At 59.0% G+C, this 51,210-nt stretch carries 45 protein-coding genes and 3 pseudogenes (1 of these 48 cut by a window edge); 33 read left to right on the top strand and 15 right to left on the bottom strand.

Annotation, left to right across the window (positions count from 1 at the left end; all coding sequences use genetic code 11):
* From DIE22_RS18685 to DIE22_RS18705, 5 genes are all read left to right on the top strand, one after another.
* On the top strand, nt 1–661 hold the 3' portion of the coding sequence (locus DIE22_RS18685; protein ID WP_260426721.1) for a fumarylacetoacetate hydrolase family protein. 338 nt of this gene lie to the left of the window's left edge; 661 of the gene's 999 nt are visible here — the last part of the coding sequence; its start codon lies off the left edge, out of view; the stop codon is at nt 659–661.
* 142 nt (nt 662–803) lie between these two features.
* Entirely contained in the window at nt 804–1,913 is a 1,110-nt protein-coding gene (locus tag DIE22_RS18690; protein ID WP_124605795.1) for an FAD-dependent oxidoreductase, read from the top strand.
* Between the two features lie 133 nt (nt 1,914–2,046).
* Nucleotides 2,047–2,997: a VOC family protein gene (locus DIE22_RS18695; protein WP_124605796.1), complete on the top strand. Its 951-nt coding sequence runs from the start codon at nt 2,047–2,049 to the stop codon at nt 2,995–2,997.
* Entirely contained in the window at nt 2,994–3,356 is a 363-nt protein-coding gene (locus DIE22_RS18700; protein WP_124605850.1) for a Rieske (2Fe-2S) protein, read from the top strand. The genes DIE22_RS18695 and DIE22_RS18700 overlap by 4 nt, the downstream gene beginning before the upstream one ends.
* Nucleotides 3,357–3,492: 136 nt before the next feature.
* Nucleotides 3,493–4,695: an MFS transporter gene (locus tag DIE22_RS18705; protein WP_124605797.1), complete on the top strand. Its 1,203-nt coding sequence runs from the start codon at nt 3,493–3,495 to the stop codon at nt 4,693–4,695.
* 366 nt (nt 4,696–5,061) lie between these two features.
* On the opposite strand, the gene DIE22_RS18710 is transcribed toward DIE22_RS18705, so the two are convergent.
* Both DIE22_RS18710 and DIE22_RS18715 read right to left on the bottom strand, forming a co-directional pair.
* Nucleotides 5,062–5,793 (bottom strand): SDR family NAD(P)-dependent oxidoreductase, encoded by a 732-nt coding sequence (locus DIE22_RS18710; RefSeq protein ID WP_124605798.1) that lies wholly within the window; start codon nt 5,791–5,793, stop codon nt 5,062–5,064.
* A gap of 2 nt (nt 5,794–5,795) precedes the next feature.
* Nucleotides 5,796–7,061, bottom strand: a complete 1,266-nt coding sequence (locus DIE22_RS18715) for an MFS transporter (RefSeq protein ID WP_221623895.1) — start codon at nt 7,059–7,061, stop codon at nt 5,796–5,798.
* Between the two features lie 67 nt (nt 7,062–7,128).
* On the opposite strand from DIE22_RS18715, the gene DIE22_RS18720 reads away from it, so the two are divergent.
* Nucleotides 7,129–7,824 carry a TetR/AcrR family transcriptional regulator gene (locus DIE22_RS18720; RefSeq protein ID WP_124605799.1) on the top strand — a complete coding sequence of 232 codons (696 nt, stop codon included), beginning with the start codon at nt 7,129–7,131 and terminating at the stop codon, nt 7,822–7,824.
* A gap of 105 nt (nt 7,825–7,929) precedes the next feature.
* The gene (locus DIE22_RS18725; RefSeq protein ID WP_124605800.1) at nt 7,930–8,220 is read left to right on the top strand and encodes a putative quinol monooxygenase; all 291 of its coding nucleotides are present in this window, start codon (nt 7,930–7,932) and stop codon (nt 8,218–8,220) included.
* A 178-nt stretch (nt 8,221–8,398) separates the two neighbouring features.
* Here the strand turns inward: DIE22_RS18725 and DIE22_RS18730 are convergent, their stop codons facing one another.
* From DIE22_RS18730 to DIE22_RS18740, 3 genes are all read right to left on the bottom strand, one after another.
* Nucleotides 8,399–9,253 (bottom strand): class III extradiol ring-cleavage dioxygenase, encoded by an 855-nt coding sequence (locus tag DIE22_RS18730; protein WP_124605801.1) that lies wholly within the window; start codon nt 9,251–9,253, stop codon nt 8,399–8,401.
* Nucleotides 9,254–9,288: 35 nt separating this feature from the next.
* Complete coding sequence (locus DIE22_RS18735; RefSeq protein ID WP_124605802.1) at nt 9,289–10,194, bottom strand: NADP-dependent oxidoreductase; 906 nt, start codon at nt 10,192–10,194, stop codon at nt 9,289–9,291.
* Nucleotides 10,195–10,277: 83 nt separating this feature from the next.
* Complete coding sequence (locus tag DIE22_RS18740) at nt 10,278–11,117, bottom strand: class III extradiol ring-cleavage dioxygenase (protein WP_124605803.1); 840 nt, start codon at nt 11,115–11,117, stop codon at nt 10,278–10,280.
* Between the two features lie 149 nt (nt 11,118–11,266).
* Here DIE22_RS18740 and DIE22_RS18745 point away from each other — a divergent pair, with 149 nt between their 5' ends.
* Both DIE22_RS18745 and DIE22_RS18750 read left to right on the top strand, forming a co-directional pair.
* The gene (locus DIE22_RS18745) at nt 11,267–12,172 is read left to right on the top strand and encodes a LysR family transcriptional regulator (RefSeq protein WP_124605804.1); all 906 of its coding nucleotides are present in this window, start codon (nt 11,267–11,269) and stop codon (nt 12,170–12,172) included.
* A 299-nt stretch (nt 12,173–12,471) separates the two neighbouring features.
* A pseudogene (locus tag DIE22_RS18750) lies at nt 12,472–13,474 on the top strand (pyruvate carboxylase); the annotation flags it as partial.
* Between the two features lie 81 nt (nt 13,475–13,555).
* Here DIE22_RS18750 and DIE22_RS18755 read toward each other — a convergent pair.
* A complete protein-coding gene (locus DIE22_RS18755) occupies nt 13,556–14,203 on the bottom strand; it encodes a TetR/AcrR family transcriptional regulator (protein WP_124605805.1) in 648 nt (215 codons plus the stop codon).
* Nucleotides 14,204–14,535: 332 nt separating this feature from the next.
* Between DIE22_RS18755 and purU the strand changes: the two genes are divergently transcribed.
* The 10 genes from purU (at nt 14,536) to DIE22_RS18805 (ending at nt 26,447) form a co-directional block, all read left to right on the top strand.
* A complete protein-coding gene (gene purU / locus DIE22_RS18760) occupies nt 14,536–15,408 on the top strand; it encodes a formyltetrahydrofolate deformylase (protein WP_124605806.1) in 873 nt (290 codons plus the stop codon).
* Between the two features lie 23 nt (nt 15,409–15,431).
* On the top strand, nt 15,432–16,682 hold the full coding sequence (locus tag DIE22_RS18765) for a sarcosine oxidase subunit beta family protein (RefSeq protein WP_124605807.1): 1,251 nt from the start codon (nt 15,432–15,434) through the stop codon (nt 16,680–16,682).
* Nucleotides 16,683–16,694: 12 nt separating this feature from the next.
* Nucleotides 16,695–17,015 (top strand): sarcosine oxidase subunit delta, encoded by a 321-nt coding sequence (locus tag DIE22_RS18770; RefSeq protein WP_124605808.1) that lies wholly within the window; start codon nt 16,695–16,697, stop codon nt 17,013–17,015.
* Nucleotides 17,002–20,001: a sarcosine oxidase subunit alpha family protein gene (locus DIE22_RS18775; RefSeq protein WP_124605809.1), complete on the top strand. Its 3,000-nt coding sequence runs from the start codon at nt 17,002–17,004 to the stop codon at nt 19,999–20,001. Before DIE22_RS18770 ends, DIE22_RS18775 begins: the two co-directional genes overlap by 14 nt.
* On the top strand, nt 19,994–20,587 hold the full coding sequence (locus tag DIE22_RS18780) for a sarcosine oxidase subunit gamma (RefSeq protein WP_124605810.1): 594 nt from the start codon (nt 19,994–19,996) through the stop codon (nt 20,585–20,587). Before DIE22_RS18775 ends, DIE22_RS18780 begins: the two co-directional genes overlap by 8 nt.
* Nucleotides 20,588–20,686: 99 nt before the next feature.
* On the top strand, nt 20,687–21,778 hold the full coding sequence (gene hppD, locus DIE22_RS18785; RefSeq protein WP_124605811.1) for a 4-hydroxyphenylpyruvate dioxygenase: 1,092 nt from the start codon (nt 20,687–20,689) through the stop codon (nt 21,776–21,778).
* Complete coding sequence (locus tag DIE22_RS18790) at nt 21,775–22,320, top strand: VOC family protein (protein ID WP_124605812.1); 546 nt, start codon at nt 21,775–21,777, stop codon at nt 22,318–22,320. The genes hppD and DIE22_RS18790 overlap by 4 nt, the downstream gene beginning before the upstream one ends.
* On the top strand, nt 22,317–23,603 hold the full coding sequence (fahA, locus tag DIE22_RS18795) for a fumarylacetoacetase (RefSeq protein ID WP_124605813.1): 1,287 nt from the start codon (nt 22,317–22,319) through the stop codon (nt 23,601–23,603). The genes DIE22_RS18790 and fahA overlap by 4 nt, the downstream gene beginning before the upstream one ends.
* Nucleotides 23,604–23,626: 23 nt before the next feature.
* Entirely contained in the window at nt 23,627–24,409 is a 783-nt protein-coding gene (locus DIE22_RS18800; RefSeq protein WP_124605814.1) for a 3-hydroxybutyrate dehydrogenase, read from the top strand.
* Nucleotides 24,410–24,419: 10 nt separating this feature from the next.
* Nucleotides 24,420–26,447, top strand: coding sequence for an acyl CoA:acetate/3-ketoacid CoA transferase (locus DIE22_RS18805; RefSeq protein ID WP_124605815.1), 2,028 nt, complete (start codon nt 24,420–24,422; stop codon nt 26,445–26,447).
* A gap of 57 nt (nt 26,448–26,504) precedes the next feature.
* Here the strand turns inward: DIE22_RS18805 and DIE22_RS18810 are convergent, their stop codons facing one another.
* Nucleotides 26,505–27,059, bottom strand: a complete 555-nt coding sequence (locus DIE22_RS18810) for a flavodoxin family protein (protein ID WP_124605816.1) — start codon at nt 27,057–27,059, stop codon at nt 26,505–26,507.
* 88 nt (nt 27,060–27,147) lie between these two features.
* Between DIE22_RS18810 and DIE22_RS18815 the strand changes: the two genes are divergently transcribed.
* Nucleotides 27,148–27,597: a helix-turn-helix domain-containing protein gene (locus DIE22_RS18815; RefSeq protein ID WP_260426722.1), complete on the top strand. Its 450-nt coding sequence runs from the start codon at nt 27,148–27,150 to the stop codon at nt 27,595–27,597.
* 134 nt (nt 27,598–27,731) lie between these two features.
* On the opposite strand, the gene DIE22_RS18820 is transcribed toward DIE22_RS18815, so the two are convergent.
* Both DIE22_RS18820 and DIE22_RS18825 read right to left on the bottom strand, forming a co-directional pair.
* Complete coding sequence (locus DIE22_RS18820; RefSeq protein ID WP_124605818.1) at nt 27,732–28,778, bottom strand: porin; 1,047 nt, start codon at nt 28,776–28,778, stop codon at nt 27,732–27,734.
* A 71-nt stretch (nt 28,779–28,849) separates the two neighbouring features.
* Nucleotides 28,850–29,980: a branched-chain amino acid ABC transporter substrate-binding protein gene (locus DIE22_RS18825; protein WP_124605819.1), complete on the bottom strand. Its 1,131-nt coding sequence runs from the start codon at nt 29,978–29,980 to the stop codon at nt 28,850–28,852.
* 563 nt (nt 29,981–30,543) lie between these two features.
* Here DIE22_RS18825 and DIE22_RS18830 point away from each other — a divergent pair.
* Nucleotides 30,544–31,203 (top strand): TetR/AcrR family transcriptional regulator, encoded by a 660-nt coding sequence (locus tag DIE22_RS18830; RefSeq protein WP_185640649.1) that lies wholly within the window; start codon nt 30,544–30,546, stop codon nt 31,201–31,203.
* A 148-nt stretch (nt 31,204–31,351) separates the two neighbouring features.
* Here the strand turns inward: DIE22_RS18830 and DIE22_RS18835 are convergent, their stop codons facing one another.
* Complete coding sequence (locus DIE22_RS18835) at nt 31,352–32,542, bottom strand: amino acid aminotransferase (protein WP_124605821.1); 1,191 nt, start codon at nt 32,540–32,542, stop codon at nt 31,352–31,354.
* A gap of 102 nt (nt 32,543–32,644) precedes the next feature.
* Complete coding sequence (locus DIE22_RS18840) at nt 32,645–32,998, bottom strand: hypothetical protein (RefSeq protein ID WP_124605822.1); 354 nt, start codon at nt 32,996–32,998, stop codon at nt 32,645–32,647.
* 181 nt (nt 32,999–33,179) lie between these two features.
* On the opposite strand from DIE22_RS18840, the gene folD reads away from it, so the two are divergent.
* The 5 genes from folD to DIE22_RS18865 all read left to right on the top strand — a co-directional run bounded on the left by folD (nt 33,180) and on the right by DIE22_RS18865 (nt 38,231).
* Nucleotides 33,180–34,037 carry a bifunctional methylenetetrahydrofolate dehydrogenase/methenyltetrahydrofolate cyclohydrolase FolD gene (gene folD, locus DIE22_RS18845; RefSeq protein WP_124605823.1) on the top strand — a complete coding sequence of 286 codons (858 nt, stop codon included), beginning with the start codon at nt 33,180–33,182 and terminating at the stop codon, nt 34,035–34,037.
* Between the two features lie 99 nt (nt 34,038–34,136).
* A complete protein-coding gene (gene maiA, locus DIE22_RS18850) occupies nt 34,137–34,781 on the top strand; it encodes a maleylacetoacetate isomerase (protein WP_124605824.1) in 645 nt (214 codons plus the stop codon).
* Between the two features lie 373 nt (nt 34,782–35,154).
* Nucleotides 35,155–36,420 (top strand): FAD-binding oxidoreductase, encoded by a 1,266-nt coding sequence (locus tag DIE22_RS18855; protein ID WP_260426723.1) that lies wholly within the window; start codon nt 35,155–35,157, stop codon nt 36,418–36,420.
* Nucleotides 36,417–36,815, top strand: a complete 399-nt coding sequence (locus tag DIE22_RS18860; RefSeq protein ID WP_124605826.1) for a hypothetical protein — start codon at nt 36,417–36,419, stop codon at nt 36,813–36,815. The genes DIE22_RS18855 and DIE22_RS18860 overlap by 4 nt, the downstream gene beginning before the upstream one ends.
* A 15-nt stretch (nt 36,816–36,830) precedes the next feature.
* Entirely contained in the window at nt 36,831–38,231 is a 1,401-nt protein-coding gene (locus DIE22_RS18865) for an amino acid permease (protein ID WP_124605852.1), read from the top strand.
* A gap of 59 nt (nt 38,232–38,290) precedes the next feature.
* Here DIE22_RS18865 and DIE22_RS18870 read toward each other — a convergent pair whose 3' ends face one another.
* Both DIE22_RS18870 and DIE22_RS18875 read right to left on the bottom strand, forming a co-directional pair.
* A complete protein-coding gene (locus DIE22_RS18870) occupies nt 38,291–38,968 on the bottom strand; it encodes a TetR/AcrR family transcriptional regulator (RefSeq protein ID WP_124605827.1) in 678 nt (225 codons plus the stop codon).
* Nucleotides 38,969–39,240: 272 nt separating this feature from the next.
* Nucleotides 39,241–40,161, bottom strand: a complete 921-nt coding sequence (locus DIE22_RS18875) for a LysR family transcriptional regulator (protein ID WP_124605828.1) — start codon at nt 40,159–40,161, stop codon at nt 39,241–39,243.
* Between the two features lie 132 nt (nt 40,162–40,293).
* Between DIE22_RS18875 and DIE22_RS18880 the strand changes: the two genes are divergently transcribed.
* The 6 genes and pseudogenes from DIE22_RS18880 (at nt 40,294) to DIE22_RS18905 (ending at nt 47,979) form a co-directional block, all read left to right on the top strand.
* Nucleotides 40,294–41,244 (top strand): hydroxymethylglutaryl-CoA lyase, encoded by a 951-nt coding sequence (locus DIE22_RS18880; protein WP_124605829.1) that lies wholly within the window; start codon nt 40,294–40,296, stop codon nt 41,242–41,244.
* An 11-nt stretch (nt 41,245–41,255) separates the two neighbouring features.
* Nucleotides 41,256–42,407, top strand: coding sequence for a CaiB/BaiF CoA-transferase family protein (locus DIE22_RS18885; protein ID WP_124605830.1), 1,152 nt, complete (start codon nt 41,256–41,258; stop codon nt 42,405–42,407).
* A 163-nt stretch (nt 42,408–42,570) separates the two neighbouring features.
* Nucleotides 42,571–43,781, top strand: a protein-coding gene (locus DIE22_RS18890) for an IS3 family transposase (RefSeq protein WP_124605853.1) whose coding sequence is annotated in 2 segments (ribosomal slippage) — nt 42,571–42,889 and nt 42,889–43,781 — 1,212 coding nt in all. Because the reading frame shifts where the segments join, the coding sequence is not laid out codon by codon here.
* 35 nt (nt 43,782–43,816) lie between these two features.
* Nucleotides 43,817–44,281 (top strand): annotated as a pseudogene (locus tag DIE22_RS18895) (gamma carbonic anhydrase family protein); the annotation flags it as partial.
* A gap of 109 nt (nt 44,282–44,390) precedes the next feature.
* Complete coding sequence (locus tag DIE22_RS18900) at nt 44,391–45,830, top strand: MFS transporter (protein ID WP_124605832.1); 1,440 nt, start codon at nt 44,391–44,393, stop codon at nt 45,828–45,830.
* Between the two features lie 319 nt (nt 45,831–46,149).
* Complete coding sequence (locus DIE22_RS18905; protein WP_260426724.1) at nt 46,150–47,979, top strand: tannase/feruloyl esterase family alpha/beta hydrolase; 1,830 nt, start codon at nt 46,150–46,152, stop codon at nt 47,977–47,979.
* 471 nt (nt 47,980–48,450) lie between these two features.
* On the opposite strand, the gene DIE22_RS18910 is transcribed toward DIE22_RS18905, so the two are convergent.
* Entirely contained in the window at nt 48,451–48,900 is a 450-nt protein-coding gene (locus DIE22_RS18910) for a MarR family winged helix-turn-helix transcriptional regulator (RefSeq protein WP_124605833.1), read from the bottom strand.
* 309 nt (nt 48,901–49,209) lie between these two features.
* Nucleotides 49,210–49,626, bottom strand: coding sequence for an Lrp/AsnC family transcriptional regulator (locus tag DIE22_RS18915; protein ID WP_124605834.1), 417 nt, complete (start codon nt 49,624–49,626; stop codon nt 49,210–49,212).
* A gap of 396 nt (nt 49,627–50,022) precedes the next feature.
* Between DIE22_RS18915 and DIE22_RS39220 the strand changes: the two are divergent.
* Nucleotides 50,023–50,806: pseudogene (locus DIE22_RS39220) on the top strand (tyrosine-type recombinase/integrase); the annotation flags it as partial.
* Between the last annotated feature and the right edge of the window lie 404 nt (nt 50,807–51,210).

Consider the following 51,210-nt stretch of genomic DNA (forward strand, 5'->3'; position numbering starts at 1 on the left):
TATCCGCCAGTTCCATGAGCGGATGAACATCAGCCCGACGCCGGCCCTGCTCGAAGTGCCGGGCTACTTCAAGGGCTCGCCGTGGACGGTGATCGGGCACGAAGCCGAGGTGTCCTGGCCCGCGCGCTCCGAGCGTCTGGACTATGAGTTAGAGCTCGGCTGGGTCGTGGGCCGGCAGGCGCACAACATCACGCCTGAGGTCGCGCGTTCGTATTTGTTCGGTGTGACGATTTTCAACGACTTCAGCGCGCGCGATCTGCAGGGCAACGAGTTCGCAATCGGCATGGGGCCGACGAAGAGCAAGGACTTTGCATACGGCATCGGTCCGTGGATCACCACGATCGACGAGTTCGAGCGGCTCGATAACATCCGGATGTCGGTGCGCGTGAACGGCGAGACGTGGGGCGAGGGCGATACGTCGGAAATGCTTTGGACGCCCGAAGAGCTCATCGCTTACGTGTCGCTCGGCGACTACGCGCAACCAGGCGACGTGATCGGCTCGGGCACGATGGGCAACGGTTCGGCGCTCGAGCTCGGACGCAGCGTGAAACCGGGCGACGTGATCGAGCTCGACGTGAAGGGCGTGGGCGTGCTGCGCAATCGCATCGCGCGGCAACCGCAGGAAACCTGGTGGCCGCAGCGGCGCGCGCCTTTCATGTAAAACGGGTTTTGCGCGCACAGGCTTCGTCACGGTACGAGCCTACAATCGCCGGGGGACAAGCCGGATCAGCCGGGGCGTCCATCGGTTTCACTGACGACCCGAAAAAACTATCCGCCATCAGAGTGGAGAAAGGAGACAGGCAATGAAGGTCAAACGTGTGCTGATCGTTGGCACCGGAATTGGTGGCGCCACGGCCGCCGTTACCCTGGCCAGGCAAGGATTCGACGTTCACTGCATCGACATCAAGCCGGAGAGACCGACGGCAGGGGCGGGCATCTGTCTGCTCCACAACACGATGCGCGCGCTCGAGACGCTTGGCCTTGCCGATGCCTGTCGCGAGAGCGGGATGGCGTTCGCCGTCTTTCGGGAATTCGACGCGTCGGGCGAACTGCAGCATGTCCATCCCGCACCGCCGAGCTGTGGGATCCGCAGGCCAGAACTCGCTCGTATCCTCGAGACGGCAGCGCAGGACAGCGGCGCGGTGCTGGAAAAGGGCGTGACGGTCCAGGACCTGACGGACCGCGGGGATCGCGTCGACGTGCAGTTCTCGGATGGCCGACTGGCATCGTACGACCTGGTGATCGCGGCGGACGGCGTGTATTCGGGGCTGCGCAAGCGAGTCTTCGGTGCCGACTACGAGCCGCGGTTCGCCGGCCAGAGCGTCTGGCGATTCAACGCTCCGCGTCCCGAACAGGCCGACGGTTTCTGTCTGTATCGAACGCCGACCGGCAAGGTCCTAGGGATTTTCCCGACCTCGCGCGAGAACTGCTACATGTTCTACCTCGAAAGCAGCCGCGAACCGCTGCGCATCGCGCCGGAACATTCGCATGTGCTCATCCGCGAGCGGCTGGCCGAGTTCGACGCGCCGGCCATTCGCGACGCGCTCGACCTGATCACTGAATCGTCCCAGGTGATTTTCCGTCCGCTGGACATCACGCTGGTACCCACGCCGTGGCATCGCGGGCGCGTGGTGTTGCTGGGCGATGCCGCGCACGCGCCGACACCGCAGATGACCTCGGGCGCGGGCATGGCGGTCGAGGATGCCGTGGTGCTGGCGGAGTGCCTCGCCGGCAGCGCGTCGGCCGGGGAAGCGCTCACTGGCTACGACCAGCGTCGCTTCGAGCGGGTGAAGCGGATCTACGACGCTTCGCTGCAGCTCTGCCTGAACGAACAGGAGGATTCGATCGGCAACAAGGACCAGTCGGCCGCCTTGCTGCTGGAGACGTACCGGTATCTCGGCCAGCCCATCTAGGCACGATGCGACACAAGCTTTCCGGTCCATGCGGTCGTCATGTGCCGGCGCTTGGCGCCCGAACGTTTTTACGATGCGACGGTAACCAACAAGTCTCACGTGGTGAGACGGTTTCATCAACTGGACGATGACAATGAAAATCCTCGGACCTGACACACTCGTCTTCGGTGTCGAAGACGTCGAAAGCTGCACGCAGTTTCTTCTCGACTACGGTCTCACGCGACAGGGCGAAGACAGATTCGAAGCCCTGGACGGAACCGGGGTCGTCATACGCCCCAAGGACGATCCGTCGCTGCCGGCGTGGCCGTTTGCGACGGCCAATCAGCTGCGCAAGACCATCTACGGCGTGGCAGACCAGGCGACGCTCGACGAGATCGCCCGCGAACTCGAAAAGGACCGCGAGGTGACGTTGCTGCCCGATGGTTCGATCGAATCGGTTGACGATGTGGGGTTCGTGCTCGGCTTTCAGGTCACCGTGCGCCGCGAATTGCAGCTTCCGGCCGAGCCGGTGAACGCGCCGGGCGATGGCCGTCGCGGGGTCAACGTGACGGGTGCGTTGACCGGCGAGAACGAGCCGCCGCCGCGCCCGAGGACGCTGTCGCACGTGGTGTATTTCGTGCCGGACACGGATAAGGCCGAAGCGTTCTACGTCAATCGGCTCAAATTCCGGCTGAGCGACAAGTTCATCGGCATGGGGCCGTTCCTGCGTCCCGCCGGAACGCTCGATCACCATACGCTTTTCCTGATCCAGACGCCGCCGTTCATGCAGGGTTGCGAGCACTTCACGTTTCACCTCGGTGGCCCAACGGAGGTGATGCGTGCCGGCAGCGCGTTCGCGGCGAAAGGCTATGAATCGTATTGGGGCCCGGGTCGTCATCAATTCGGCTCGAACTGGTTCTGGTATTTCAACTCGCCGTTTGGTTGCCACATCGAGTACGACGCGGACATGGACCTGCACGACGATTCGTGGGTGCCGCGCATCGCGCCCGCGCATGCGGACCGCGCCCAGGAGTTCCTGCTCCAGTGGCGTGAAAAGTGGGCGCCGGGCGGCCCGCCGCCGTCGTCCGAACCGCTGCAGGCATGACAGCCGATGCAGGCTCGTTGCGCTGGATGCGTCTTTGCGAATTGAGCGCGCTCCCGAACCCGGGGGCGCGCGGGTTCGATCTGCAGGGGCGCGGCGTCGACGATCTCTTCGTCGTTCGCCGGGACGGGTTGATTCGCGGTTACCGGAATTCGTGCCCGCACTGGCTGGGCTCGACGCTTCCGTGGCGCAAGGATGCCTATCTCGATCGTTCGATGACGCACATTGTCTGTCACGGACACGGCGCGAAATTCACGCTCGACGACGGTCTCTGCATCCTGGGCCCGTGTCTCGGGCAAAAACTCGAATCGGTTCCGCTGCGCATCGAGCATGACCAATATCTCAGCATCCTGTGGCGTTGAAGCGATCGCGCGATTGATGCGCGCGCAAGTCCCGTATGCCGATGTTTCGATACGCCACCATGACAGGCGACAGGCGGGTTCGACGGCGCATGTTCAGCGGTGAGATCGGCCCGGGCGCCGGTGGAGCGAATCGCTTGTGAAAACGGGAGATGACCGGTTCGGTGCCGATGCGTCGATCGCATGCGTGCTCTGGGCGCTTTACCTTTGCTGTTTCACCAGCCTGGCTTCGATGAGGATTTGCGACGCGATGCTGCCGTCGCTCGAAGCCCATTTCGCGGTTACCCCGCAACATGCCGCGCGGACGATTTCCGTCTTCGCACTGACGTACGGTGCTTCCCAGTTGTTTTTCGGGCCGTTGGGCGATCGCATCGGCAAGATCAGGGTGGTCGGCATCTCTGCCGCAGTCAGCGCCCTCGGCAATCTTGCCGCATCGGCATCCGGCAACATCGATCAGCTCATTTTTGCGCGGGCCGTGGCAGGCGCCATGACGGCCGGCATTGTTCCGATGACGATGGCGTGGATCGGTGACAACGTTCGGTACGACCGCCGGCAGGAAGTACTCGCGAGGCTGCTCGGGGCGACGATATCGGGAACGATTTACGGTCAATGGGCCGGTGGCCTGATTTCATCGCTGGCAGGGTGGCGAACCGCATTCGTAACGCTTGCCGTCGCGTTTGGCGCGGGCGGAATGCTGACGCTAGTGCGGGCGTCGCCTCATGCTGAATGCCGCGGGCCGGCGGAGTCGCAATTCTGGCGCGATGTGGTTTCCGTGTTGCGGACGCCATGGGCTCGCGTGGTGCTCGTGATCGCCATGTTCGAAGGCGCGCTGGCTTATGGAGCGCTCGCCTTTTTACCCATCCATTTTCACGACGAACTCGGCTTCCCGATGTCGGAAGCAGGGCTCGTGGTCGGCTTGTACGGGATAGGCGGTCTTTTTTATAGCCGTGCGGCAAGGATCCTGCGCCGGCATGCTGCGGAGGCCGGATTCGCGGCGATCGGCGGCGTGGTGCTGCTGGGCTCGTTTGGCCTGCTCGCTGGCCAGCACGAACGAAGCCTCAGCCTGCTCGCATGTTTCGGCGCCGGTTTCGGTTTCTATATCCTGCATAACACGCTTCAACTGAACGCCACGCAGATGAACCCGGCGTGCCGGGGCACGGCAGTCGCGCTGTTCTCTTGCTTCCTCTTTCTGGGGCAATCCATCGGCGTCCTGGCCGGTGCTGCAATCGTTCAACAGCGCTCGACGTCGGCTTTGTTGCTTGCAAGCGGGGCAGGGCTGCTAGCGACAGCTATAGTCTTTTCGCGTCTCCTGTTTCGCAGGGCAGGCAACGATGGCGGCTAATCGGCCCAGCGGGAAAGGAATTCGACATGTTGCGTGTTTTTGAAAGTCAATGGTCTGATTTCGGGGCGTGCACGGTTGACGATGAAACGGGGACGCGTTTGCGGCGGATCGCCGAGTCATTCGCACTGGCGAGTTCCGTTCACACGTGCGTCGCAATGGACCCGTCGCTGAGCCGTGTTCGACGAGGCAATCCTGTCCAGCGGCGGTGAGGTGTCCCACCGGATGTGATGTACCGCATCGTCGGCACAACGTCGAGGCTGCCAACGAGTGGGTGACGACGCGGATCTGGCCGCGTTGCGCGGCTCGGCTGGAACGGTCCGGGATGTGCACGGCTGCCCAGGAGGAGTCACCTGCCCGGCGCGACCGTCAGCTCATGTACCAGCCGCCGTTGACGTTGATGGTCTGGCCGGTGATGTAGCCATTTGCGGCCAGCATGACGACGACCGATGCGACCTCGCCTGTGTGGCCGAAGCGGCCGACCGGAATCAACGTCGGCGTGATGGACGGATTGCCTTTCAGCATCTCCGTTTCAATCAGCGCCGGAGCGATCGCGTTCGACGTGACACCTTCCTTGGCGAGCGCGGCGGCGTAGTAGTGCGTCAACCCGATGAGTCCCGCCTTGCTCGCCGCATAGTGCGGACCGATGACGCCGCCGAGTTGCGCGGCGACCGACGACAACGTGATGATGCGCCCCCACTGCCGCTCGCGCATGCCGGGGAGTGCGGCCTGAATCGCGTGAAACGCCGAGCCGAGATTGACGCGGAGCGTTTCTTCCCAATCCGCCGTGGTGATCTGTTCGGACGTGCGCACAGGGTTGATGCCGGCGTTGTTGACGACGATACCGAGCGGACCGAGCCGGCTTTCGGTCTCTCGCACGAGTCTGTCGGCGACTTGTGGATCCGCGACATCGCCACCGAGTGCGACGGCCTGGCCGCCTTCCTGGCAAATGGTGTCGGCCACGGCGTCAGCACCGGCCTTGTCGCGGTGATAGCCGACCGCGACGCGGCATCCTGCCGCGGCCAACGCGAGCGCGATGTCGCGGCCGATGCCACGCGATGCGCCGGTGACCAGCGCGACCTTTCCGTTCAGATTGTCCATGTTCATGCTCCACGGGGATGAGATTGCGCGGCTTGCCCGCGCAGGTTCAATGCGAGCACCACACCTGCCGCGCCGACGAGCAGGAGCGCCAGCGCACAGACGCCATGCCATCCGGCGATGCTCCAGGCGGCCGAGCCGGCAAACGAGCCGACCGCTCCGCCGCCAAATGTCGAAACCATGTAGAGCGTATTGACGCGTGCGCGGATGTTGCCGCCCAGCGCGAAGATACGTGTCTGGTTGGCGATTTGCCCGCTTTGGAGGCCGAAGTCGAGCAGGTTGACTGTTACGACCAGTGCCGTGAGCGAGAAGGCGCCCGGCAGGCCCGCGAACACGAAGGCCGAGCCGACGGCCGCCAGCGAAACCAGATTGATGCGGAATACGCCCAGGCGGTCCGACAGCCGTCCCGCCATCGGTGCCAGGAGGGCGCCAGGCGCGCCATACAACCCGAACAAGCCGGCGGCGGCCGAGCCGAGGCGGAATTCCGGGCTCGCCAGGTGGAATGCCAGCGACGCCCAGAGTGCCGAGAATGCCGCGAACACGAGAAAGCCCAGCGCCATCAACAGGCGCAGCGGGCGGTTGCGCAGAAGAGGCGGCAGTGAGCGCAGCAGGTTCAGGTAGCCGGTATGTCGTGCCGTGTCTGCCCGGGCGGGAATCAGGCGCGGCACGATGACCGCCAGTGAGCCGGTCAGGACGGCGGCCAGCAGGTAAGGCACACGCCATGATCCCGAAACCTGCGCGATGCTGCCCGAAACGGTGCGCGACAGCAGGATGCCCAGGATCAATCCCGTTTGCAGCGTGCCGATGATGCGCCCTCGATGTTCCGGTGCGGAAAAGCCGGAGACGACCGGGATCAGGATCTGTGGAACCACGGTCGTTGCTGCCAGCAGCGTGCTTGCGGCGATGAGGAGCGGCATCGTCGGCGACAGCGCAGCCGCCAGCAGGAACAGCGCGGTCGCAATCGATAGGATCCGCACCAGTCGGCGTGCAGGAATGGTATCGGCGAGCGGCAGTACGAACAGGATGCCGAGCGCATAGCCGACTTGGGCGCCGACCGCGACGAGCCCCGAGACTTGCGCCGGCACCTTCATGTTGCGCGCGATCTCGTCGAGCAGGGGCTGGCACAGATACACGTTGCCGACCGCGACGCCGCTGGCGGCAGCCAAGGTTGCCAAGGCGCGACGTCCCATGCGCGGTGAGTGGTTTTCGTCGGAACCGTCCGCAACCGTCATAATCCTTCCCTTGTTTCTGAAATTCGCGCGCTTGCGCATAACTTGCACTGCACTGTATAGTGCAATAATGCTCTGCACTGTACAGTGCAGTCAAGAGGAAGAATCGATGGCGTCCCGAAAGAAATCTGCTGATCAGCCTGCAAAGATCGTATCGATATTCGAGGCCGTGGAGAGTCCCGGCGCGGCGCTTTCGAAGCGGGACGAGATTCTCGCGGCGGCCACCCGGCTGTTTCTAAGCCAGGGATACGAAAGTGTAAGCATGGATCTCGTCGCGCAGGAGGCCGGCGCGGCCAGACGCACGCTGTACAACCAGTTTCCCGCAGGCAAGGAGGAACTGTTTCGCGCCGTCGTCGAGCGTGTCTGGAGTGCGTTCCCGGTGCTGGATATCGTGGCGGAGGCGGAAACACAGTCGGATCCGGACATCGGGCTCCGACGCATCGCCACGGCGGTTGCGTCGTTTTGGGAGCCGCCGTTGGCGATCGCGTTTCTGCGCATGGTCATCGCCGAAGGGCCGCGTTTTCCCGACCTGACCGAGAGCTTCTTCACGCACGGCAAAACGCCGGCGATGAGTGCCGTACGCGCCTATATCGAGAAGCAGGGCGAGCTCGGCGTGCTGAGCATCAGGGACGGGGAGCGGGCGGCGCGCCAGTTTCTCGGATTGATCGACGAACCACTGCTGTGGATCCGGGTGCTTGGCCGTGAAGAGAAGTTCACTCGCGCGGAGCGACAGGATGTGATCGACGAAGCCGTCGACATTTTTCTAGGCCACTATCGCGTCAAGCCAAAGGCAAGAAAGGCGTGAGAAATCGATTGCCCATGTCGCTGCCGACTATCGGCTCTGTTCCTGAAGAGAGGGCGGGCAGCGGGAGGGCGGCATTAAACCGGGCGTTTTCAATAGGGAGTACAGATGAATCCGGTCACTGTTATTGCATTTCCGATCGCTCCTCCGGGAAAGGAAGATGAGCTTGCGGCCCAGTTTGAGCTGCTGGTCCCCGCTACTCGAGAGGAACCGGGTTGTCTTGCTTTTACGGTTCATCGACATCCACAGATATCAAATCGATTCGCTGTATATGAGCAGTTTCGGGACCAGGCTGCATTTGATGCCCATCTGCGATATGGCCATACCCAAAAGTTTGTCGAATGGATCCAGGAAAGTGGCGCGGTGCTCCACTACGAGTTCTGGAACGAGATCCAGTGATTGCCGATTAGTAGGGTGAAATCTCGTTCACCGACAGCCCCGCGCGCGTTCTGCCTTATCCAGGTAGCGGACCTCGCCTTGCACGTTGAACGACCGGGAAGCAGTAATGTGCCGATTGTCGACGAGTTCGGTGCCGGATGCGCTGCCTTGGCTTCGATAGCTCGCGGACGCGCAACCGTTAGCGAGCACGCGCATGTCTGGCACCGGATTCGCCTGCGATTTGCCCGAACCGGTAGCTTGAGGGTGAAGGAGGCCCTCGGTGCCGTCCGCCGGCCATGCACATGGCCGGATCATCACCTGCTGTTCCGGCAATGAAAAGTAGCGGCATCAGGGAATTCCCGCGCGGATGCGCGATGCGTGCAGCCGGAGCGCGTTCCCAATTCAACAATGCCATGATGCGACGGGAAGGCTCCTCTTCGAGAAGCGCCCGGCGTAGCCACATATCAAAATCGACCGATGATGGAGTTGCTGTCTGCCTTGTCCGATTCTGTTCGTCGTGACACGATCCGCAACCGATGATGAGCACGTTTTCGTCTCGGAGTTGTGCAATGGCGCGGCCAGCGGCCCAATGTATGCCGGGATCGAGGCTCGCCCGGAGCGACAACCGCGCGACGGGAATGCAGGCATCCGGATACATCGTGCCGAGCACATTCAGCACTCCGCCATCGATCTGGTAGTCAGCGGCTTCGCGAGTCGGTAAGGCGGCGCCATCAAGGAGATCATGAACACGCCTGGAAAGCAGGGTGCCGTATCCGAGATGGGCGCTTTCGTCGTGGTGCCTCGAGGCCCCGGCACGATTGCACCTTGTGGCGGGCTCCGGCAAGGACGATATCGTGAATGCCGGCTCCTCCCAGTCGCCCGACACGAAGAGTATTGCGTCAGGACGCTGCGACAGTTGGCGTGGAATATCCCGGATTGATCGTTCGAGATGGCGATCGTGCCCGCCTGCCTGACTGTCCATATCGAGCGATGGGTCGCCGTCATGCGACAAGAAATAGACAGGATGTCGGTGAGAGCTGATGGCTGCGCTCATATTTCGTCAGGCATGCGGAGTTGATCGGGAAAAGGTCAATCGTGTCGAAGGACAACTTTCCCGTTTGTACCCGCCGCGACTGCGTCCTGTGCCGCGCCGATTTGTGCCAGCGTGAACGTTCGTGAAATCGGTATGACTAGCAAGCCGCGCGCTGCGGCGTCAAGCACCGAGTCAAGCGTGGCAGCGTCAGTGCGATGGTAAAGCTCATGAATGGTGACGCGGTTGTCGGCATTGGCCTGATGCGGCACGGGAACGATGCTGGCGACTTGCCCGCCGTCGCGAACGTGTCCGATGAGATTGTGTGCGACGGGTGCCGCGGCACTGATGGCGAAGTCGAACGAGTGGATCGTCGGTTGCGAAGTGATATCGAGCGCGTTGCCGGCAATGTCACGCGCTTCGTCGAGTCGCTCGGGCCGGACTCCGGCGACGGGATGGGCACCCAACTGCTTGAGATACTGGATCGCGGCGCGGCCCACCGCGCCGAGGGCGCCCGAAACGAGCACACGGTCGCCGACCTGAATGCCCAGCGCGTCGACAGTTTGTCGTCCGGTGAGGCCAGCTTTTACGAGCGTGGCCCCTTGCTCGAAACTCAATGTGGCAGGCAACCTCGCTACTGAACCAGCCGGAACCACGCCATACTCCGCATGCGCACCTTTCCCGTTCGCGGCGAAGTCGGCAACGACGCGGTCGCCGATGGTGAACCCGGTAACGCCGGCCCCCAATGCCGCGACGGTGCCGGCTGCATCGCCACCCAGCACCGCGGGCAGCGGCAAGGGAATGTACTGAGCCATGAAGCCTTGACGAAGAATGAGGTCAAAGGGGTTCACGGCCGAGGCCATGATGTTGATCAGGATCTCGCCAGCACCCGGTTCCGGGATCGGCAGGTCTTCGAGTGCGAACTGATCGGTATCGCCATACGACTTCAAAACTGCAGCTTTCATTGCTGTTCTCCAGAAATGGGATGCCAATCGGCCGGGGCGCCGATCGGCATGTACGAGACACATGCGATTAAAGCGGAATCGCCTTAGCGCCCTGCAGCGGGTGCTTCCGGCGGGTTGCCGAAACGAAAGCTCGACACGGTAAGCCCGCCTGCGAAATCGGTCTGGTGATAAATCGTCGAACCGGTCTCGTCCCATGCAGCGCCAACTGCAACCATCAACGGAAGCAGATGATCTTCTCGTGGGTGCGCATCGCGCGCGTGCGGCGCCTGTTCCCAGTCGACGAGACGCGCCGCACGCTCATCCGATTTCACGTGCACGAGCGTCCATTGCAGCCAGGCATCAAATTGTCGAGAGGCCTCGTGCCCGGATGCGTCGCGCATGGCGGGCAAGTTGTGAAAGCTCAGGCCGCTGCCGATGATCAGAACGCCCTCGTCGCGCAATGGTGCCAAGGCCCGGCCGAGTTCCAGATGTCGTGCGGGATCAAGTCCTGCATCAAGTGACAACTGCACCACCGGGACATCCTCGGCCGGATACAACGGCTTCATGATGCTGAAGGTGCCGTGATCGAAACCGCGAAACGGGTCGAGCCTGGCTTCGATGCCGCCGCTCTGTATGAGATTGCACACGCGTTGCGCGAGCGCGGCAGAGCCTGAAGCACGGTAGGCGATGTGATAGAGCTCGTCAGGAAAGCCGTAGTAGTCGTAGACCATCCCCGGATGCTCGCAGGAAGAGATGGCGAAGCCGGCTTCTTCCCAATGACCCGAAACCATCAACACGGCCTTGGGCGCATCGCCCAGCTCCGCTCGCATCTCGATCAACGATTGTTCGAGTCGTGCAAAGTTGCTACGGAATGGGCCGGTCATGTAAGGCCATGGACCGCCGCCGTGGCTGACAAAATAGCTCGGAAGCCGTGGTTGGGTCATGAGGTTCGCCTTCGCAAGGTTGCCGTCGACGGGTGACGGACGGTGTCCGGAGCCTACGTCCGACGGTGTGCAGTGAGAGGATCGTGATTTCGCGATGGTTGATCAACTGATGTAGAGTTGATGGTTCGTTTCCTGGATGTTTATGATCGATGGATACATTGCTGAGCATGCGCGTGTTTTGCATGGTGGCGGATCATCGGAGCTTTGCCGCCGCGGCCAAGCGCCTTGATTTGTCGCCGGCCATGGTGAGCAAGCACGTGATGCATCTGGAGAGCCGCGTCGGCAACCGATTGCTCAACCGGACGAGTCGCCACGTCAGTCTGACCGAAACCGGTGCGCTTTACTTCGATCAGGTGAGGCGGATGCTCGAGGGGGTGGACGAGGTCGAGGTGGCAATCAGCAACACGACGGTGTTGCCACGCGGCACTCTCAGGTTGAGCGCTCCGGTTTGGGTCGCCAGTCTATGTTTTTCGAAATTGCTGGCGGGCTATCACCGGCGCTATCCGGACGTTTGTCTGGATATGGACCTGAGTGGCAAGATCGTGAACCTTGCCGACGAGGGTTTCGACCTTGCGCTACGAGCAATGGCACCTGAACGGCTCGATCCCGGGCTGGTTGCCCGTCCGCTCATGCAAGTGCGGTTCCACCTTGTCGCATCGCCCGCGTATCTGAGGCGCGCGGGCCGTCCGAGGAAGATTGAGGATCTGAACGGCCATGCGCTGCTGCGGTACAGCGGAATGGCGTTGAATGAGCGAGTGACCTTCGACAACGCGGACGGACGACACACGGTCAACTTTCGCACCGTGATGCAAAGCGAGAACGAGACCCTTCTGCATATGGCGGCGCTGCAGGGCATGGGCCTGGTCTTTTTGCCGACGTGGATGGTCGAGAGTGATATAACGCAAGGGCATCTGAAACCGGTGTTGCCCGACGCGCTCAATGTCAGTCCGACGCTTCACGCCGTTTATTCGAGTCGGAAATACCTGTCCGCCAAGGTGCGGTCATTTATCGACTACTTGGCTTTGCATTCCGATCAGCTCGAAAATTTGAGCTGACCGGTTTCGGCGTTATTCCTGTAGTCCGAACGTGGCGTCGGAAGGGGCGAATGATCGTGCTCTGCGCTTCGCTGCATTGAACCAGGCGCATTGCATCTTTCTTGCCGACCGGCCAGTCGGTCACCTATGTGCGCATTGGTAAGTTTGTTGGACGCTCTTTGCCGTCGTGACGCGGAGAGCGACGTTATCACGGCATGGCCGGAATGGTGATAGCCGGCGGGGGTACGATGTAACCGCGAACGACCGTGCGCTATTGTTTCCTGTCCGAGAACGCGGATTTCGCGCAGACCGTGATTGATGCCGGCATCTGCCGTCCGCAGGCGATCGCGACGCTCGTGAAGGCGATCGAGGAGGAAACCGGGCTCTCCGTTCATTTTCGTATGAGCGGCACGAGCGGCACGAGCGGCACGAGCGGCACGAGCGGCACGAGCGGCATCGCGCGACGTCGATGCTCGCGGCGGTCGGCGCCGGTTGCGACGCGGCGGATGGTGCGCTCGAAGCGATTAGCGAGCTCACGTCACAACCGAACCTGTCGAGCGTCGCTTCCGCGCTGGCCGGCAGTGAGCGCGATTCGGGGCTCGACGCGGACCGTTTGCACAAAGCGTCGATGTACGGGGAAGGTGTCCAGAGCTACTACACACCGCTCGAATCTGAGATCCACGCGGGCACGGCCGACGCCAACAGGCCCGAGATGTCTGCGGCCAATACACGAACCTGCACGAGCAGGTGCGCTTGCTCGGCATCGATCATCGCTGGACCGAGGTGTCGCGCGCGTATGCGGACGTGAACCGATTGTTTGGCCGAATCGTCAAGTTCACGCCGACGTCGAAGGTGGTCGGCGACATGGCGCTGATGGTGACCGCGAACGACCTCGGCGTCGACGGCGTGTGCAACCCGGACAAGGACTTCGCGTTTCCCGAGGCGGTCGTGTCGCCGTTCAAGGGCGAGTTGGGTTTGTTGTCGGATGGTTGGTCGCGAAATGTGCGTGAGAGCGAACCGTTGGTGCCGTATTGCCCGGGTGGCCAGATTCCTCCTGTTGATTTCAACGTGGCGCGCACGCAGGCCGAGGCCACATGCGAGAGGCTGTTTCATGATCGGGTACTGGCGTCGTACCTGACGTATCCGAAGCGGACGGTCGATTTACGCGCACGTTCGCGCATACAGCGGCATGTCGGTTGTGCCGATGCCCGTGTTCCTGCACGGCTTGCTGCCGCAGGAGGAAGTGGCGTCGACATCTCGCTAGGCAGGACGCTGCTTGTTTCGCTGCAGAGGTTGCATGCCGATGAGCAGGACGGCGTGGTGTAGGTACTAGGTGGACAGGATGAGGGCTGTTGAATTTTCCAACATTATTGTTTTGCAAGCGCTGCGTCCGGTTCGTTGTCACTATCCGTTCTTGCAACGGCCCGCCTGTACGATAACCTGTACCAAGACGTCTAATTGACCGTCGATTTCCTCCTCCGCAACGTCGAATAGATCGAACATTCCCATCCCGCGCAAGCTCGCGAAGACAAAGCCGGCGAACTGTTGTGGATTCGGATGAGTAGCCGCTACCTCGGGGAAGCAGGTAATGAAGCGCGCGAAGAACACGGGATCGGAGCGAGCTCGATTCGCGTCGATCTTCGCAAACAGTTCTGGAGACGCCTTGCATCCAAAGAAGAGGCTCCACGCCGCGATGTAGCTTGGAACGCCGTAGATTGTTTCCCATGCCAAATGGACGAACTCGCGGGCGCGCTGCTCAAGCGGCAACTCAAGCGGCGGCCAGACCACACCGTTGTCCGACAGCGGAGCCATCACTTCATCGATGAGTCGCTCCATCAGAATCTGTCGATTTGCGAAGTGATGTTGCAGTGCGCCGAGCGTGACGCGAGCCCCCCGCGCAATATTCTGAAGATTTGTGGCTTTGAACCCCTTTTTGTGCAGCAAGTGCATCGCCGACTGGATGATGCGCCGACGCGTCGCATCGCTGCGTTCTTCCTGGGTTCTGCGCGGCGCCGTGCGCCGCGTAGATTCGGTATTCGTAACTGTGCTCATAGCCAGACTGTCGTGTGCGTGCGGATGAAGTGTATTACGTGAGGACCAGCCTTGGCGACCTCAGATATCCTTCAAAGGGTATACCATAAACAAGTAACATTAAATTCTTATTGTGTTGATTTCTGGCGGCTCCTATACTTGGCGGAAATCGCAGCCGGAGTCACTTGAACGAGCGGCCAGACCGCGATACGTGGTTCGCTGCCGGCAAAAACAATATTTCCTTATTGTTTCTTGCCGGCGCGGCGTTTGGACCAGGTAATCGTTGCTAGGGCCAGATCGAAGTGTGACGTTCACGGTATACCGCCCCTTTTGTTTGTTTTCAGGAAGCTTCCATGTCCACACCTGCAGAGCACAAGACGTCTGAATACCTGTTCACCTTCGAATGTCCAGATCGACTGGGTATTCTCGCGAAGGTGTCGAGCCTGTTGTATGAACATGGGGCTTTCGTTACCGAGTCGTTTCACTACGGCGATCCTCAAACGGAAAAATTCTTCGCGCGCATGGTGTTCGATGATCATGTACTGAAAGGTTCGGTCGACGACCTGCGCGCGAAGCTGTCGGTTCTCGCCGAGGAACTCGACATGGAATACCGGGTCCGCGCAACTAGCTATCGTCCAAAGGTCCTGATCGCTGTTTCGAAGTACGACCATTGTCTGAATCTGCTGTTGACCAAGTGGCGCGCGGGCGCACTTGCGATCGACATCGTCGGCGTCGTATCGAACCACAACGATTGCCGCAGCCTGGTCGAGTGGTACGGCATCCCGTTCCATCACTTTCCGATCACGCCGGATACCAAGCCGCAGCAGGAAGCGCAGATTCTCGACCTGTTCGCGAGCACCGGTGCGGAACTGCTCGTGCTTGCGCGCTACATGCAGATCCTGTCGGACGACATGAGCCGCAAGCTCGAAGGCCGCGCCATCAACATTCACCATTCGTTCCTGCCGGGCTTCAAAGGCGCGCGCCCGTACCATCAGGCTCACGATCGCGGCGTCAAGGTCATCGGCGCGACCGCGCATTTCGTGACCAGCGACCTCGACGAAGGGCCGATCATCGTCCAGGAGGTCAAGGCGATCGATCACACCTACAGCGCGGAAGACATGGTGCTGGTGGGCCACGACAGCGAAGCGGTGGCGCTGGCGCAAGCCGTCCGACTGTTCAGCGAGGGCCGGATTTTCCTGAACGGCCATCGCACCGTCGTTCTGTAACCGATACGCGCAAGAGGTCTCGCTTGGAACACTACTCATTCTGGTCACTCGCGAAGCATGCGCTGACCGGCCACCGCAACTGGACGCCGGCGTGGCACTCTCGCGAACCGAAATCACGATACGACGTCGTAATCGTCGGTGGCGGCGGGCAGGGGCTTGCCACCGCGTATTACCTTGCGAAGAACCACGGCATCACGAACGTCGCGGTTCTCGAAAAGGGCTGGCTGGGCGGCGGGAACACCGGGCGCAATACCACTGCGATCAGGTCGAATTACTTCTACCCCGAAAGCACGAACTTTTTCGAGCGGTCGCTGCAGCTGTATGAAGGCCTGAGCAAGGAGCTCAACTACAACATCATGTTGAGCCAGCGAGGCGCATTGACGCTCGCGCACAACCCGCATCAGATGGACGGCCTCGAACGCTGGTCGAACTCGATTCAGTTGCAGGGTATCGACGCCGAGATGTTCGATCTGAACCAGATTCGGGCATACATGCCGGCGCTCGACACTACCCCGGGCGCGCGTTTTCCGATCCTCGGCGGCTTCATCCAGCGTCGCGCGGGCGTGGCTCGACACGACGCGGTTGCATGGGGTTACGCACGGGCCGCGGACAACTTCGGTGTCGACATCATCCAGAACTGCGAGGTGACTGGGCTGCGGATGAACGGAAACCGGATTCGCGGCGTCGACACCAAGCTCGGCTATATCGAAGCAGACAAGGTCGTTATCGCGGTCGCGGGCAATTCGTCCGTGATGGGCAAGATGGCCGGCCTTTCGTTGCCGATTACCAGCGTCGCACTGCAGGCGATGGTCAGCGAGCCGGTCAAACCCGTTCTGGAGGGGCTGGTTGTGTCGCCGCTGGTTCATTGCTACGTGAGCCAGTCCGACCGCGGCGAGATCCTGATCGGCGGGCGGGCCGACGCGTACCCATCTTACGGCCAGCGCGGGACACTGCCCGCGCTCGAAGACACGCTGAGCGCGGCGCTGAACCTGTTTCCGTCGTTCAGCCGGCTGAAGCTGATGCGCCAATGGGCGGGCATCGTCGACCTGTCACCGGACTCGAGTCCTATTCTTGGCAAGACCCCGGTGACGGCGCTCTATATCAGCACTGGCTGGGGCACGGGCGGTTTCAAGGCCATCCCGGTTGGTGGTGAGACGCTTGCCTATACGGTCGCGAACGATCGCCCGCATCCCCTTATCGAGCCATTCGGCATGGAACGCTTTGCAACAGGCCGCTTCGTCAACGAAGCCGCTGCTGCCGGCGTCGACCACTAAGCGAGAAGAACCATGTTACGCATTCCGTGTCCGTACTGTGGCAGCACACGAGACGAAGACGAATTCACGTTCGGCGGCCCGTATGATCGTGTGCGGCCCGCGGCGCCGCAGAACCTGTCGGATCAGCAATGGGCTGACTACCTTTTCACGCGGGACAACGCGCGCGGGAGCGCTCGAGAACGTTGGCGCCATACGTTCGGGTGCCGGCAATGGTTCGGCGTCGAACGCGATACCGTCAGTCACGCTTTGGTGCGTGTCTTCACGTTCGATACCGAATCGCGAATTGGCGAACAGGGCGAGGCGATTACCGGAGGTATGCATGAAATCGTCTAACCGTGTGCCCGTGTTCGGGCGACTGGCGACCGAGCAGCGCCGTAAGGTGCGGTTCACTTTCGATGGTCGGTCTTATGAGGGACTGGAAGGTGACACGCTCGCTGCAGCGTTGCTCGCGAACGAGGTCGACATCGTCGGTCGCAGCTTCAAGCTGCATCGGCCCCGCGGCATCATGGGAAGCTCGGTCGAGGAACCTAACGGCCTGCTGCAACTCGAGTCGGGCCAGTTCGACGAGCCGAGCGTTCGAGCCACGATGATGCCGCTGTATCCGGAACTTCGGGCGACGAGCCAGAATGCCTGGCCGAACGCGCGCCGCGATGTCCTGGGCATCATGGACTGCTTCGCGAAGCTGTTTCCGGCGTCGTTCTATTACAAGTCGATGATCTGGCCTAGCTGGCATTTCTATGAACGCATCGTGCGCCATATCGCAGGCCTCGGCAAAGCACCCACCGTGCCGGATGCGCAGAAGTACCAGAAGCGCAATGCGTATTGCGATCTGCTGATCGTCGGTGGCGGGCCGGCCGGGCTGTCGGCGGCACTCGTCGCGGGTCGTACGGGGCTGCGGGTAATGTTGGTGGACGATCGTGAGCAGTTCGGCGGTGCACTGACCGGGGAACGCTTCGACGTCGATGGGGTTCCGGGAGGGCAGTGGGTCGAGCACACGGTCGCGCAGCTCCGGCAACTGCCGAACGTGACGTTGCTTTGCCGTACCAACGTGAGTGGCTATTACGAGAACAACGTGCTCGCAGCTGCCGAGCGTGTCCGTAATCATCTCGGTCCGAACGGACAGAGCGGCCGCGTGCGGGAGCGCCTGTGGCGGATCCGGGCGCGCTCGGTCATTCTCGCGACGGGTGCGATCGAGCGTCCGCTCGTGTTTGCCAACAACGACCGTCCGGGCATCATGCTGGCATCGGCTGTTCGAGCATACGTGAACGCATTCGGTGTCGTCCCCGGCTCGCGGATCGTCATCGCGACGAACAACGACAACGCTTACCAGACGGCACTCGATCTGAATGCCGTTGGCGTCAAATCGATCTGCGTCGTCGATATCCGTGCGCGTGTCTCGGACCGATGGGTCACTGAATTGAAGCGACTCGGCATTGCACATCATGTCGGCTGCGGTATTCGCGACGTCGTCGGAAAGCGCAAAGTCAAAGGACTGAAACTGTCAAAGCACCTCGGTGCCGGCAAGTTGGGCGACGACGTTACCACTGTCGACTGCGACCTCGTCGCGATGTCGAGTGGGTGGACACCGACCATCCATTTGTATAGCCAGGCTGGTGGGACGTTGCAGTACAACGAAGCCAATGCCTGTCTCGTGCCGCATTCTTGTGCGCAAACGCTTCGCGTGGTCGGCGCAGCGAACGGCGATTTCGCCTTGGCATCGTGCTTTGAATCCGGCATCGCGGCCGCGGAAGCGGCAGCGCGGGATCTCGGCGTCGAACCTGCATCAGCCATCGCGGGCCCGAAGACGCATTCGGTGGAGCGCGAGGCATTGAACATTGAACCGTACTGGTATACGCAGAGCGCACGTACCGACAAGCAATGGCTCGATTTCCAGTACGACGTCAAAGTGTCCGATATCGAGCTGGCGATGAGCGAAAACTTCCGTTCGGTCGAGCACGTCAAGCGCTATACGACCGGCGGGATGAGCGTCGATCAAGGGAAGTCGAGCAACTTCAACATTCTCGCGATCATGGCCGAGCTGAGCGGTCAGCCGATCGTCAAGGTTGGCACGACACGCTTCCGGCCGCCGTATCAGCCGGTGACGATCGGTGCTTTTGCCGGCAACACGGTCGGCGAGCTCTATGCTCCGTGGCAGACGCTCCCGTCGGCGTCGTCGCATCGCGCTGCGAATGCCCGGTTCGGTGATTACGGATGGCGCCGCCCGGACTACTATCCGCAGGGCCAGGAAGATATCGTGGCGGCAACGCGTCGCGAGGTCCTGGCGGTGCGGAACGGTGTCGGCATGTTCGATGGTTCGCCCCTCGGTAAGATCGAGGTCCGGGGTCCCGACGCGGCCACCTTCCTGAATCGTGTGTACGTGAACAACCTTGCGTCATTGAAGCCGGGTTTCGCGCGCTACGCGATGTTGACGAACGACAACGGCGTGCTGATAGACGACGGTGTGGTGGTTCGGCTCGCCGAAGACCACTATCTCGTTCATGCGACGAGCGGTGCCGTCGCGCGTGTTGCGCTTTTGCTCGAGGAATATGCGCAATGCGAATGGCCCGAGTTGCAAGTGCACGTCAATAATGTGACGACGCAATGGGCGAATGTGACGGTGTCCGGTCCGAAGGCGCGTGATGTGCTGATGCAGATCGAATCCGACATCGATTTCTCGGCTGAGCGCTTCCCCCACATGCATTTCCGGAGCGGGAAGTTCGCGGGTGTGCCGGTTCGGATTCTTCGTGCGAGTTTCACCGGCGAAGTCACGTATGAAATCTCGGTCGCGAGTCGCTACGGCAAATCGCTCTGGGATCTCGTCGGGTCGGCGGGGAAGCCGTTCGGCATGACCCCGTATGGCATCGAGGCACTCGAGGCCATGCGGACCGAAAAGGGCTATCTGCATGTCGGCGCGGATACCGACGGGAACACGAATCCGCTCGACATCGGTTGGGCGAAGGTCATCGAGAAAAAGGCCGACGATTTCATCGGCAAGCGATCGCTGCAACGTCCGGCCGACAAGGCGGCCAACCGTCTCGAATTCATCGGCCTGGAATCGGTCGATCCGAAGGTAAAACTGCCGGTCGGCGGTCATTTCGTCGAAACGGCAGAGCGGAGGATCCCGACCGCATCGCATGGCTACGTGACGACGGCATGCATGAGCCCAATGCTCGGCAAGGCAATCGGTCTTGGCATTCTTCGTAACGGCACTGCGCGCATGGGCGAGGTGGTGAACATCTACGCGAAGGGCGAGATCATTGCCGCGCGGGTCGTGCCGACCGCGCATTTTGATCCGAAAGGGGAACGTCTCAATGGATAAGCTGATTGCTCGTTCGACAGTCTCACAACAGTTTGTCGATTTGAACCTCTTCCCGATTCAGTCCGATGACCTGAAGATTTCGGAGCTGCCGCTCGCCGGCATCATCCGAGTGCAGGGGCGAACCGCGGACGTCGCATTTCGGTCGCAGGTCGCCGCGTGCCTGGGCACCGATCTTCCGGCTTCCGAGCGAACGTCCGTTGGTACCGATGTTCGCATCGCGTGGACCGGGCCGAATGAATACCTGTGCTTTTGTGCGCTCTCCGCTGAGGAAAAGTACCTTTCCGCACTGACCGAGGCGCTGGCGGGGCAGTTTGCGACAGTCACGCTGATATCGGACAGTCGGGTGGCCTTCCTCGTCACGGGGTCCGAAGCACAAGCGTTCATTTCGAAAGGGTGTTCGATCGATATGCATCCAGCCAGTTTTCCGGCGGATCGCGTCGTTGTCACCCGGTTCGCGGGGTTGCCGGCGATGCTGATGCATCGGGGTGGCGGTGACTACGTCATGTATTTCGACATCGGGTATGTCGAGTTCGTCGTCAAGTGGATGCTCGATGCAGCAGAGGAGTTTCTGGAGCCGGCCGCCTGACTTTCCGTTGACTGCTCGACGGAATGAGAGGTGCGTCGACAGAGTCGACTCGCCTCACCTTGGAAAATCTTCAACTCTTTCTAGTTTGGATGACTAATCATGGCTGATCTTTTTGAAAATCCGATGGGGCTGATGGGCTTCGAGTTCGTCGAGTTCGCGTCGCCGACGCCCGGCGTGTTGGAGCCGCTGTTCGAGAAACTGGGGTTCGCCGAAGTGGCGCGCCATCGCTCGAAGAATGTATCGCTGTACCGCCAGGGCGACATCAATTTCATTATCAACCGGGAGCCGAACAGTCAGGCGGCATTCTTCACTGCCGAGCACGGCCCGTCGGCATGCGGTCTCGCGTTCCGCGTGAAGGACTCGCATCACGCGTACAAGCGGGCGATCGAATTGGGTGCGCAGCCTGTCGACATCCCAACCGGTCCGATGGAATTGCGTCTGCCGGCCATCAAGGGCATCGGTGGCGCACCGCTGTATCTGATCGACCGCTTCGAGGACGGTAAATCAGTCTACGATATTGACTTCGAGTTTCTGCCGGGCGTCGACCGCCATCCGGAAGGCCATGGCTTCAAGATCGTCGATCATCTGACGCACAACGTCTACCGTGGCCGCATGAGCTATTGGGCCGACTTCTACGAGAAGCTGTTCAATTTCCGCGAGATTCGCTACTTCGACATCAAGGGTGAATACACCGGTCTCACGTCGAAGGCGATGACCGCACCTGACGGCATGATTCGCATTCCTCTCAATGAGGAAGCGAAGCAGGGTGGCGGCCAAATCGAAGAATTTCTGATGCAGTTCAACGGCGAGGGTATCCAGCATATCGCGCTCCTCACCGACAACATCTTCGACGCCGTCGATCGCCTTCAGATGGCGGGCATCCCCGTCATGACCGCTCCGAACGAGTTCTACTACGAAGGGATTGAAGCGCGGTTGCCGGGGCACGGCGAGAACGTCGCCGATCTGCAAAGTCGGGGAATCCTGCTCGACGGCACGACCGAAGGCGGCCAGAAAAGACTCTTGCTGCAGATCTTTTCGCAGCCGCTGCTGGGCCCGGTATTCTTCGAATTCATCGAGCGCAAGGGTGACTACCGCGAAGGCTTCGGTGAAGGCAACTTCAAGGCGCTGTTCGAATCGCTCGAACGTGACCAGATTCAGCGCGGTGCCCTCAGCGCGGGAGTTCAGGAATGAAGATCGATCGCATTCATCACGTTGCGTATCGCTGCAAAGACGCAAAGGAAACGGTTCTCTGGTATCAGAAGATGCTTAATATGGACTTCGTGCTGGCGATCGCCGAAGACTTCGTGCCGTCGACGAAAGCACCGGATCCATACATGCACATCTTCCTGGATGCAGGGAACGGCAACGTTCTCGCGTTCTTCGAGTTGCCGACTCAACCGGAGATGGGCCGGGATCCGAACACGCCAGCATGGGTTCAGCACATCGCGTTTCGCGTGAAGGACCGGGACGAGCTGCTCGAATTCAAGGAGCATCTCGAAGCGAATGGTGTCGATGTGCTTGGCGTTACCGACCACGGCGCGTTCCACTCGATCTACTTCTTCGATCCGAACGGGCACCGTGTCGAACTCGCGTGTCCGGATCCGGATGAGGAGGCGATGATCCGCAAACTCGATGCGGTGAAATGGGACATGCTAGAAGAGTGGTCCAGGACCAAGCGGGCGCCGAAGCACGCGGCATTTCTTCACGCGAACGAACTCGGGCAGTCGAAATGACACACATCGACCACACGCACGATCCGGCTCTACGCAGCTGGGTCGAGGCAGCTAACGACCCCGAAACCGATTTCCCGATTCAGAATTTGCCGTTTGGGCGGTTTCGGCGCGAGGGCGAGATAGAGTGGCACGTCGGCGTCGCGATCGGCGATCAGGTGCTTGAGCTGAAGCGTGCGGGCCTGATCGAACACGACGACATACATGAGCTGATGCGGTTGCCTCGCGCAGAAAGACGGTTGCTGCGCGATGCAATTTCGTTCGGTCTTCGCGTCGGCAGTCCAGACGAGGCGCGGTTTCGCGCTGCGCTCGTTCCCATGGCGGAAGCCGTGATGGGTCTGCCGTGCACGATCGGCGACTACACGGATTTCTACACCAGTGTTTACCATGCGACGAATGTCGGCAAGCAGTTCCGTCCGGACAACCCGCTGCTTCCGAATTACAAGTGGGTGCCGATCGGGTACCACGGTCGCGCATCGTCGATCGGTGTGAGTTCGCCGGCGCTCGGCCACACGTTCCGACGGCCGCGCGGCCAGACGCTGGCATCGGGGGCAACCGTGCCGACGGTCGGCCCGTCTCAGAAACTCGACTATGAACTCGAGCTGGGCATTTTCGTGGCGCGTCCCAATGCGCTTGGCGAGCCGGTTCCGATCGTTGAGGCGGACGAGCATGTTTTCGGCCTCACGCTGTTCAACGACTGGTCCGCGCGCGATATTCAACCGTGGGAGTATCAACCGCTCGGGCCGTTCCTCAGCAAGAACTTTGCATCGACGGTCTCACCGTGGATGGTGACGCTCGACGCGCTCGAGCCGTTCCGCGAAACGTATCGGCGACCGGCAGGCGATCCCGATCCGCTTCCATATCTGGATTCACCTGGTAACCGCGAGCGAGGCGCGATTTCGATCGAACTCGAGGTGTGGCTTCAGACTGAAGAAATGCGTGCCGCGGGCCACGCTGGGGATTGCATTGGCCGCTCGAACTATCGCGATGCCTACTGGACCGTCGCGCAACTCGTCGCACATCACACCGTGAACGGCTGCAATCTTCAAGATGGAGATCTTCTGGGCACGGGGACGCTTTCTGGCCCGACGCCGGATGCTGCGGGCTCGTTGCTCGAACTCACAACGGGTGGGAAATCTCCGATCATGCTGTCGAATGGCGAGACGCGAGGTTTCCTCCTCGACGGCGACACGGTCATCTTGCGGGCGTATTGCCATCGTGACGGTTTGCGCCGGATCGGCTTCGGCGAATGCCGCGGTACGGTCCTTCCAGCGGTCGGCAACTGACGTAAGTTCGAAGGAACATCCAGATGATCCAGGGTAAGGTCGCCATCGTGACCGGTTCAACGAGCGGCATTGGGCTTGCCGTTGCGAGAAGATTAGCGGAAGGCGGCGCAGGCGTTGTTCTGAACGGTTTTCGGCAGGCTGGTGATGTAGAGCCGCTGTGCGCGTCGATCTCAAGTCAGTTCGGCGTGCCGGTGCTGTATAAGCGAGCGGACATGAGCAATGCGGACGAGATCACCGCGATGGTTGCGGACACGGAGCGCGAGCTCGGAGCTGTCGATATTCTCGTCAACAATGCGGGCGTTCAGCACGTTGCGCCGATCGATGAGTTCCCGATTGATCAGTGGGAACAGATTCTGGCAATCAACCTGTCGTCGAATTTCCACTCAATCCGCGCCGCGCTGCCCGGGATGAAAGCGCGTGGGTGGGGCCGCATCGTCAACATCGCGTCCGCGCATGGGCTGGTCGCCTCACCGTTCAAATCGGCCTACGTCGCGGCAAAGCATGGGGTGGTGGGCTTGACGAAGACTGTGGCGCTTGAAGTTGCAGAGACGCCGATCACGTGCAACGCAATCTGTCCGGGCTACGTCAGGACACCGCTTGTCGACGGACAGATCCGGGATCAGGCAAAGGCACACAACATGAGCGAGGATCGGGTCGTTCGGGAGGTGATCCTCGCCACCCAGCCTACCAGGCGATTTGCCGAGGCGGATGCAATCGGCGACACGGTGCGGTTCCTGTGTTCGCCGGCGGCGGACTCAATCACCGGAATTGCGCTACCTGTCGACGGCGGGTGGACTGCACGGTAACGGAGTAGCGATGAGCGACAGAACACCCGGATCATTCGTCGCATTGTCTGACGGCGAGCGCAGCAAGTGTGTGTCGGCGATCGATGCGGTGCGGCTCATTCGACCGGGGGCTACCGTGGCGACCGGGGGCTTCGTCGGGATAGGTTTTCCCGAAGCGGTTGCGGCCGCTCTGGAATCTCTGTATCTGGACACGAGCGTGCCGGCCGACCAGAAGCCTGCGGCGCTCACGCTGGTGTACGCAGCTGGCCAGGGTGATGGGAAGACAAGAGGCCTCAATCACTTCGGACATGCTGGGCTCATCAAGCGGGCGATCGGGGGTCATTGGGGGCTCGTACCCAAGCTTCAGAAACTCGCGCTCGAGGGGCAGATCGAAGCGTACAACCTGCCCCAAGGGGTGATTACGCATCTATTTCGCGATATCGCGGCCGGAAAGCCGGGTCACCTGAGCCGGATCGGTCTCGGGACATTCGTCGATCCGAGATTCGGCGGCGGACGCCTCAACGCGCGCACGGTAGACGAGCTCGTGTCGATCATGCGGGTGCGTGGCGAAGAGTATTTGTTTTACCCAACATTCCCGATCGATGTCGCTATTCTGCGTGGCACCACTGCGGATCCGGACGGAAACGTTTCGATGGAGCGCGAGGCGCTGACACTGGAAACGCTGTCGATTGCCATGGCTGCGCGCAACAGCGGCGGGCTCGTGATCGTGCAAGTCGAGCGACTAGCGGCCGCGGGCGCGCTCAATCCCAGACAAGTGAAGATCCCGGGAATCCTTGTCGACTGCGTCGTACTGGCGCCAACGGAACACCATCAGCAGACGTTCGCAACCGACTACGACCCGGCGTACTCGGGTGAATTGCGGGTGAGCACGTCCAGCGCCCAGGCGATGGCGCTCGACGCGCGCAAGGTCATCGCGCGCCGCGCCGCGATGGAACTTCATACCGGCAGCGTGGTTAATCTCGGTATCGGGATGCCCGAGGGGGTTGCTGCCGTAGCTGCTGAAGAAAGAGTTTCCGATCTATTCACGCTGACTGCTGAGCCGGGCGTCATTGGAGGTATTCCCGCAGGTGGGCTCAACTTCGGCGCCGCGGTCAATCCACACGCGATCATCGATCAACCTTACCAGTTCGATTTCTACGACGGAGGGGGGCTCGACATCGCCATACTCGGCCTCGCGCAGGTCGATGTCGAAGGCAATGTAAATGTCTCGAAGTTCGGGGCACGGCTCGCTGGCGCCGGCGGCTTTATCAACATCAGTCAGAGCGCGAAGAAGGTGGTTTTCGCTGGCAGTTTCATGACCGGCGAATGTGAGATCGCTATCACGGCGGGAGGATTGCGGATCGATCGCGACGCCTGTGTCAGAAAGTTTGTCGATACGGTCGAGCATCGAACCTTCTCCGGAAAGCGCGCGATCGAACTAAACCAGCAGGTGTTGTATATCACTGAACGTTGCGTGTTCGAGCTGAGACAGGATGGGCTGGTGCTGACGGAAGTCGCCCCAGGTATCGACCTCGAACGTGACGTGCTGGCGCATATGACGTTTCGGCCGTGTATAGACGGTCCGCGGTTAATGAATTCTCGGATCTTCCGCGACGAGCCGATGCACCTGCGCAAGCTGCTGGTCGACCTTCTGTTCGACGAACGATTTGCATACGACGCCACAAAGAACGTGCTGTATTTGAACTTCGCGCAACTCGAGATCAGAAGCCTCAAGGTAATTGACGCCATTCGCGCCAAGGTCGATGAGGTATGTGCACCGATCGCAGGATCGGGAAGCCGTGTGCAGGTCATCGTCAACTATGAAGGTTTCGTGCTGGATCGAGACCTCGAAGACCGCTATTCGGAGATGGTGCAGGATTGCGTTGGACGCTATTACTCGACCGTAACCCGTTTCACCACAAGCGCGTTCATGCGCGCGAAGTTGGGTGACGCGCTGTCTCGCCGGAAGCTCGCGCCTTACATATTTGAAAGCGAATCGGAGGCAATCGAGAATCTCGCCGTGCTGCAGAAAGGAGGGACGGGGCAGCACCGGGGATGACAACGCACGTACGCACGGTCGCTTCGCCTCAGCCCCATCGATTTAACTGATTGCGAGTCAGCCATGCAGGCGGCGCGCGACATCCGCGACGCGCGAGCCATACAGCTTTGCTGTTTCGAGATCGCCGGCTGCCATTTCGTCCGCGCTCGCATCAGCAGGGGATTGAACCAGAACGCCGACGGATCCGCCCAGGTTATTGACGTCTTGTCGCGTCGAGGATTTCGCGTTCGCTGGCAGCAGCCCGAGGCTGACCCATACACCGCCATGCTGGGATGCGAGAGTCTGCAGATAGATCAACGTGACCTGTTTGTCACCGTTGTAGCTGGCGCTGTTGGTAAAGCCGCCGAAAACTTTGTCTTGCCATTCGCGCGTGTACCACTTCTTCGATGTGGCATCGGCGAATTTTTTGAATTGCCAGGGCACCGAGCCCATGTAGGTCGGCGCGCCAAGAATGATGGCGTCGGCGTCAGAAAGCGCCGCCCATCCTTGCTCGTCAACATGGCCTTCTTGGTCGACCGCCACGAGGCGGGCATTCGCGCCTTCGGCGACCGCTTCGGCGACGCGCTTGGTATGACCGTAGCCGGAGAAGTAGACAACAATGGCGTTCGCCATGATCGCTCCTGTTGAGATATAGAGAACAGTGAGATGAAAGCGGCGAAATGGTAACGACTGGCAACACTGCGCACAAGAAGGAACCATGATGTCACCTAGTTACCCTGAGGAAACCGAGCTGCGAGAAATGGCTCCCTCTGATGCTCAGTCGAATGCCGACCGGTCTGAGGCTTTTAGCGTCTACCAGGAGGGATGTCCCGCGCGATTGGTATTCGAGCGATTGGCGGACAAATGGGTACTGCTCGTCGTCAGATTGTTGAAACGCCGTCCGACGCGCTTCAATCAACTTCGGCGGGAAATAGAAGGTGTTTCTCAGAAAGTGTTGAGTCAAACCTTGCGGCGACTCGAGCGCGACGGTCTCGTGAGTCGCGAGGTGATTGCGAGCACGCCGGTTGCAGTAGAGTATTCGCTCACCGAATTGGGAAGATCCCTCGCGGAGGCAATCGAGCCTCTGATTGCGTGGGCGGTAACGCAAATCGAAAATGTTCTGGATGCTCAATTTCGATACGATGCCCAGTCGGGCAAGCGCAACGGATAGCTTTGGGCTCGCGGGATTCCGATGTCTCCTCGCTCGAGCGTGACGTGTTGTGATCTCCTGGGCGACAACAACGACGCACCGGTGTGCATGTGCGCACCGCGATTTCACGCGGCGCGCACGTTTAAGCCCACGCGTTAGAACTTGTGGCGGATCCCGATTCGCACCGCAGTTTGGGCGTCAGTGCTGGAAGGGTCGCCGAGTGCAGCCTGGGCTTGTGCACCGAACCCGTGATCATGTGCCAACGCGCCGACCAGGTAGACGTCGGTGCGCTTCGACAGGAAGTAGTCCGCGCTGATAACCAGTTGATTTGCACTGCCAACACCGTTGTTCCGGTGCTGATACTGGAAGCCGCCGGCCAACGACAGCGCCGGAATGACTTGGTAGCTCGCGCCTCCCTCATACGTCGTTGCGCGAGCCTTGGTGCCGCTCGACAACTGGACATCTGTCACAAGGGCGAACAGGCGCGCCTTGCCGATGTTGTACGCGCCCCCACCAGCAATTTCTCGCGAGTTTGCCGTGCTGGTCGCGTTATGGATCGACATGTACGCGAGCGATGTGCTGAACGGGCCGTTGTCGTAGTTCACGACGAAGTTGCTGGAGCTGTTCGTGCCCATCGACCCGGCGACGTTGCCGAAGCCGTACATCGCGCCAAAGCTGAAGCCGCCAATGGTCGGCGACTGATACTTGACCGAGTTGTTGACTTCGTCGCCCCAGACGCGGTTATCGAGCGCATAGCCGCCAGATGCATAGGCGGGCAGGCTCCATGCGAGCAAGCCGGCAGGAGTGTTGGCGCCGATCGCGTAGGCGGGCAGGATGTCGCCGATGAAGTCGTACTGGCGGCCGAGCGTCAGCGTACCCCAGCTATTGCTGAGCCCGACGAAGGCTTGGCGCCCGAACATGAGGCCGCCTTGGCCCAACTGGCCATTGCCGACATCGAAGCCGTTTTCCAGCACGAAGATCGCCTTGAGTCCGCTGCCGAGATCCTCCGTACCCTTGAGGCCCCAGCGGCTACCCTGGGACGACCCCGAAACGAACTGCACTTCCGACCCATGGCCGGTCGGCGTCACGACGTTGTTGGTGTAGGTGACGCCGGCGTCGATCAGCCCATAGAGCGTGACCGAAGACTGGGCAAAGGCGGAACTGCTGCAGAGCAAAGCGGCAGCCATAACTTTCATTTTCATTAGGATCTCCAAATTAATCGTCGATAAATTGATTCAAATGTTTTGTTTTACTTATTGAAATCGGGTGCGATTCATTTGAGCGAGATCGTGGTCATCGGCGAGAACTTCCCGCCTTTCGCTTCATACAGGGTGACGTTCGCCGCGCGCAGATCGCCCTTGTCGTCAAAAGCGATCTTTCCGGTCACGCCGTCGAAATCAACCTTCTTCATCGCCGGCAGGTAGTCAGCAGGTGACGTCGAATTCGCAAGGCGCATTGCGTTGATGAGCGCCCAGGTCGCATCGTAAGCGTACGGCGCGAAGAGCACGACCGATCCGTACTTCTTGAACTTTTGCTCGAATGATTTGCCCTTCGGCATGCTTTCGAGCGGCTGGCCGGATTCGGCCGACACGGTGCCTTCCGCGGCGCCGGGGCCGGCGAGCTCGATGAACTTTTCGGTTTCGATCGCCGAGCCGACGAGTGCAGTCTTCATCGCAAGACTGGTCATCTGCTTACGCATCGGGCCTGCCTGCGCGTCGACGCCGCCGTAGAAAATGGCCTGCGCATCCTTCGACTTAATAGAGGTCAGGATGCCGCGAAAGTCGATCGTCTTGTCCGACACGTATTGACGATCCACGACTTCCACGCCGGCGGCCTTCAATTCGTTCGCTACGACGTCCGCGAGGCCTTGGCCGTATGCGGTCCGATCGTCGACAATGGCCACACGCTTGTAGCCTTTCGTCTTTGCAATGTATTGGGCGATTGCGCGACCAACGTAGCTATCGTCGCCGATGACACGGAAGGCAGTCGCGAAACCCTGTCGAGTGAGGATCGGATTGGTCGCCGACGGCGACACCTGCGGGATGTCGGCATTCGAATACGCCTTCGACGCCGGGATCGTTGCGCCGGACGTGATGTGGCCGACGACGCCGTTCACCTTCTCATCGATGAATTTCTGAGCGATGGCGACCGCGGTCTTCGGGTCGGCTGCATCGTCTTGGGCGTCAAGGACGAAATGCACCGGTACACCTTTGATCTTGATTCCGGCGGCGTTTGCGTCGTCGATAGCCAGGCGGACACCGTTTTCTGCGTCCTTGCCTACGTGTGCAACCTGGCCGGTGAGCGGGCCGCCGTATCCGATGGTCACTGTCTGGTCCGCATGAGCGAGGGCCGTGACAGCAGCCATGCAGGCCAGAGCGAGCGTATTTTTCGTTGCCGTTTGCATGTGGTTCACCTTTGCAGGGTATGTCTATGTAAAGAGACCTTCCACACGATGCGTGGCAAGCGATGTGGGAATCCGGTCAGCGGAACTGGACCAGCATGCCTGCGCGTTGATGCGCTGCGACCAAACCTCCGCAAACGGCGCCGCAAACAGACAATGGACAGTTCTGTACGTAAGATAAGTATTTCAATATCTTTGATCAACGTCTTTCTGTGAACAAAGCGTAGTGGTTTACGCCCCTGAGGTATCCGTCAGTAACTAGGTGAGCCTGAGGTAGCATAAGCAGGCGTAAGAACCTAGAATTCACGGAACGCCGAGGCAGTTTCCTCTTAAGACTTTGGAAGCTGCATGTGCATGGGCCGGACACGAGCCGGAGGCTCGTCGCCACCGTGTTGGAAAGCTGCCGCGTGATCGTTGTGATAATGGGCGATCCTGTCCATTGTTGGACGACGCCACGCCCCATCCTTGGAGGACACCTCTGCCTTGAGGGAGGGTGCGAAACGGGGGCAGAGCAGAGAGCGGTTATGTCTTTGCATGAGGCCGGGTGGCAACCGGGAATGCTATGCTTGACCACAATCAACTTGGACCAGTTACGAATGCAGCAGGAAAAAGTGAGTGAGAAGCCGACCAGGAAGATGACCAAGGCAGCGCGCCCAGTCGTTGACCGGACCGTTTGGCTTGATGCGGCGAGGGCGATTCTGATCGAGCAGGGTGTTGACGCTGTCAAGGTCGAGCCCCTTGCAGCGATGCTTGAGATCAGCCGGAGCAGCTTCTACTGGCACTTCAAGAATCGCCAGGAACTGCTCGATGCTCTGATCGAGTACTGGACCGAGGTGAACGACCGGACACTTCGGTCACTAGTCGAGCCCGATGATTCGAATCCGAAGGAGCGCGAGCAGCTCGCGAAGGCGCGCTTGCGGCAGTTGGTGAACCTCTTTATCGACGAGCGGCAGTTTTCGTCGGAATTCGATATGGCTATGCGCGAGTGGGCTCGCAAAGACGCGGCTGTGGCAAAAGAGGTAGCGCGAATCGATCGCGAACGCATTGCGCACCTGCAAAAGATTTTTCAGGAGATGGGGCATTCGAAGCCGGATAGCCTGATCCGCGCGAAGATCCTCTATTTCCATCAGCTCGGGTATTACCTGACCGGCATCAAGGAAAGTCAGGCGGTGCGTACGCGTGTGGCGCCGCGGTACCTTGAGGTATTGAGCGGCATCAAGCTCTGAGTATAAAAAAATGCGGCAGCGGACAAAGCGTCCGTGCCGCGCAAATCGGCTCTCTCGGACCGATGTAGGGACGATAAATGGCAGGCCTCTCAGGGCCATTGCCATTGTTTCGATGACAGACGTTGGAGGGTTTGGGGTGAATCAGGTTTTACCTGGACACCTTCGCGAATGCGTCTGCCACATATTCCACATTGTTCTCGTTCAGCCCTGCGACACAGATGCGCCCGGTCGATACCGCATACACACCGAAATCGGTCTGGAGCGCTGCAACTTCCTGCGCGCTCAGGCCGGTGTACGCGAACATGCCGCGCTGCTTGACGATGTGATCGAAGTTGCGATCTGGCGCGGCCTTTGTCAGCGACGCGTGCAGCTTCTCGCGCATCGTGACGATGCGTGTACGCATCGCTTCCAACTCGTCGGTCCATTGCGTGCGCAGGGCGTTGTCCGACAGCACGGTCGAAATCAAGCGCATCCCGTGCGTCGGCGGCGACGAATAGTTGCGGCGAATCGTGAATTTGAGTTGCCCGAGGACGTTGGCGGTTTGCGCCGAGTTCGCGCAATGAACGGTCAAGGCGCCGCATCGCTCGCCGTAGAGCGAAAAGATCTTCGAGAACGAGCTACTGACGAGGAAGTTCATGCGCCGGCGAGCGAGATCACGGACAACGAACGCATCTTCCTCGAGGCCGGCGGCAAAGCCTTGATACGCGATGTCCACGAACGGGATCAAGTCGCGTTCTTCGACGAGATCGAGAATTTCCTGCCACTGTTCGCGGGTAGGGTCGACGCCGGTCGGGTTGTGGCAGCACGGATGCAGAAGGACGATGTCGCGCGGTTTGAGATTGCGCAGGTCCGCGATCATGCCCTGGAAATCGAGTCCTTTCGACTTGGCATCGTAGTAGCGGTACCGGCCGACAGTGAAGCCCGCGCCTTCGAAGATGCCGATGTGGTTATCCCACGTCGGGTCCGTCACATGAACGGAGCTCGTCGGGAAATGGTGTCGCAGGAAATCAGCGCCCACTTTGAGCGCCCCGCTTCCGCCGACAGACTGCACGATGGCAAGCGAGTCGCGAAGCGAGTCCGCATGTTCGCCGAACAGAAGCGCGCCGACGTAGGAGCGATACACCTTGTCGCCCTCGATCGGCAGGTATGAAGTCGGCGCGTTTGCTTCGAAGATGCGAGACGCTGCCTCACGGACCGACGGCAGAACGGGAATATGTCCCGCCTCGTCGTAATAGATGCCGACACCGAGGTTGACCTTTTGTGTGCGCGGATCGTGCGCGTACTTTTCCATGAGCCCGAGGATCGGGTCGCCGGAAAAGGGCTGAACATTCGAGAACATAGAAATCCTTCGATAAAAAGGTACAAATCTGGGCGGCACGTGAGGTTGCGAGCTTCTCGCCCCTTCGAATTCGCCGAGTGCCGCGTGGACGAATGGTCTACGTCAGGCGACGGTCGACCGGCAGCCGGCGTCGATGACTTTTCCGCTTCGCTGGTCAATGACCTCGACACGTACGCGAACTACCGGACGTTTTGCGAGCTGGTCGAGCGTGGTCGAGATGAATCGCTCGACCGTTAAGCTGTCAGCCTTAAGCACGGCGTCACGCATGATGCCGTAGTCCACGACGCCGGCAAGGTCGTCGTCTTGCGAGGTCGAATGCTCATACGGCACCCAGACTTCAACGTTAACCAGCGGCCTCATCACTTGACCGACATTCGTCACTCCGCGGCAGCCGCGCAAAAATAACCGTCGACATTCGACCGACAAATCCTTCGACAAATGGGCGGTATCGATCATGGTGACGCCTGCTGCCTAGACGTTAATGGACATAACTGTACGGAGACTACATCCAAGTGACGCGCGTATCAATAGGAAAATAAATGCTGTGGCCTAAGCTTATAGCGTGTGGTAACGTTCGCATCTCGTATAATGTACAGATATGTCCAATGTATGGGAAGCGAAAGCGCGTGAGGTAACTATGAGTCAGGCAAAAGTGATCGATGGTGTAGCGGTGTCGAAGCAACTCCGGGAGCAGGTCTCAAGCCGTGCGGCGGCATTGAAGGCCTGCGGCGTCACGCCCGGGCTGGCGGTATTGCTCGTTGGTGATGATCCGGCGAGCGCGGTATACGTAAGAAACAAGGTGAAGGCATGCGAACAAGCCGGACTGCATTCGCGACTTGACCGGCTGCCGGCCGCTACCTCCGAAGCGGAATTGCTCGCACGCATCGAGGAATTGAATGTCGACCCCAGCATCCACGGCATCCTGGTTCAGCTCCCGCTTCCTGCGCATATAGACAGCCACAAGGTGATCGAAGCGATTGCGGCGGAAAAGGACGTCGACGGCTTTCACGTGGCCAACGCGGGAGCCCTCATGACAGGGCAGGCGAAGTTCCGGCCCTGTACGCCGTATGGCGTGATGAAGATGCTGGAGGCTTATGAGATTCCGGTTGCTGGCAAGCATGCGGTAGTCATCGGTCGCTCGAATATTGTGGGCAAGCCAATGGCGTTGATGTTGCTTGAGGCGGGGGCGACGGTGACCGTCTGCCATAGCAAGACGATGGACCTGGGCTATCACACGAAGTCTGCAGACATCGTGGTGGCAGCCGTCGGGAAGCGCGATGTCTTGACTGCCGAGATGGTCAAACCGGGCGCGACAGTCATCGATGTGGGAATGAACAAGAACGATGAAGGAAAATTGTGTGGCGACGTCGACTACGCATCCGTTAGCGCGGTCGCGGGCTATATCACACCGGTTCCCGGCGGCGTGGGCCCGATGACAATCACGATGCTCCTCGTGAACACGCTGGAGTCCGCCGAGCGAGTGGTGCGAATTTGACGGCGATGCCTGCGACAAGGGTCGGTCGCGGCGAGCCGCGGCCTCGCCTACTGCGCGGTATCGCTACCCGGCCGAATTAGTGTCAGATTTGGATGGTTTATGCAGCTCTATAGCTACTTCCGCAGTTCGGCGTCGTTTCGCGTACGTATCGCGCTGAATCTGAAGGGCCTGCGCTACGACTACCTGCCGGTACATCTCGTTCGTGGCGGCGGCGAGCAACTCGCGGCCGACTATCGCAGGGTGAACCCGGACGCGCTTGTGCCGACTCTGGTCGATGGCGAGGCGACGATTCAGCAATCGCTGGCGATCATCGAATATCTCGACGAGCGGTACCCGACGCCGCCGCTATTGCCGGTGGAGCCCGTCACGAGGGCATATGTACGGGCACTCGCACTCCAGATTGCATGCGAGATCCACCCGTTGAACAATTTGCGCGTTCTGAAGTACTTGACGGCAACGCTCGAGATCACCGACGAAGCGAAGCGCGCATGGTATCGACACTGGATCGAGGCAGGCTTCGAAACGCTCGAATCGCGGCTTGCGCAGGATCCGCGCACCGGTGTGTTTTGCTATGGCGATACGCCGACGGTCGCAGATATCGCCCTCGTGCCGCAAGTCTTCAATGCGCATCGGTTCGAGATTGACACCAATCGGTATCCCACACTTCATCGGATTCATCAGCATTCGATGCGGCAGGCTGCATTCATAGATGCGTCGCCGGAGCGTCAACCAGATGCGGAGTAGGGCCGCGCACCCGGAAGTAAGCCGCGGACCAAGCGGGATTACTCACGATTGTCGGGCGGTGTTAGCTCGCCGAAAGAAGGGGGGTGAATGCAATGATTTGCCCCTAATATTTGGAAGCGCGTGACCCGACCGAGGCGAAGCCGGGCATCGGTCTCACCTTGGTCGGGTGCGGCGTCCTTATTCATGGTTGAACTGGGCTTCGCAAAAAACATTAAACAAGTATTGCAACATGCAAATTGTTGATCTAGACTGCGGTCATGGATCGTCGTAGACGATTGATTTGAAATGGTTTTTTAGGGTTTTTACCTAGATCATGCCGCGTCATATTGACAGAATCCCCGCTGACGACCAGACCAACGGATGGAGTGCTTTGTTGCCCACGCGGAAGGGGCGGCCACCATTGTTTGGCGATCACGAATTCGACTGGGTCATTGTGGGCGCCGGATATGCCGGTCTTGCGGCCGCCAGAGCCTTGGCAATGCAGATACCGTCGGCGTCCATTGCAGTGATCGAGGCAGGCGAAGTGGGAGAAAACGCTTCGGGTCGCAACTCGGGCTTCGCTATCGATTTGCCGCATGCGTCGGCTGTGTCGGAAAAGTCTGTCGAGGAAGGTCGTAGCGCAATTCGGGTTGGTCGTTATGCGCTTGACGAACTCAATCGACTTATCACCGAGCATCACATCGACTGTGACTGGGAACGACGCGGTCGATACCACGCTGCCGTCACGCCTGCTGTTGCCGACTCCGCACTGAAGACGTATGCGTCGAATCTCGAGACATGGGGCGAGCCATATGAATGGCTGACACGTTCGGAGCTCGAGACGCGTCTCGGAACGAGGTACTACGGCGACGCCATCTATACCCCGGGCACCTATCTGCTCAATCCGGCAGCGTTGGTCAGGGGGCTCGCGGACAGCCTCCCGGCCAACGTCAAACTGTTCGAGCAATCACCGGTGACAGAAGTGGAATTCAACGGTCAATCGCCGTATGTGAAAACCGCGCGCGGGCGTGTTCGTTTCGGAAAGCTGATCCTCGCAGTCAATGCATTTTCGCAGTCCTTCGGGGTGTACAAAGAGCGTCAGATCCCGGTTCTCCTGTTCGCAAGCCTGTCCAAGCCAATGTCGGATGAGCAAGTCGCGAGAATGGGAGCCGACAGCTCCTGGGGAATTACGCCTGCGCATGGTGTCGCTGGCTCTACCGTCCGATTGACACGAGACAAGCGATTGATGATCCGCCAAGGATTCGAATATTCGCCGACATTACGAACGACGGATTCGCGCCGCGAATCTGCACGAAATGCGCACGGACAGCTCTTGAGTCGCCGCTTTCCGCACCTTGGTGCACTCGAAATCGAGCATTTCTGGATGGGTTGGCTTGCCGTATCGCAGAACCATGCGCCTGCGTTCGGGCAGGTGGCGGATAACGTCTATGCAACATCGTGCTGCAACGGATCAGGAATCGTGCGACATACGGCAGCAGGAATGCTCATTGCCGAGCTTGCCCTGGGTCGAGAGAACCCGCTGATTGACGATTTTCTTGCGCAAGGTACAGCCAACTATATTCCCCCGCGGCCAATTCGCGATGTCGGGGTCGGGCTCACGATCTCGTGGGATACCTGGAGGGGCCGAGGAGAGGAATGAATTCCGCAAATGAAGGCATGATGGGTGAAGGTTATTTCTTAAGTATTACTAAGGAGACGTATCAAATGAAAGGCATCAGACTGATCAAAGGTAACGCGATCGCGACGGCAGATCGTGGCGGGGCCACCGATGGTGTCGCGGAGATCTCGTGGGCGATCGGCGACAAGGAAGGCGCGGCGTTGCCGTGCGGGTTCGGTGCCTGGGACGAAGCGGTGTGCGAACCGAAAACCCTTGGATACGATGAAGTGATCCTCGTCCTCGAGGGCACGTTCGGAGTCGAGTCGTCCGACGGCACCCGGGTGCAAGGCAATTCCGGCGACGTCATCGAGCTCTCGAAGGGGGCTACCGTGAAGTACTTCGGTAGCAAGGCGAAGCTCTTCTTCGTGACGAACTGAGTAACGGTGAAAATGATGCACAACGCTTCCTCGTCGGGACATCTTCAGCGCCGACTCAAGAATCGGCACATCCAGCTCATCGCCCTTGGTGGAACCATCGGAACCGGGCTTTTTCTGGGATCGGCTGGCATCATTGAGCTCGCCGGCCCTGGCGTGATCCTGGGTTATACGATCGGCGGGCTCATCATCTTCTTCATCATGCGCTTCCTGGGCGAGATGCTGGTTGAAGAGCCGACTGCCGGGTCGTTCAGCTATTTTGCGAACCGTTACGTTTCCCACTTTGCGGGCTTTATGTCCGGCTGGAACTGTATTGCGCTATACGTGCTCGTCGGAATGCTTGAGTTGACCGCAGTCGGGAAATTCATTCAGTTCTGGTGGCCAGGAATTCCTACCTGGGTCACGGTGGCAGTGTTCTTCGTGCTGATCAATTCAGCGAACTTCATCAACGTCAAAATCTACGGTGAGTTCGAATTCTGGTTTGCGTTGATCAAGATTGCCGCAGTGCTGGCGATGATCGCCGCAGGTGGATATCTGCTCGTGACGACGCACAACCCGAATCAGAGTGTGACCAATCTCTGGTCACACGGTGGATTCCTGCCGAACGGAATTTCTGGGCTGGGGATGTCCTTTGCGTTCATCATGTTTGCGTTTGGCGGCGTCGAGATGCTCGGGTTCGCTGCGGCAGAGACCGATGAACCGCGCAAGGTCATTCCGAAGGCGATTAACCAGTTGGTATATCGCGTACTGGTGTTCTACATTGGATCGATGGTGGTGCTGCTGTCGTTGACGCCGTGGAATGATCTGGTCGCACAACTCAAGGCCGGTGGCGGTACGTATAGCAGCAGCCCGTTCGTACTCGTCTTTTCCGGGATCGGCGAGCATCTTGCCGCGAATCTCTTGAATTTCGTGATTCTTACGGCAACGCTCTCCGTCTACAACAGTATGGTCTATAGCAGTAGCCGTCTGCTCTACGGTATGGCCCTCGAAGGCAATGCACCGAAGTCGCTCATGCAGGTGAACAAGCGTGGTGTGCCGGTTCGTGCAATCGTCTACCCCGGCATCGTCACTGCGCTGTGTATCCTTCTGAACTACGTTGCGCCGGCGGGTGTGATCGAGCTGCTGATGTCGCTCATCGTTGCGGCCCTTGTGATCACGTGGGTCGTCATCGTGGTCGCACATATGGGCTTTCGGAAGGCGAGCAAAGAGAAGGGCATCTCCGCACGGTTCCGTGCACCATTCTCGCCGTTGTCAAATTACATCTGTCTGCTGGCGATGGCGGTCGTGGTTGTCGTTATGTTGATGACGCCTGCCGTTCGCATGTCCGCCGTGGCGATACCGATCTGGCTTGTCGTCGTCTACGCAGTCTATCGGATCACCTCGTCGAAATCGGCGTCGGTTGCGATCGACGCTTCCTGATTCGAATCAGGAAGCCTGGCATGAGTCGCGGTCTTCCGGAACGGTCCGGTAGGCGCGACTCATGCAGTTGACCCGTTCGCGTCACCTTTCGCGACACCGACTTTACCGGCGTCGACTATCATCTGGACAACCACTTGCAGTTGCTTTGAAGTGGCCTCTTCGTTGGTTTCGAAGAGTCGCATGATCGACAGCCCGCGCAGTGCTGCAAAGACGACCGCAGCAAATTGTTCGGGTTCAGGGTGGGTTCTGGCGATTTCGGGAAACACAGCCACGAAATGTGCAAAATACGACGGATCGTGCTTTGCTCGATGCTCGTCGATTCGCTGGAATAGCTGCGGCGACGTCTTGCAGCCGAAGAAAAGACTCCAGGCAGCCACGTAGCTCGGTGGGCCATAGACGTTGTCCCAGGCGGAGTGTACGAATCGGGTTGCCCGCTCTGCAAGGGGAAATTGGAGTGCCTCCATGGGCCAGACCGCGCCGAGCTCGCTAAGCGGCTGCATTACCTCGTCGACCACCCGCTCCATCAGCGCCGTTCTTGTCCCGAACTGGTGCTGTACTGCGCCGAGCGTGACCTTCGCGCCCCTGGCAATATCTTGCAAATTCGTTTGCTGAAAGCCTACTTTCTGCAGCAGTCGGATCGCGGATGCGATGATCTTTCGCTGAGTCGTTTCGCTTCGCTCGGCTTGGGTTCGTCGCTTCGGCGACGATCTCGCAGGTCGGGTGGGTATCTCCTTCATTACCTCTTCCATATGTAGCGTTACACCTCGGTGATCGAGAATTTTACACTTTCGATTCCGATTCGACGGGAACGAGATTCCAGATATGCATAGCAGCACGTCGACGGCAGCCGTACGAGGACGCCAAGTCATCGTGGCGCCTTACGTTAGACGAAAGGTGCGGACGTTGATAAGTCGGCTGCGAAAGACTATGACCAACGTCATCCATTGCACTCGGTGCATTCGCCGCATACTCGGAGGGGCCAGAAAGCGGGGCATACGTGATTCAACGATCAGCCTCCTTTCGAGTAACAGGACTGTGCTCGTCGCACCAAATGGTCGACCATCTTCTGTGCGCCGGGCTGCAGATAGTCGAAGTTCTTGAAGCAAATTATGAAATGGCGCTCCGCCCATGTGTCGACTAGCGGTATCACCTTGATTCCAAAGACAGCCTGGTACGTCGCGGCCACTTCAACCGGCACGACGCTAATGCCGAGACCTGCAGCGACGACACGAAATGCAGCGTCGAAGCTGGATACGATGACCCGATACGACAGCACCTTGCCTGCCTTCTTCGCCGCGTGTTGCAGCATGGTATGGACCGCCGTGGTAGGCGGCAGTCCGACGTGCTCGTATGCCAGCGTCTGGTCAAAGTTCAATTGATTTTGTCGAGCCAACGGATGATCTGGATGCACGGCGAGCGCAAGTCGGTCTCGTCTGTACGGTCTGTGTTGTAGGCCTTGAAGGTCTACGTTATCCCAGCACACGCCGATACTGGCAACGCCTTCACGCAGCTGACGCAACAGGTCGCTGGAGAGTCGTTCCTCCACATCTACCCGAATATTCGAGTTTTCCGCTTCGCTCATGAACGCCGCGATATCGTCCAGTAGGGCCTCTGCGATCGCGGAGGCCGACGCGCAAATACTCACGCGGCCCTGCAATCCATGTCCGAACGCGGCAATGTCGCTGCTGATGCGCTCCAGTGTAAAGAGCACATTCCGTGCGTGTTCCAGAAGGGCAATGCCGGCTCCCGTCGGCTCGACTCCGCGCCGCGAGCGCGCTAAAAGAGGCGCGCCCAGGTCGGCCTCGAGTTGTGCGATGCGCTTGCTGATCGCTGACGGTTCGATGTGTGCTTCATTCCCCGCCCGAGCAATGTTGCGGTGTTCGCACACTGAAACGAATAGGCGCAAGGTCTTCAAATCAATGTCCCGCACGGCTGCCCCCTTGTGACGTTCCCGTTCGGAATCACTGCGCTTCCGAATCGTTGCTTTACTGAGATATTGGCATGTCTAAAGTTATCACAACGTCGGCGCCTTCATGACCGGCAAAAACACGGAGACAGGCAGATGTCGTTTTTCCCCCCGGGTGTCACTATTCGCGAAGTCGGCTTGCGCGACGGTCTGCAGAGCATCCAGCGCATTCTCGCAACGGAGCACAAGATTGAATGGATTCGTGACGCCTTCAGCGCAGGCCAGCGCGAACTTGAGGTCGGCTCATTCGTGCCGGCACGCTTGATGCCGCAACTCGCGGACACGGCGGAACTCGTTGCTTTTGCAAAGACACTTCCGGATCTTTTCGTATCAGTTCTCGTGCCGAACCTGAAGGGTGCCGAGGCAGCACTACAAGCACAAGCCGATCTGCTGCTGGTTCCGTTGTCAGCGAGCCATGAGCACAGCCTCGCGAATCTCAGAAAGACGCCCGATGATGTCGTCGCTGAAGTGGCGCGCATTCGCGCAGAACGTGACGCGTCTGGATCGACGACGCTCATCGAAGGTGGCATTGGCACGGCATTCGGCTGCACGATTCAGGGTCGTGTGAGCCCGGACGACGTACTGCGTTACATGCAGGCGCTGCTTGATGCAGGCGCTGATTACGTCAGTATTGCCGATACGGTTGGCTATGCAGGCCCACGTGCGGTGCGCGAATTGTTCGGAAAGGCTCGCCAAATTGCAGGCGAACGTCTGTGGTGCGGTCATTTTCACGATACGCGCGGCCTCGCACTCGCCAATGTTTATGCCGCACTTGAGACGGGAGTCGGGCGCTTCGATGCTTCGCTCGCTGGTATTGGCGGGTGTCCTCATGCACCTGGGGCGAGTGGCAATGCGGCGACTGAAGATCTCGCGTTCATGCTCTCCAACATGGATATCCCAACGGGTATCGATATTCCCGCGTTGCTCGCGTTGCGCAGCAAGGTTGCGTGTTGGCTTGATGGTGAAACACTTCATGGAACGCTCTGGCGTGCCGGGTTACCCAAGGCCAACGCACACGACTTTCCCAACATTTCGGTTTCCAATTGAGGTTTAGAACCATGTCTGGCAATGCAAGACTTCCTCTCGACGGCGTGCGCGTCGTTGAGTTTACACATATGGTCATGGGGCCGACGTGCGGGATGATTCTCGCGGACCTAGGCGCCGAAGTGATCAAGGTCGAGCCACCGGGTGGTGATAAGACACGCAAGTTACCGGGGCTCGGTATCGGATTTTTCCGCTCGTTTAATCGGAACAAAAAGAGCGTCGTCATCGACATCACGACCGCGGACGGAAAGGAGACTGCGACCGAGTTGATCGAAACATGTGATGTGGTAATCGAGAATTTCAGGCCCGGTCTGATGCAATCGCTTGGTTTGGATTACGAGACACTGTCTCGACGAAGCCCCGGGCTCATCTACGTGTCGCATAAGGGATTTCTGCCAGGGCCATATGAGAAGCGCCTCGCGCTCGACGAAGTAGTGCAGATGATGGGCGGTCTGTCGTATATGACGGGTCCGGTAGGCCGTCCGTTGCGGGCGGGAACGTCAGTCAACGACATTATGGGTGGCATGTTCGGGGCGATTGGCGTGCTGGCCGCGCTACGCGAGCGCGATGTCACAGGTCTGGGCCAGGAAGTCCAGAGCGCGTTGTTCGAGAACTGCGTGTTCCTGTCGGCACAGCACATGCAGCAATATGTGATGACACGCGAATCACCGGCACCGATGCCCGCCCGTGTGTCCGCGTGGAGTGTGTACGACGTGTTCACGCTAGATGGCGACGAGCAACTGTTTATTGGCGCGGTGAGCGATAAGCAGTTCATCACGCTCTGTAATGTCCTCGAGCGTCCGGACATCGCCGCCGAGCCGCGTTTTGCGACTAACGCTATGCGTGTCGATGTTCGCCCCGAGCTGCTTTCATGTCTCGGTGTGGTGCTGAAATCGCACCGTGTGGATGAACTTGCGCCAAAGCTCGAAGCGGCCGGCATTCCATATGCACCGATCGTGCGTCCCGAGCAGTTGCTCGACGATCCGCATCTGAGGGCAAGCGGTGGCCTCGCACCAATGCAAGCGGACGACGGCAGCATGACGGACGTGGTGCTGTTGCCGATTACGATCGGGGGCCGCCGGCCGGGCGTGCGACATGCGTTGGCCCGGATTGGGGAGCATACGCAGGAAGTTCTTTCCCGGCTCCGGAGCAAGGTGATCGTATGAGATTGTTCGAATTGGGCGGCACGAGGCCGCTTTTGGCTGGATCTGCGTGGGTCGCGCCAAGTGCGGTGGTGGAGCGGCCCCCTGAAAATCCGGACACAGTCTCCCACTTACAATAGCGGGTAGGCATAAGACTGTGTATATGACTAACAACAAGAACGAAGTGATGGAAGTTTTGACGGGACCTGAGCGCCGGCGGCGCTGGTCGGTGGATGAGAAGCTGGCGATGGTCCGAGAGACATTCGAGCCAGGCAAGACGGTTTCGATGGTGGCGCGGCTGCACGGCATCAACCCGAATCAGCTGTTTCAGTGGCGTAAGCTGCATCAGGACGGCAGCCTGTTGGCGGTAAGCGCAGGTGAGGAAGTTGTGCCGGCATCTGAACTGGGCGATGCGCTGAAGCAGATAAAGGAACTGCAACGCCTGCTCGGCAAGAAGACCATGGAGAACGAGATTCTCCGGGAGGCCGTGGAGGTGATGAAGTCGCGAAAATGGATTGCGCGCTCACCCTCATTGCCGGGGGACGACCAGTGAAGCAGGTCTGCGACGTCCTCGGTGTAGCGCGCTCCAATGTGTCGGTAAAGCTCGCACGGGCTGCTGACTGGCAAGATGGCCGTAGTGCACGCAAAACGGATGACGCTAGCCTCGTCGACGAAATCCGGTTGCTCGTTGCTGACTTGCCGAGCTACGGTTATCGACGCGTCTGGGGCATGTTGCGATGCGAACGGGAATCGCGATGCGGAACTCCGGTGAATGCCAAACGCGTTTACCGCGTGATGCGCGTGCACGATTTACTGCTCCATAGGAGGCCTGCGAGGCCGCGTATCGAGCGGCGCCATGACGGCAAAGTGGCTGTACCGAAGAGCAACCAGCGGTGGTGCTCTGACGGCTTCGAGTTTCGCTGCGATAACGGCGAGCCACTGCGTGTGACCTTCGCGCTTGACTGCTGCGACCGCGAGGCCATGAGCTGGGCTGCGACTACCGGCGGTCACAGCGGTGACGTTGTTCGTGACGTCATGTTGGCGGCTGTCGAGCATCGTTTCGGCAACGTTCGGAAAGCGCCTGCGCAAATAGAATGGCTCAGCGATAACGGTTCGGGTTACATTGCCGAAAAGACTCGCGCGTTCGCCTCGGACATAGGTCTGAAGCCGCTAACGACGCCCGTGTGTAGCCCACAGAGCAACGGCATGGCAGAAAGCTTCGTGAAGACGATGAAGCGCGACTATGTCGCGTTCATGCCGAAGCCTGACGCGGTGACCGCTGTACGCAATCTGGCTGTCGCGTTCGAACACTACAACGAAAGGCACCCGCATAGTGCGCTGAAATACCGCTCGCCGCGCGAGTTCCGACGGAGAACCGATTCATCAACCTTAGTGTGAGATGGTGTCCGGAGGTACGGGGGCAAATCCAGGTGGTGATCGGCCGGACAACGCTAGGTGAGTGTACAAGCGTCTGGTTTAACGCTGTGGTGCGTGCAGATAACGAGCCCATCTCAATTGGGGATGGCAGCAACGTACAGGACGGCGCCGTTTTGCATACCGATCCCGGCTATCCACTTGAAATTGGGGCGCATGTCACCATCGGGCACCAGGCGATGCTGCATGGTTGCACCGTTGGGGACGGTTCGCTCATTGGCATTCAGGCGATCGTGATGAACGGTGCGGTAATTGGCAAGCAGTGTCTTGTTGGTGCTGGGGCAGTCGTGACTGAGGGCAAGGTCTTTCCCGACCGGTCACTGATTCTCGGGTCCCCCGCGAAAGTGGTGCGTGAACTGAGCGACGAGCAGATCGCTGCCATTGCGAAAAATTCAGCAGAGTATGTAGATCGCGCCGCGCACTATCGGCACGAACTGGCAGTCGGCTCAATCTGGCAGTTATAGCTTCGGGCACGAAGCAATTGCAGCTGCCCGACGACACTTAGGCGGCTGCGAACATCGAATCGACATAAGAAGGTCGACGAAAATGACTATATATGGAGACAGAACGCATATGCAGCAGACCGTTACTGCCGGGGACCCTCGGCTTGTCACGCCAAACGTGCATGTCGGCATTCGACCAGGCGCAGAAATATCCGCACGCATGGATCGTTTGCCCGTCACACGACATCTCTGGATGCTCGTGCTCCTCATTTCGCTCGGTGGCTTCTTTGAAATCTATGATTTAATTTTTACCGGCTATATCGCACCGGGCATGGCCAAAAGTGGGTTACTGGCCACAACCACCCATGCGTTTTTCGGCTTCACCGGTATTGCGGGGTTCATTGCTGCAACATTCGCCGGCCTGTTCGTCGGAACGTTTTGCCTCGGTTGGCTGCCTGACCGCTTCGGGCGCCGGGCTGTCTTTACGATGTCGCTGCTGTGGTACTCGATCGGTTCGGCAATCATGGCATTCCAGACTACGCCCGAAATGGTCCTGCTCTGGCGCTTCATCACTGGCATCGGTGTTGGCGTCGAAATCATTACCATCGATAGCTATGTGACCGAGATCGTGCCGCAGTACATGCGTGGCCGTGCAATGGCATTCAATCAGATGGTGATGTTCACCGCTGCTCCGGTGGCTGCGATCCTTTCCTATTGGCTTGTACCGATGCAAGTCTTCGGCATGGACGGGTGGCGGATCGTCGTGCTTGCTGGATCCGCTGGCGCGATGCTGGTCTGGTTCATCCGTCGCTCAGTTCCGGAGAGTCCACGCTGGCTGGCATCACACGGACAACCAGACCAAGCCGAAGCGATTCTGAGCAACATCGAGGCGATCATATCTCGACAGGCGAAGGCACCACTGTCTCCGCCGCTAGCCATCGTCGAGCAACCGCTGCATCGTCGAGCATCGTTTGCGGAGCTGCTGCAGCCCCCTTATCGATCGAGGTTCATTGTGCTCGTAGTATTCAATCTATGCCAGGCGATCGGTTACTACGGTTTTGCAAACTGGGTGCCTACGCTCTTGATTGGGCAAGGAATCACGGTGACGAAGAGTCTGCTGTACTCGTTCATCATTGCATTTGCCCTTCCGATTGGCCCCATGCTCGCGATGTTGTACGCGGATCGCGTTCAGCGGAAATGGTTGATAGTGGGCGGTGCACTTATGGTCATCGTTTGTGGGATTGCATTTGCTTACGCGCGTTCGGTTCCGATTCTGATCGGATTGGGGGTGTTGATCAGCCTCGCTGGTCAGACGATCTCCGTGTGCTACCACGCGTATCAAGCGGAACTCTTTCCGACTGCCATTCGTTGCAGAGCGAACGGGCTGGTCTACTCGGCGAGTCGTGTTGGCGCGATGATGTCCGGTTTTATCATCGCAGCACTCCTGCGAGATTTCGGTGTAGTGGGCGTGTTTACTAGTATTACTGCTTGCATGCTGGTGGTTGTGCTGTCGATTGGGATCTTCGGGCCGAGTACGAACGGTAAACGTCTTGACGAGCTTTGCCACTGATGCGGCTCTCGGAACACAAAAAGATGGACGTGAACTTGACTTAGCGCAATATCACTCGGCGGTAGATTTCAAAGTCTCACGTTCATCATCGTATAGATATTTTATAACCAGTGTTGGATTGGTGGGGAGTTGTTTAATTCTCCAATCTTGTTTTGTCGGATTTTTAGATGCACCGAAAATAATTTATATAACAAATTAAAAATTTTGATGGTGGATGAATTTTATTTTCATATGCTGACATTCTGACGAGTAAAAATAAAATACTTCCGAGGGTTTTATATTCGCGAATTATTGAGAAACCTTTGGCGGGGAGGCCGAAGTGAAGGGAATCAATTTTTTTCCGAAATCGATTTTTTCGATTATGGGTGGGTTATTGTTAGCCGCTGCGGCTTCGACATTTATCGCTGGATGCAATGGTGCGCAAAACGATGTGCAGGCACGGCAATTGTCTTGCGACGACAGCATGAAGGCAGCGTTCAAGCCAGATGCCAATACGTCAGTGATATTTGTTAAACAATTCAAGGCGGGAGACTCCCTTGCCCTGGCCAATACGCCGGCGTCGCCTGCGCCTACCGTCGCAGCGAGTGATGTCTGTCTGGTAAAGCTCCTCGTTGGTCCTGGCAATCCGGGGCCGGCCAGTGCTCCATCCACGTCATCGGGCATTGGTATTGAAGTATTTTTGCCGACAGCATCTGCGTGGAACAATATTATTCGCGTTACCGGTAGTGGCGGTTGGGCGGGCGGGGCTCAATCAGATCCGACGCAAGTCGCAACCAAGGCCGTGTACTTAGCCGCTGTGAATAAAGGGTACGTTGTCAGTGGTTCCGACCACGGACATGTTATTCCGAATAACGGCTCGTTTGCAATGAACCCCGATGGTTCGATTAACACGGTCTTGTGGCAGGATTTCTCAGAAAGAAGTATGCATGAACTCGCGGTTAAGACAAAGGCGCTTGTCAAGGCCTTCTACGGTCGAACGCAGGCATACGCCTATTGGGACGGATTTTCTACTGGAGGACGCCAAGGCTTTAAGCTCGCGCAAAAGTACCCCACTGACTTCGATGGAATTCTGGCTGGATCTCCAGCATTCAACTGGAGCAAGTTCATCACTGCGGAGCTCTATCCGCAAATCGCGATGCAACAGGCCATTGGCTCATCAATCTCAGCGTCGAAGCTTGGTTTTGTCAGTGGTGCTGCGGTTAAGTCTTGCGATACCGCAGGATTGAACTATCTCCTTAACCCGATGCAATGCCGCTACGACCCGACCAAAGACGCAAATGTTCTTTGCGCGGGCGCGCAAGGTAACGGCGTAGTTGGTGCCAGCACCAACGTGGGGTGTCTGACAGGTACTGAAGCACACGTCGTCGATCAGATTTGGTATGGGCAGACGGCGGACGGCAGCGTCCCCGATCCAGCAGTTGACAATGGGCTCTCGGCTACGTTGGGAGCGAATCAGCTCTGGTATGGCCTGACTCGCGGCACGAGCCTCTCCATGTCACTTGCGGGTGCCTCGCCGTTTAGTGTCGCCACGGACCAAGTTGCCTTGGAATTGCAGAACCCGGCGTACGCGCAACCGTCCTTTGTTAATGGAACCGGTAACGGCACTAATAAATGGAAAAAAATGGGGTATGGCGAGCTTGCAACGGCGTTTTCCCAGGGAATCGCGCTTCAATCTCAATTCAGCAACATCAACACTGATACTGGGGATCTTAGTGCGTTCCGTGACGTGGGCGGCAAGATCCTCACGTACCATGGACTGGCTGACGACAAAATCTTTCCTGGAGGATCGATCAACTATTTTGAGCGGGTTTCGGCGAAAATGGGTGGAGAGTCGGCAGTTCAGTCGTTTTACCGACTTTTCCTGATTCCAGGCCTCGCACATGACGGCAGCTTTGCAACGAGTGCTTCGATTGATCCAAAGACAAATATGCCGATAAGCATCACTTCAATGCCGCTGCCGCAAGCGGCTGCTGGTCGAGACGAAATGTTCCAGATGCTTAGAAACTGGGTGGAGAAGGGTATTGCACCAACGCAAATTCCGGTGACTTCAGCAGATGGTAGTTCCTCACGGCCCCTTTGCCTATATCCACAGATCGTGACATATCTTGGTGGAGATAAATCATTTTCTTCTAGTTACGCGTGCAAATAGACGAACCATTTGTTTCGGGTGACTATGATGATTTGTCGGTGTGGCGCAAATGTTCTTGCGAAAGAATATAATTTTCAATGAGTGGATTGTCGTGAAGGAATTTAATAATCGCCGCGCGGGAAAATTAATGTTGGCAAGTATGATTATCACATAGGGATCTGGAATTTATTTTCCATGACCAGTCGAACGAGTCCTTCGTAAATTTATGAATTTCGATTGGCGTCATTCGGCAGTTCTGATTTCGCGCCCTAACTCGTTATGGTGCCCGCGATCATTGATTATCGAATTTGCTGCGTAAAGTTATGTAGTTTTCGTGTGCTTTCATTGATTTTATGGAAAATTAATTTTAATGGTGTTGATGTTTTAATTTGTTGCAAAATATAAGTTTTTTAAATAATTGGATTTTTGATTGGTAGCGCGAATTGGTGTGCGCCCAGCGAGTCAATACCAATCCTGAAGAAACCGGAAAGGCTAGGGAGGCGAGGACTCGCCTAGTCGCCTGATGAGGGGAATGGCAGCAGCAAGCGTCGCGAGGTCCTGCGGCTCGAACTGTTTGAGCTTCGCCAGCAGCCATTCGCGTTTGCCTGCCATGCGCCGCTTGTGTTCGTCCAGCCCTTTGCCCGTAATCGCGAATAGGATCTGGCGGCCGTCCGTGGGATGCAGTTTTCGCTCGACGCATGCTTCTTCTTCGAGGCGCGCGAGGATGGCTTTCATGGATTGCGGCTTCATCAATTCGGCGCGCGCGAGATCCGCAGTGGTCATCGGGCCTTGACGTTCCAGCCGCGCGAGCACGCTGGATTGCGACAAATTGAGGTCGTAGGGATTGGCGCTACGCTGCCGACGCAAAAGCTGGCCGACAGCCAGTGTTAGTTCGGAGACCGAGGATTCCAGCGGCGGAGTGGATTCATGGGAGCGAGCCATGTCGGAAGCGTAAGTCAAGACAGGTAAACTTGCAAATTCGCCTGTCCAGTTGTCGGCGGGAGTTATAACGCGAGGGCCGTTGATTTCCAACTAGTGGTCGGCATCTCCACCATCATTGATGCGAGCCGAATCAGTCCCGCCGTGACTGTCAATGCGGTATTGTCGCTGCTCTACTGGGATGTTGGTCGACACATTCAAGTTGGTGTTTTGTGCAGTCTCGAAGTACGGTGGTCGCTGCGAATCTGTGGGACATCCATTGGACGTGTCTCGACAGACAAAGACAAGCTCGATTTGGTCGACGCTCTGCCGTCATCCAACCGGGAAAGCTCCGCCGACCTTGACCTTCTGCAGCGTGAAACTGGTGTAGACGTCTGCAACCCCGGGGAAAGCACGAATTTCACGGACCAGCCTCGCGAAGGATTCGTGGTCCGCTGCGACCAATTCGATCTGGTAGTCGTAGCCGCCTGAGAAGTTTTGGCATGAAACCGCCCTGGTCATTGCGATGACTGCCCGTTCAAAGGCGGCGGCCGTGGGCAAAGAGTGACCCTTCATTCTGAGGCTCACGAAACCATGCACACCCAGGCCCAACAGTTTCCGATTCAGTCGTGCATGGTAGCCCTGTATGAAACCGGCCTGCTCCAGCAGTTGGACCCGGCGCCAGCAGGGCGACTGCGACAGGGAAACCTTCTCGGCCAATTCGGCTATGGTCAGCCGACCATCGCTAATCTATAGGTGGTCCGACCGCCGATGCGTTGCGCACCAGCACTTCCATGGGGGGGGCCTTAAAGACACACCTCAGGTGACGCAGTCGCCTCGGACCCTTGATGGATTCTACCGCGGCGAGCGCCGTAATTTGACACAATTATCACTCTCGTCGGAGAGGGGCGGTAGCGGCCTTTGGTTGCTGCCTGGGCCATCTGCGGGCGCGCGCTCCCACGTGCCAGAACGTAACAGAGCCGGTGAGGGCGACTTTGGGGGTATCCTGTAGCGAATTTGCGCTCAGTCCCCTTGCTGGCGAGGCATCGCGGCCCATATTAGAATGCCGCCGCGCCAAATGTGGGTAGGTAGCCATCTGCGATCGAAGGAGTCTTACCTGGCGGCCCTGAGCGAGCGGTGGTTGGCGTCGGCTGCCTGCAGCCGATTTGGACAAAAAGGCAGAGACGGCGCGCCGTGTGCGGGGGCGCATCAAGGCGATCCTGGACGCAGAGACCGTGATGGGGCACCGAACCGGTAGTAACCCGGCACGATACGTTGACCATCTGCAATTAGTATTGCCGCGCTCGAAGAGGCGCTCGCAGGTCCGGCATCACGCTGCGTTGCCTTGGGAGGACGTCCCGGCATTCATCCGGGAATTGGAACAACGCCCGCGACGGGCGGCAAGAGTGCTGCACTTGCTTGTCCTTACGGCGACTCGCACGAACGAGGCGCGGTTTGCGCGGGTTGAGGAGTTTGATCTCGACAACCGTGTCTGGAGTATCCCGGGCGATCGCACGAAAAGTGGTCGGCCGCTGCGCGTGCCGCTTTGCAGGCGGGCCGTAGAGATCGTACGCAGTGCGCTGCCGAAGGCGAAGTATGGATATTTTTTCCCGGTTGCACGGAAGGGCGCCCACTGTCGAACATGGCGATGCTGTCCCTGCTGAAACGCATGTCGTACTCCGGCATCACAGTGCACGGTTTCCGGTCGACATTTCGTGACTGGGTCGCCGAATGCACCGACTATCCGGATTCTTTGGCAGAGGAAGCCTTGGCGCACATCATTACTTCGCAGACGATCGCGGCTTATCGGCGTCGCGATCAACTCGAAAGACGGCGGCTCATGATGGAAGACTGGGGCACGTACTGTTCAAGTGGCCGCATGCTTGAAGAGTCAATTGCGCCGGTCATGCCGCAAACGTTCGCTGCCTAAATCGACGCTGCTTCTGTTCTGGAAACGGTGCTGCCGGCCGGGTGGGTTCGCACGTGCCCGGTATCGCGAGTGCGAGGCTGTGTCGTCGGTATGTCGCTTGATCCTGATGCAATGCGGGCCGAATTCATCGACATCTGGCGGTATCGCTGCTATGTGTGAAATAGAGTCGCCGCGGAGACGAACGGCATGGATTCCAAGGGACCGCGGGTTGTCTTCAACGTCGGGGCGGCTAAGGCGGATCTGAATCGCTTGGGCCGGCACGGCTTGATACAGATTCAATGGGCCTGCAGCATGAAACTACAAGCCCAGAGAGTGTCCGTAGGGCGACCGATCGCTACGCTGCGGTGATCATTCGGCGATCAAGAAGCGATCACGTTTCTTACCCTTGATCCATGACGGTTCGC

This window comes from Burkholderia sp. Bp9142, from assembly GCF_003853415.1.
Classification (GTDB): Bacteria; Pseudomonadota; Gammaproteobacteria; order Burkholderiales; family Burkholderiaceae; genus Burkholderia.

Excerpts from the sequence above, each read along its gene's own strand:
- DIE22_RS18780 (WP_124605810.1), top strand. The coding sequence starts at position 19,994 with ATGGATAAGCTGATTGCTCGTTCGACAGTCTCACAACAGTTTGTCGAT.
- DIE22_RS18755 (WP_124605805.1), bottom strand. The coding sequence starts at position 14,203 with ATGAGCACAGTTACGAATACCGAATCTACGCGGCGCACGGCGCCGCGC.
- DIE22_RS18700 (WP_124605850.1), top strand. The coding sequence starts at position 2,994 with ATGACAGCCGATGCAGGCTCGTTGCGCTGGATGCGTCTTTGCGAATTG.
- DIE22_RS18805 (WP_124605815.1), top strand. The coding sequence starts at position 24,420 with ATGAGCGACAGAACACCCGGATCATTCGTCGCATTGTCTGACGGCGAG.
- DIE22_RS18690 (WP_124605795.1), top strand. The coding sequence starts at position 804 with ATGAAGGTCAAACGTGTGCTGATCGTTGGCACCGGAATTGGTGGCGCC.
- DIE22_RS18720 (WP_124605799.1), top strand. The coding sequence starts at position 7,129 with ATGGCGTCCCGAAAGAAATCTGCTGATCAGCCTGCAAAGATCGTATCG.
- fahA (WP_124605813.1), top strand. The coding sequence starts at position 22,317 with ATGACACACATCGACCACACGCACGATCCGGCTCTACGCAGCTGGGTC.
- DIE22_RS18840 (WP_124605822.1), bottom strand. The coding sequence starts at position 32,998 with ATGATCGATACCGCCCATTTGTCGAAGGATTTGTCGGTCGAATGTCGA.
- DIE22_RS18710 (WP_124605798.1), bottom strand. The coding sequence starts at position 5,793 with ATGGACAATCTGAACGGAAAGGTCGCGCTGGTCACCGGCGCATCGCGT.
- DIE22_RS18885 (WP_124605830.1), top strand. The coding sequence starts at position 41,256 with ATGTCTGGCAATGCAAGACTTCCTCTCGACGGCGTGCGCGTCGTTGAG.
- DIE22_RS18825 (WP_124605819.1), bottom strand. The coding sequence starts at position 29,980 with ATGCAAACGGCAACGAAAAATACGCTCGCTCTGGCCTGCATGGCTGCT.
- DIE22_RS18800 (WP_124605814.1), top strand. The coding sequence starts at position 23,627 with ATGATCCAGGGTAAGGTCGCCATCGTGACCGGTTCAACGAGCGGCATT.
- DIE22_RS18775 (WP_124605809.1), top strand. The coding sequence starts at position 17,002 with ATGAAATCGTCTAACCGTGTGCCCGTGTTCGGGCGACTGGCGACCGAG.
- DIE22_RS18735 (WP_124605802.1), bottom strand. The coding sequence starts at position 10,194 with ATGAAAGCTGCAGTTTTGAAGTCGTATGGCGATACCGATCAGTTCGCA.
- DIE22_RS18695 (WP_124605796.1), top strand. The coding sequence starts at position 2,047 with ATGAAAATCCTCGGACCTGACACACTCGTCTTCGGTGTCGAAGACGTC.
- DIE22_RS18730 (WP_124605801.1), bottom strand. The coding sequence starts at position 9,253 with ATGAGCGCAGCCATCAGCTCTCACCGACATCCTGTCTATTTCTTGTCG.
- DIE22_RS18725 (WP_124605800.1), top strand. The coding sequence starts at position 7,930 with ATGAATCCGGTCACTGTTATTGCATTTCCGATCGCTCCTCCGGGAAAG.
- maiA (WP_124605824.1), top strand. The coding sequence starts at position 34,137 with ATGCAGCTCTATAGCTACTTCCGCAGTTCGGCGTCGTTTCGCGTACGT.
- DIE22_RS18715 (WP_221623895.1), bottom strand. The coding sequence starts at position 7,061 with ATGCGCAAGCGCGCGAATTTCAGAAACAAGGGAAGGATTATGACGGTT.
- DIE22_RS18770 (WP_124605808.1), top strand. The coding sequence starts at position 16,695 with ATGTTACGCATTCCGTGTCCGTACTGTGGCAGCACACGAGACGAAGAC.
- DIE22_RS18870 (WP_124605827.1), bottom strand. The coding sequence starts at position 38,968 with ATGAAGGAGATACCCACCCGACCTGCGAGATCGTCGCCGAAGCGACGA.
- DIE22_RS18810 (WP_124605816.1), bottom strand. The coding sequence starts at position 27,059 with ATGGCGAACGCCATTGTTGTCTACTTCTCCGGCTACGGTCATACCAAG.
- DIE22_RS18880 (WP_124605829.1), top strand. The coding sequence starts at position 40,294 with ATGTCGTTTTTCCCCCCGGGTGTCACTATTCGCGAAGTCGGCTTGCGC.
- DIE22_RS18815 (WP_260426722.1), top strand. The coding sequence starts at position 27,148 with ATGTCACCTAGTTACCCTGAGGAAACCGAGCTGCGAGAAATGGCTCCC.
- DIE22_RS18900 (WP_124605832.1), top strand. The coding sequence starts at position 44,391 with ATGCAGCAGACCGTTACTGCCGGGGACCCTCGGCTTGTCACGCCAAAC.
- DIE22_RS18740 (WP_124605803.1), bottom strand. The coding sequence starts at position 11,117 with ATGACCCAACCACGGCTTCCGAGCTATTTTGTCAGCCACGGCGGCGGT.
- DIE22_RS18835 (WP_124605821.1), bottom strand. The coding sequence starts at position 32,542 with ATGTTCTCGAATGTTCAGCCCTTTTCCGGCGACCCGATCCTCGGGCTC.
- purU (WP_124605806.1), top strand. The coding sequence starts at position 14,536 with ATGTCCACACCTGCAGAGCACAAGACGTCTGAATACCTGTTCACCTTC.
- hppD (WP_124605811.1), top strand. The coding sequence starts at position 20,687 with ATGGCTGATCTTTTTGAAAATCCGATGGGGCTGATGGGCTTCGAGTTC.
- DIE22_RS18790 (WP_124605812.1), top strand. The coding sequence starts at position 21,775 with ATGAAGATCGATCGCATTCATCACGTTGCGTATCGCTGCAAAGACGCA.
- DIE22_RS18820 (WP_124605818.1), bottom strand. The coding sequence starts at position 28,778 with ATGAAAATGAAAGTTATGGCTGCCGCTTTGCTCTGCAGCAGTTCCGCC.
- DIE22_RS18860 (WP_124605826.1), top strand. The coding sequence starts at position 36,417 with ATGAATTCCGCAAATGAAGGCATGATGGGTGAAGGTTATTTCTTAAGT.
- folD (WP_124605823.1), top strand. The coding sequence starts at position 33,180 with ATGAGTCAGGCAAAAGTGATCGATGGTGTAGCGGTGTCGAAGCAACTC.
- DIE22_RS18745 (WP_124605804.1), top strand. The coding sequence starts at position 11,267 with ATGGATACATTGCTGAGCATGCGCGTGTTTTGCATGGTGGCGGATCAT.
- DIE22_RS18910 (WP_124605833.1), bottom strand. The coding sequence starts at position 48,900 with ATGGCTCGCTCCCATGAATCCACTCCGCCGCTGGAATCCTCGGTCTCC.
- DIE22_RS18865 (WP_124605852.1), top strand. The coding sequence starts at position 36,831 with ATGCACAACGCTTCCTCGTCGGGACATCTTCAGCGCCGACTCAAGAAT.